Source organism: Vibrio sp. B1-2, from assembly GCF_963888445.1.
Lineage (GTDB): Bacteria > Pseudomonadota > Gammaproteobacteria > Enterobacterales > Vibrionaceae > Vibrio > Vibrio anguillarum.
Window position 1 is genome coordinate 1 of sequence record NZ_CAWPJH010000001.1, and the last position, 57,671, is coordinate 57,671.

Annotated in this window: 48 protein-coding genes (1 of these 48 running past the window's edge); 26 read left to right on the forward strand and 22 right to left on the reverse strand. The window is 45.9% G+C overall.

Annotation, left to right across the window (positions count from 1 at the left end):
- Positions 1 to 152: 152 nt before the first annotated feature.
- The 16 genes from AACQ75_RS00005 to AACQ75_RS00080 form a co-directional block, all read right to left on the reverse strand.
- A complete protein-coding gene (locus AACQ75_RS00005) occupies positions 153 to 1,448 on the reverse strand; it encodes a type VI secretion system ImpA family N-terminal domain-containing protein (protein ID WP_170889182.1) in 1,296 nt (431 codons plus the stop codon).
- 57 nt (positions 1,449 to 1,505) lie between these two features.
- The gene (gene tssM / locus AACQ75_RS00010; RefSeq protein ID WP_013868305.1) at positions 1,506 to 5,051 is read right to left on the reverse strand and encodes a type VI secretion system membrane subunit TssM; all 3,546 of its coding nucleotides are present in this window, start codon (positions 5,049 to 5,051) and stop codon (positions 1,506 to 1,508) included.
- A 17-nt stretch (positions 5,052 to 5,068) separates the two neighbouring features.
- A complete protein-coding gene (tssA, locus tag AACQ75_RS00015) occupies positions 5,069 to 6,466 on the reverse strand; it encodes a type VI secretion system protein TssA (protein WP_170889183.1) in 1,398 nt (465 codons plus the stop codon).
- Between the two features lie 9 nt (positions 6,467 to 6,475).
- On the reverse strand, positions 6,476 to 7,135 hold the full coding sequence (vasI, locus tag AACQ75_RS00020; protein WP_094132563.1) for a type VI secretion system-associated protein VasI: 660 nt from the start codon (positions 7,133 to 7,135) through the stop codon (positions 6,476 to 6,478).
- Positions 7,132 to 8,694 carry a sigma-54 interaction domain-containing protein gene (locus tag AACQ75_RS00025; protein WP_064626981.1) on the reverse strand — a complete coding sequence of 521 codons (1,563 nt, stop codon included), beginning with the start codon at positions 8,692 to 8,694 and terminating at the stop codon, positions 7,132 to 7,134. Before AACQ75_RS00025 ends, vasI begins: the two co-directional genes overlap by 4 nt.
- A gap of 2 nt (positions 8,695 to 8,696) precedes the next feature.
- Entirely contained in the window at positions 8,697 to 11,315 is a 2,619-nt protein-coding gene (tssH, locus tag AACQ75_RS00030) for a type VI secretion system ATPase TssH (protein WP_170889184.1), read from the reverse strand.
- 23 nt (positions 11,316 to 11,338) lie between these two features.
- A complete protein-coding gene (gene icmH / locus AACQ75_RS00035; RefSeq protein WP_026028435.1) occupies positions 11,339 to 12,112 on the reverse strand; it encodes a type IVB secretion system protein IcmH/DotU in 774 nt (257 codons plus the stop codon).
- 2 nt (positions 12,113 to 12,114) lie between these two features.
- On the reverse strand, positions 12,115 to 13,449 hold the full coding sequence (tssK, locus tag AACQ75_RS00040; RefSeq protein ID WP_017044997.1) for a type VI secretion system baseplate subunit TssK: 1,335 nt from the start codon (positions 13,447 to 13,449) through the stop codon (positions 12,115 to 12,117).
- A gap of 4 nt (positions 13,450 to 13,453) precedes the next feature.
- Positions 13,454 to 13,933 (reverse strand): type VI secretion system lipoprotein TssJ, encoded by a 480-nt coding sequence (gene tssJ, locus AACQ75_RS00045; protein ID WP_013868298.1) that lies wholly within the window; start codon positions 13,931 to 13,933, stop codon positions 13,454 to 13,456.
- A gap of 2 nt (positions 13,934 to 13,935) precedes the next feature.
- Complete coding sequence (gene tagH, locus AACQ75_RS00050; RefSeq protein ID WP_013868297.1) at positions 13,936 to 15,408, reverse strand: type VI secretion system-associated FHA domain protein TagH; 1,473 nt, start codon at positions 15,406 to 15,408, stop codon at positions 13,936 to 13,938.
- Between the two features lie 4 nt (positions 15,409 to 15,412).
- Positions 15,413 to 16,435, reverse strand: a complete 1,023-nt coding sequence (gene tssG, locus AACQ75_RS00055) for a type VI secretion system baseplate subunit TssG (protein ID WP_026028436.1) — start codon at positions 16,433 to 16,435, stop codon at positions 15,413 to 15,415.
- Positions 16,399 to 18,168 (reverse strand): type VI secretion system baseplate subunit TssF, encoded by a 1,770-nt coding sequence (gene tssF, locus AACQ75_RS00060; RefSeq protein WP_013868296.1) that lies wholly within the window; start codon positions 18,166 to 18,168, stop codon positions 16,399 to 16,401. The genes tssG and tssF overlap by 37 nt, the downstream gene beginning before the upstream one ends.
- A 6-nt stretch (positions 18,169 to 18,174) precedes the next feature.
- Positions 18,175 to 18,612, reverse strand: coding sequence for a type VI secretion system baseplate subunit TssE (gene tssE, locus AACQ75_RS00065; protein WP_013868295.1), 438 nt, complete (start codon positions 18,610 to 18,612; stop codon positions 18,175 to 18,177).
- 2 nt (positions 18,613 to 18,614) lie between these two features.
- Entirely contained in the window at positions 18,615 to 20,090 is a 1,476-nt protein-coding gene (gene tssC / locus AACQ75_RS00070; RefSeq protein WP_026027753.1) for a type VI secretion system contractile sheath large subunit, read from the reverse strand.
- Between the two features lie 49 nt (positions 20,091 to 20,139).
- Entirely contained in the window at positions 20,140 to 20,649 is a 510-nt protein-coding gene (tssB, locus tag AACQ75_RS00075; RefSeq protein WP_017043584.1) for a type VI secretion system contractile sheath small subunit, read from the reverse strand.
- Positions 20,650 to 21,036: 387 nt separating this feature from the next.
- The gene (locus AACQ75_RS00080) at positions 21,037 to 22,125 is read right to left on the reverse strand and encodes a sel1 repeat family protein (RefSeq protein ID WP_170889185.1); all 1,089 of its coding nucleotides are present in this window, start codon (positions 22,123 to 22,125) and stop codon (positions 21,037 to 21,039) included.
- A gap of 574 nt (positions 22,126 to 22,699) precedes the next feature.
- Here AACQ75_RS00080 and AACQ75_RS00085 point away from each other — a divergent pair.
- The 10 genes from AACQ75_RS00085 to AACQ75_RS00130 all read left to right on the forward strand — a co-directional run bounded on the left by AACQ75_RS00085 (position 22,700) and on the right by AACQ75_RS00130 (position 34,872).
- On the forward strand, positions 22,700 to 24,397 hold the full coding sequence (locus AACQ75_RS00085) for an RluA family pseudouridine synthase (protein ID WP_170889186.1): 1,698 nt from the start codon (positions 22,700 to 22,702) through the stop codon (positions 24,395 to 24,397).
- A gap of 93 nt (positions 24,398 to 24,490) precedes the next feature.
- Complete coding sequence (locus AACQ75_RS00090; protein WP_170889187.1) at positions 24,491 to 25,936, forward strand: ATP-binding protein; 1,446 nt, start codon at positions 24,491 to 24,493, stop codon at positions 25,934 to 25,936.
- The gene (locus AACQ75_RS00095; protein ID WP_013868288.1) at positions 25,933 to 26,586 is read left to right on the forward strand and encodes a response regulator transcription factor; all 654 of its coding nucleotides are present in this window, start codon (positions 25,933 to 25,935) and stop codon (positions 26,584 to 26,586) included. Before AACQ75_RS00090 ends, AACQ75_RS00095 begins: the two co-directional genes overlap by 4 nt.
- Entirely contained in the window at positions 26,579 to 27,406 is an 828-nt protein-coding gene (locus AACQ75_RS00100) for a DUF2861 family protein (protein WP_170889188.1), read from the forward strand. Before AACQ75_RS00095 ends, AACQ75_RS00100 begins: the two co-directional genes overlap by 8 nt.
- 75 nt (positions 27,407 to 27,481) lie before the next feature.
- Positions 27,482 to 29,779, forward strand: coding sequence for a glycoside hydrolase (locus AACQ75_RS00105; protein ID WP_170889189.1), 2,298 nt, complete (start codon positions 27,482 to 27,484; stop codon positions 29,777 to 29,779).
- A gap of 173 nt (positions 29,780 to 29,952) precedes the next feature.
- The gene (locus tag AACQ75_RS00110; RefSeq protein WP_170889190.1) at positions 29,953 to 30,549 is read left to right on the forward strand and encodes a TetR/AcrR family transcriptional regulator; all 597 of its coding nucleotides are present in this window, start codon (positions 29,953 to 29,955) and stop codon (positions 30,547 to 30,549) included.
- Positions 30,550 to 30,633: 84 nt separating this feature from the next.
- Complete coding sequence (locus AACQ75_RS00115; RefSeq protein ID WP_170889191.1) at positions 30,634 to 31,659, forward strand: NADP-dependent oxidoreductase; 1,026 nt, start codon at positions 30,634 to 30,636, stop codon at positions 31,657 to 31,659.
- A gap of 13 nt (positions 31,660 to 31,672) precedes the next feature.
- Positions 31,673 to 32,287, forward strand: a complete 615-nt coding sequence (locus AACQ75_RS00120; RefSeq protein WP_017043593.1) for a glutathione S-transferase family protein — start codon at positions 31,673 to 31,675, stop codon at positions 32,285 to 32,287.
- Between the two features lie 145 nt (positions 32,288 to 32,432).
- Positions 32,433 to 33,986: a YjjI family glycine radical enzyme gene (locus AACQ75_RS00125; protein ID WP_170889192.1), complete on the forward strand. Its 1,554-nt coding sequence runs from the start codon at positions 32,433 to 32,435 to the stop codon at positions 33,984 to 33,986.
- Between the two features lie 4 nt (positions 33,987 to 33,990).
- Positions 33,991 to 34,872 (forward strand): YjjW family glycine radical enzyme activase, encoded by an 882-nt coding sequence (locus AACQ75_RS00130; RefSeq protein WP_094128665.1) that lies wholly within the window; start codon positions 33,991 to 33,993, stop codon positions 34,870 to 34,872.
- Positions 34,873 to 35,125: 253 nt separating this feature from the next.
- On the opposite strand, the gene AACQ75_RS00135 is transcribed toward AACQ75_RS00130, so the two are convergent.
- Positions 35,126 to 36,862, reverse strand: a complete 1,737-nt coding sequence (locus tag AACQ75_RS00135) for a SulP family inorganic anion transporter (protein ID WP_050934249.1) — start codon at positions 36,860 to 36,862, stop codon at positions 35,126 to 35,128.
- 216 nt (positions 36,863 to 37,078) lie between these two features.
- On the opposite strand from AACQ75_RS00135, the gene AACQ75_RS00140 reads away from it, so the two are divergent.
- Complete coding sequence (locus AACQ75_RS00140; protein ID WP_170889193.1) at positions 37,079 to 37,735, forward strand: HAD family hydrolase; 657 nt, start codon at positions 37,079 to 37,081, stop codon at positions 37,733 to 37,735.
- Between the two features lie 139 nt (positions 37,736 to 37,874).
- Here AACQ75_RS00140 and AACQ75_RS00145 read toward each other — a convergent pair whose 3' ends face one another.
- The 3 genes from AACQ75_RS00145 to AACQ75_RS00155 form a co-directional block, all read right to left on the reverse strand.
- Positions 37,875 to 39,110 (reverse strand): RidA family protein, encoded by a 1,236-nt coding sequence (locus tag AACQ75_RS00145; RefSeq protein WP_170889194.1) that lies wholly within the window; start codon positions 39,108 to 39,110, stop codon positions 37,875 to 37,877.
- Positions 39,111 to 39,556: 446 nt separating this feature from the next.
- The gene (locus AACQ75_RS00150) at positions 39,557 to 40,783 is read right to left on the reverse strand and encodes a DEAD/DEAH box helicase (protein WP_170889195.1); all 1,227 of its coding nucleotides are present in this window, start codon (positions 40,781 to 40,783) and stop codon (positions 39,557 to 39,559) included.
- A gap of 45 nt (positions 40,784 to 40,828) precedes the next feature.
- Positions 40,829 to 41,581 (reverse strand): UTRA domain-containing protein, encoded by a 753-nt coding sequence (locus tag AACQ75_RS00155; protein WP_170889196.1) that lies wholly within the window; start codon positions 41,579 to 41,581, stop codon positions 40,829 to 40,831.
- A gap of 212 nt (positions 41,582 to 41,793) precedes the next feature.
- Here AACQ75_RS00155 and AACQ75_RS00160 point away from each other — a divergent pair, with 212 nt between their 5' ends.
- The 12 genes from AACQ75_RS00160 to AACQ75_RS00215 all read left to right on the forward strand — a co-directional run bounded on the left by AACQ75_RS00160 (position 41,794) and on the right by AACQ75_RS00215 (position 53,131).
- Entirely contained in the window at positions 41,794 to 42,855 is a 1,062-nt protein-coding gene (locus AACQ75_RS00160) for an ABC transporter substrate-binding protein (protein WP_170889197.1), read from the forward strand.
- Between the two features lie 9 nt (positions 42,856 to 42,864).
- Entirely contained in the window at positions 42,865 to 43,668 is an 804-nt protein-coding gene (locus AACQ75_RS00165; RefSeq protein WP_170889198.1) for an alkaline phosphatase family protein, read from the forward strand.
- Positions 43,668 to 44,567, forward strand: coding sequence for an ABC transporter permease subunit (locus AACQ75_RS00170; RefSeq protein WP_170889231.1), 900 nt, complete (start codon positions 43,668 to 43,670; stop codon positions 44,565 to 44,567). The genes AACQ75_RS00165 and AACQ75_RS00170 overlap by 1 nt, the downstream gene beginning before the upstream one ends.
- Positions 44,554 to 45,357, forward strand: a complete 804-nt coding sequence (locus tag AACQ75_RS00175; protein ID WP_170889199.1) for an ABC transporter permease — start codon at positions 44,554 to 44,556, stop codon at positions 45,355 to 45,357. The genes AACQ75_RS00170 and AACQ75_RS00175 overlap by 14 nt, the downstream gene beginning before the upstream one ends.
- Positions 45,354 to 46,403, forward strand: a complete 1,050-nt coding sequence (locus AACQ75_RS00180) for an ABC transporter ATP-binding protein (protein WP_094144626.1) — start codon at positions 45,354 to 45,356, stop codon at positions 46,401 to 46,403. Before AACQ75_RS00175 ends, AACQ75_RS00180 begins: the two co-directional genes overlap by 4 nt.
- A 4-nt stretch (positions 46,404 to 46,407) precedes the next feature.
- Positions 46,408 to 47,067, forward strand: coding sequence for an HAD family hydrolase (locus AACQ75_RS00185; RefSeq protein WP_170889200.1), 660 nt, complete (start codon positions 46,408 to 46,410; stop codon positions 47,065 to 47,067).
- A gap of 91 nt (positions 47,068 to 47,158) precedes the next feature.
- Positions 47,159 to 48,121 (forward strand): HlyD family secretion protein, encoded by a 963-nt coding sequence (locus AACQ75_RS00190; protein WP_105977404.1) that lies wholly within the window; start codon positions 47,159 to 47,161, stop codon positions 48,119 to 48,121.
- Positions 48,121 to 49,047 (forward strand): ATP-binding cassette domain-containing protein, encoded by a 927-nt coding sequence (locus tag AACQ75_RS00195; protein ID WP_170889201.1) that lies wholly within the window; start codon positions 48,121 to 48,123, stop codon positions 49,045 to 49,047. The genes AACQ75_RS00190 and AACQ75_RS00195 overlap by 1 nt, the downstream gene beginning before the upstream one ends.
- Positions 49,044 to 50,141, forward strand: a complete 1,098-nt coding sequence (locus AACQ75_RS00200; protein WP_094123901.1) for an ABC transporter permease — start codon at positions 49,044 to 49,046, stop codon at positions 50,139 to 50,141. Before AACQ75_RS00195 ends, AACQ75_RS00200 begins: the two co-directional genes overlap by 4 nt.
- A 50-nt stretch (positions 50,142 to 50,191) precedes the next feature.
- Positions 50,192 to 50,566, forward strand: a complete 375-nt coding sequence (locus AACQ75_RS00205; RefSeq protein ID WP_017049317.1) for a rhodanese-like domain-containing protein — start codon at positions 50,192 to 50,194, stop codon at positions 50,564 to 50,566.
- A 154-nt stretch (positions 50,567 to 50,720) separates the two neighbouring features.
- Positions 50,721 to 52,274 (forward strand): cryptochrome/photolyase family protein, encoded by a 1,554-nt coding sequence (locus AACQ75_RS00210; RefSeq protein ID WP_170889202.1) that lies wholly within the window; start codon positions 50,721 to 50,723, stop codon positions 52,272 to 52,274.
- Positions 52,275 to 52,372: 98 nt separating this feature from the next.
- Entirely contained in the window at positions 52,373 to 53,131 is a 759-nt protein-coding gene (locus AACQ75_RS00215) for an EAL domain-containing protein (protein WP_212755058.1), read from the forward strand.
- Positions 53,132 to 53,164: 33 nt separating this feature from the next.
- Here AACQ75_RS00215 and AACQ75_RS00220 read toward each other — a convergent pair whose 3' ends face one another.
- A complete protein-coding gene (locus AACQ75_RS00220; RefSeq protein WP_170889204.1) occupies positions 53,165 to 54,193 on the reverse strand; it encodes a DUF535 family protein in 1,029 nt (342 codons plus the stop codon).
- 113 nt (positions 54,194 to 54,306) lie between these two features.
- Between AACQ75_RS00220 and slyA the strand changes: the two genes are divergently transcribed.
- From slyA to AACQ75_RS00235, 3 genes are read left to right on the forward strand one after another with little or no spacing between them, the layout of a single operon-like run.
- A complete protein-coding gene (slyA, locus tag AACQ75_RS00225) occupies positions 54,307 to 54,789 on the forward strand; it encodes a transcriptional regulator SlyA (protein WP_019283056.1) in 483 nt (160 codons plus the stop codon).
- Between the two features lie 6 nt (positions 54,790 to 54,795).
- A complete protein-coding gene (locus AACQ75_RS00230; protein WP_094128587.1) occupies positions 54,796 to 55,851 on the forward strand; it encodes an HlyD family secretion protein in 1,056 nt (351 codons plus the stop codon).
- 12 nt (positions 55,852 to 55,863) lie between these two features.
- The gene (locus AACQ75_RS00235) at positions 55,864 to 56,898 is read left to right on the forward strand and encodes a DUF2955 domain-containing protein (RefSeq protein WP_094123897.1); all 1,035 of its coding nucleotides are present in this window, start codon (positions 55,864 to 55,866) and stop codon (positions 56,896 to 56,898) included.
- Between the two features lie 46 nt (positions 56,899 to 56,944).
- Here AACQ75_RS00235 and AACQ75_RS00240 read toward each other — a convergent pair whose 3' ends face one another.
- On the reverse strand, positions 56,945 to 57,671 hold the 3' portion of the coding sequence (locus tag AACQ75_RS00240) for a zinc-dependent metalloprotease family protein (RefSeq protein ID WP_170889205.1). 509 nt of this gene lie beyond the right edge of the window; only the last 727 of its 1,236 coding nucleotides appear in the window; its start codon lies off the right edge, out of view; it ends in the stop codon at positions 56,945 to 56,947.

The window sequence follows — 57,671 nt, forward strand, 5'->3', positions numbered from 1 at the left end:
TCTTTTATCGCAAAATGACACTAGTACAGCAAGTGCAGTGCCAGATATTTTTCTTTGATATTCATGAGCTTATAAACAGCTCGATTGACAAAGGCAACAAACTGCCTGATATGAGCAAAAAGTTGCCCTTCAATAACCAATTGTTGCTCAGCTTATTGAGTCTGAGCTTCCTGATTATGTGTCACAGTCAAATGCTCAAACTGCTTGTCGAGCTCGGCCATTTTCCAGCTCAAATTATTAAGCCGCTGCTTCAGAATCATAAACTCCTGTTCAGCCTGTACAACATCACCTTTTTTGAGCAACTCTTCGACATATGCAGCTCTCCCGTAAATAGGAGACAAACTAATAGCGAACTCCTCCAACGATTTGGTTTGTCTTTGCAGTTCGGTTAATTTTCCTTTTTGCGCGAGCAGCGCGATGTTAGCCATCTTGGTTCGCGTTTCACTAAAACGCTCCATAAAGCGCTCAGTTTGTTGCAGAGCTTCACGCTTAGCATCGGCAAACGCTCGATCAACCTCCAGCACCGATTCGGTTTGGGGATAAAGTTGCAATAACGCATCCAACACTTGCTGGGCTTCAACACGAGCCGATTCAAAAGAGCGCGCCATTTTTTGCTCAATCGCCTCTCGGTACAATGGCACAATCTCATTTGACAACTGTTCAAGCTTGGCTGGCGAGTTAGCCTGTTGAAACGCATTGACCTGCTCTGGCGTATGTAAAGCAGGTAACCTTAGGTTGGTTGCATAAGATATTGAGTTGAAAAACGGCAAATAAGTGACGGCCCCATACACCATCACAACACCAAGAACACCGGATATAAAAGCGGCCACATGCGTAACACGTGAGCGCTTTTGATTACGCACCTGCTCAACCTGTTCCGTTTGGGTATGGCGCTTTAGCAGCGAATGATATTGCGTTTCTAAACGATCAATATGTTCAAAAATAGCAAAACCTACTCCTTCGAAATCAACCAAATAGTCCGGCTGTTGCAGCTCTAAAATGGCATGCATACGCTCACAAAAGCGCTCACAACGGTATAAATCACGCAGTGCTTCATGATTCGGACGCAGATCTTTTAACTCCCGCACTACACGAGCATTAACCCAATCGAGCACTTCCTTGCGCATTTTCGCCGATTTTACGTCCGGTTTTGGCAAATTACTTAAGCAGCAGCACAGCAGTTCAACACCATTGGCGTATCCCGCTAAGCCCTGCATTTTTAAACAGGCTACGGTGTAATAACCGCACAGCAAAAGGTCAATCCCCGGGCCTTTTGCTAATGTTTCACAAGCAACTTTCACCACAGCCCAGTCTGGACCACCTGATAATGGGTTGTTACGACGATTGATCTCATCTCTCACCTTTTGGTAGGCATCAATGTGACGAACAGCGGCAGCATCATCTATCAAATGAAAACGAGCGTGGTCGATAAATACAATATTGGACATGACTACAGCGTCCTAAGTGAGTTGAGGAGCGATGACCAATCGCTCCTCACTATTATTTTAGTAAAGGGTTTTCGAGAGTTTGAATGACTTAAATAACCGCTCGGTGAATGGGTTAATATCTGCCTCTGAATTGAGTCGATAAATCATCTCACCACCGTCAACTGCAAACTTAAAGTCAACCGACGTGGAACTAGCACCCACCACATCACCTTGTTCAAGCAAGCGGAAAAATGCCCACGGACCTTGGATATTAATACTTCGTGGCGACATATTATTTTTAGTCGGCACTAACGTTACTTTAGAGATCGCAGAATCACGCAGCGTATTTGGCCAAATCAACTCGACACTGTCTCTTGGGCCGTGACTATAAGCGAGATATTGACCGTCAACATTCAGCACACTGCGGCGTTTGTTGTTGCTCAAGCGTAGCGGTTCAACCGAGAAACTAACGTCTAAGACCCCTTTGCGGTTAAAGAAAGCTTGCTGAATTTTCTTCGCCTGCTTGAGCTGTTCTAGAACGTCTTTGCGAATAATCGACTGCGCGTTATCGTCATCATTGACCGCAATATTTTCTTCCACAAACATTCTTAGCTGGTTGTTGTAGAAGTTGTCTAATGTGCCGTTGGGCGCAAAAAATGCTTCAAAATCAGAAAGAGAACTGTCTTTGTTGGAAGACTCATTAAATGGATAGCGCCCAGCCAATTTCTCTTCAAAGGTTTTGTAAACATCATCATGCCAACGAACTTCAAGGTGCTTAATCGCTTCTTGTTTGACAACATACCAACTCTCATCCGCCAGTTTAGACACCATTGTATCGAGCGGTTTAGGCAAACCTGATGCAATACGTTTCACCGTGTAAATTGGATCAGCGTTCACTAATTTTACGCGTGCTTTGGTGGCATCCAGCGCAGCCATACCAACATCTGGCGCTTCTTGAATAGATTTGAGGTAATTTTGTAACTCTTCCACCGCCACTAATACTTCATTGATGTACGCTGGCTTATCACCGACTGGCTTGAGCATAGCGTTTAGTTCAGCAAAGGGCGCATCAATCTGCGAAGCAACTTTGTATTTTGGATTTTTTAACAGCTCTTTTTGCGCGGCTTCATCTTTAGGCACACTGGCATACATTTGAGTATTGCTTTCTAAAGTGCGAAGCAAACGCTGCATCGGTTCAATGTTGCCAGTAAAGTTTTCTAATACTGACACCGCGTCATTGATGTCGCTAAAATACTTAACGCTGATTTCATTAAGAGCCGCACGCCAGGTATTGGTGTAGTCCGCCACATACAAGCTGCGGATTTTGTTACGAAGGTCATGCTTATCCGCTTCGCTAAATTGAGCCGATTTGGATTGCCCTAGTACCCAACTGTCGATCAAGGCCAGCTCAGAAACGGATTCTGATTGCGGCATGAAGTAATCTTCAAACCCTTTTTTGGTGAGCATTTGCGGAATATACAGCGAGCTGCTGTTGACCACTCGCTCTTCAAAAACCACATCAAAGACGGGGCCAATCAAGTTGCGTAAATTGATCGAGGGGCCAAGAACCGTTTGTGCATTCAACTTCAAATTACGGTAAACACGTTGATCGTTAGGCATAGAACCAAGATCAGACTGCACTTTCGCCACCACCTGATCATAAGGCTTCATCACCGACTCTGCATTGCGATCACCGCGAGCGCGATCACCCGCTAAATCCGTGTGTAACATGGCGTAGTCTAAATGCCCCAGTAGTTCTTCTTGGATCACGCGTTGCCCAGCGAACTCTTGCTGCCAGTATTTGGAGAAATAATCGAGTACATAATCCTTATAGCGGCCGCTTTTATCTACCATCATGCGATAAACACGCAGCACGGCCAGTTTCTCTTCATCTGTTTTGGCTTGGTTAAGCTGCACAACGACATCAGCCATTAGCAGAGGTAAAAAGCGGTTTTCCAATAGATTCAAATAGGTCGCTTCAACCATTGGACCAATCGTGTGGCCTTGGTACAAACCAAAATCGGAAATGTACTGTGGTTTATCACGGAAGAAGCCAAACTCCAATGTCGCCTCTCGAATTTTATTGAGCGGCACGAGAACATCTTGCTGAGAGGCTAAATAAAGATTAGAGGGGAACTCGTTTTTGTACTCGTTTACTTTCGCTAACACAGCATCAGAGTGCTTCACGTTACTAAGGTAATAACGATGCCAAGTGCCAACTAATAACACAGTTGCAATAGAGCCGGCCACTACTGACAAACCAATCAAGCGCCGTTTTTGCTTCGCAACACGAAAATTATCTGAGGCAAGCCCAGCTTCAGGATAGATGATGTTATTAAACAGTTTTTGTGTGAAATAAACCGTTGAGTTTTTGGCTTGCTGCGCTTTGTTGATGGCATGATCTAGCCCGTAACGACGTGAAGCGGCATCATCAAATGCGTTTGTGGGTACGCCCTGTTGATACACAGAAGTGAAATACGCACCACGCACCAAAGCCGACGTAGAGAACTGATCACTGGCCAATGCATCGTTGAAAAATTGTAATAAGATCTCTTTTAAACCAGAAATTTGACGCGTGAAGCTATAAATAGCATTGCGCTCTTCCAAATCCATCGGCACAGAAACGGCGTGCGGCAGTACATCATTAATGCGCTCAACAAACTGACTGTAGTCTTTTGAAAACTCGTTGAGCCAGTTATCCAAGTCATCAATAGAGTCGAGCGAAAAGGTAAAGCCCAGCACATCTTCACGCTGACTGCGCGAGTAATGTTTAAAGAAAGGTTCAAAACCGTGTAATAAATCCAATTTCGTCAATGCAATATAGACAGGTAGACGCGTGGATAACGTCTCCATCAGTTCACGTAAACGAGCACGTAATAAATTGGCGTAAGCTTTACGCTCGGTTGCAGTTGCGGTTGCTAAGTGAGAAACGTCTAACGCTAAAACAATACCGTTGAGTGGACGACGGCTACGTGTTCTCTCCAACCAATTAACAAAATGAAGCCACAAACGGCGCTCCATCGCACCATCGTTATCATTGCTATGGTTACCTTGTGTCAGTAGCTCTCCATCTGGATCAATCAATACCGATTCATCGCCAATCCACCAATCAAACGAATACGGGTTTTCACTTTTTTGACCCGAGGCTCGCATTACCGAAGAAAAAACAAAGTTTTGCCCAGAGCGGTTGATGAGGCTGGTTTTACCGGCATTTTCCAAACCGAGCACTAAATACCATGGCAACGCATAAAGATAATTACGTTTATTGAGGTTCTCTTTCATGCTGACCATCACTTGGTTCAGCTCAACCTCTTGGCGCTCTTCATAGGCTTTAATTGGATCTTGGCGAAGCTGATCTTCACGCTTTTGCTCGGCTTTAAAACCTTGCAATTTTCGCCACTGCCAAACACCCCAAACGGCCAATGCACCTAAAGTGAACAAGCTACTTGCCACTGCGCGAGCGGTTATCGATTCAAGTGGCTTATTACCCGCGATCTCTAGCCAAGGGCCTGCCCACCAAATCGCAACATTCAATAGAATGAATGTGCTAAATAGCAAAATAGGCATCGCCGCGGCAATGCCCGGTGTTAACTTTCTTGCGATCCCAACAATAAATTTCCACATGGGTTTGTGTCCTTCGTTTACTCTGACGTTGTGTATTGTTCTAATTGCTCAACTAATGAGGGTTCCCAATCGGTAACGCTCATGGTGCTAACCTGAGCATGTAACGTTTGGTACTGTTCTTTCGCCATCGCATCTAAATTATTGCTATTTAACAAATCAGCCGATAATAACCGCCAATAGAATTTATCCCTTGGCTCACTGGCGCTGACCAGACCATCGTTGAGCATAGAGAGCGCCACCGCAATGCCTCCCTCTTTCGCTAAGCTAAACGCCTCTTTGCGTTTGTCTTGCCAATCACCTGCTACTTGGCCTTGGGTGCTCCTTTGCTGCTGGCTGAGTAGCCACTCTTTTACGCTCGCATTGACAAAAGGCTCGCCTCCTTTGAATTTCAACTCGAGCAGCGCAGGTAGACGTGCCACAAACTGCTGGCTTTCACTCAAAATGGCTTCACTCCACGCCTTTTGGCCTAAGCTTTGCGCGATTTGATAGCTCATCATCTGCCCTTCAAACCAGTAAGGTGCCATGGTCAAACTCTGCTCTACCTTGCGCCATAAGGCTAAATCTGGGCTACGCATTTGGTCGTGATACTCTTTGATTCGTTCTTGCGCCATCGCCCGTAACAGTGTTTCACCGCTGACGTCGTGCTCAGGTAATGAGGTAATACTTGACCACACGGCAAAACGCCTGACTCGTATTGCCAAGGCAATGCCGAACTCTTGTTCAGACAAAAACTCAGCTACCTTTAGTAAGGTCTGCTTAGTAGCTTTGTCACTTGAACTGTCGACTGAGATGGCGCTCTGGGTGGTGGTTTTACGTTCAACCGCCGGAGTCTCTTGCACATGTTGAGTCGCTTGCTCACGTTCTGTTGCACGGCGCAGTTGGGCTTGAACTTTAGCCACTAGACTTTCAACGCTTTCAGACATCAGTCCGGCTTGAGTAGTCGCTTGCTGTAGCGCGTCGATCGCGGTGTTTAACTCATCACGATCTGGTCCATCAAATTGTGCGAAATCTAACTTGTCGATGACTAAGGCTAACCGCTGCACAATCTGGCTGAAGAATTTGCGACGTGGCAAACTGCCTCTTTTGCCTGGCGCAGGGAAGCAATCTTCCCAGTAAAGGGACATGAAATCGCTCAGCAGCTGCAGCGACGTGGTGAAACGTAGCGGTGTGACTTGGTTATGCAAACACTGCAACAAGTAGATCAATAATTTGAGATCTTTACTTTTTTCGCTGAGCAGTTTGAGCGTACTGTGTTCGACTTCATCCCATTGCACACTAGCGTGGGAGAGTGACCCCACTTTCATCATTTGATCTTCAACAAAATCAAACAGCGGATCATCAATCAGGCGCTCACCCACAGGGTTATCGGCTTGAATAGGCTGAGTAATACAGCGGCGATAATCGGTTAACTCCATTGGAACTCCTTACCAACCACAGCGTGTTTTTAGTGCCGTTAATGATTGCGAAAGCTCGCTCGCATCAAACTGCAATCCATCAACAAAAGGAGAGTTTGAACGCAGCACAAGGCGATTTTCTCGCGCCATCGCTTTCATCATCTCAATCGCTGGCATGCCTCTGCCTGAGGAAAAGAGCAAACCTAAATCGTCACTACGCCAAGATTGTGCCTGCATATTAGCAATCGACACTTGGATGCGAGGGTCATCAATCGCGCTAGGAAACGCCAATTCCACTCGACTCAAATTGTCGATACAGCTCATCAGCAGCACAGGTTTAGCGTTATCGTCAAACTTTGTATTTTGATTTAACGCAACCAAAGTAATCCACGCATTCCCTTTATCATCGTCGCCCTCAACGGTTAAGTGACTTGCTTCCCCGTCTTGATACTGGCTGATGCTATCAAAGGCGCGTTGCCAAGATAGCGGCGCATTGGGCGTTGCCGCTTGAGGCATCACCACGTCAGAAGGCGTTTTAAACAGGTGGTCAAAACAGCTCAATCGCTCTAACCGAGATGTGATCGTAGTGCATTGCTCTGCTTGTGCTACAGCATCATTTTCCGCATTTGCCATGGGAAAATACAGCGTCATAGAGAGGCAAACTGTGAGCCTAAACAACCGTTTATTCATGGTGTTTTAATCTCCAATTTTTGGCATTTATAGGCCAAGGTCCGCTTGGGAATACCGAGGCTTTGGGCCGCTTTGGCCCTGTCACCAGCAAAATATTGGAGGCGCTCACGGATAATACGAGACTCAAATTCATTCACCGCTTGTTTTAAATCATCCACCACTCGGCTGACACCTGACTCAGCTTTAGCGACCTTATGCCCATGTCGTTCAGTCTCTGGCTGCTGATCGGCTTTAGTGTATGCTAAACGTTGTGTAAAGCAGGACTCCTCCACCTGTGTGCCATCCAGTGTTTGCGCACAACCAAATTCAATAAGGTGCTTGAGTTCACGCACGTTACCGGGAAAGTCATAACGTTTTAGGCAATCGATCGCTTTATAGTGCACACCCCGAATGTTGGTTGCATGCTGCTGATTAAAGCTGCGCACAAAATGTTGGCTAAGCCGTTCAATGTCATCCATCCTTGCCGCAAGGCGTGGCAAAGTGATCGGGTACTGAAATAAGCGGTAATAAAGATCCTGACGAAACGATTTATTACGCACTTGTTCGAGGAGATTGACATGCGTTGCTGAAACCAAACGAAAATCAGAAGATTGTTCGTTTTTACCGCCAATCGGCCGAAAAGATCGAGATTCCAACACCCGTAGTAATTTGGCTTGCAGGCTCAAGGGCATATCACCGATTTCATCCAAAAACAGGGTTCCGCCATCGGCTTGCGCAATCAACCCTTGTTTATCGCTATCCGCGCCGGAAAACGCCCCTTTGCAGTAGCCGAACAGTTCACTTTCCAATAAGTTTTCAGGGATAGCCGCGCAGTTAATAGCAACAAATGGCGCTTGTTTACGGGGCGAGAGTTGGTGCACCGCTTGCGCGACCAACTCTTTACCTGTCCCTGTTTCACCTTGCACCATCACTGAAAGCTGTGATGGCGCGGCGTTGATGATCTGCTCTCTTAATTTTTTCATCGCCAAACTGTTACCGATTAAGGTTTCAGAGAGGCTCGCAATTAATGAACGACGAGCGTTGTCTCGCTGGACGTCAGACAAGGATTCCGATAAGTTTTGTCGATTTTGTTCTTCCCGTTGCATCTCATTAAGCAACGACCACTGATGGCAAAAAACATCCACATACTTGATAAAATCTGGCTGCTCAAATAGGCCTTCCAAGGTATGGGTTTCACCAATCAACAGCAAAATAGACTGAACTTGTGTATCCCCATTAGGTAACGGGTGTACAACCACGCTATCTAGCATGCCGACCCGGCTAGTGAGTTGACTAAACAGGCGATTAGATTGCCAAAAAACCAATTCATCAGCGGTTAAGTGCATCGATTTGGCCGATTGCAATACATGGGCAAACGGACAATCAAAATCGGTGACCGACCAGCTTAAATTCAGCGGGTTATCCTGTGGCACTAAGGTACGGCCGTCTGAACTGGGAACCAGTAACGAGCAAGTATCGAGCCTTAGCTCTCGGCGCAGCGTTTCTACAAACAATGCGGCCAATTGGCTAGGCTTTCTCGCGACAACAAGCTCGGTTGCGTAAGCTAACCAGTGACTCATGATCACTCAACCTCTCCAATAAACTCACCCTCTTCCGCCGCTAAATAGATGCGTTGTACTGGTTGTTTATCAGCCAATTTATTTAACAAAGCTAATGAAATCGGTGGTAGTAATTGACCTTCGATGATCGCTTCCAGCATACGAGCCCCATTTTCAGAGCGCGTTGCACGGCTTAAGATCTCTTCGATCAAGCTATCTTCAATCACCACGTCAGCGGCATAACGCTGTTTAAAGAGCTGCTCAAGGCGGGTTAACTTGCCACGTACAATCTGCTCTAGCACTTCTTTGCTGAGCGGTAGATACGGAATAATCTCCATACGAGCCAGTAAGGCGGGTTTGAAGAAAGCCGCAAGTTCTGGGTAAAGCTGCTCATCAAGCAACTGAGGCTGCTGCGCGTAATCGACTATGGTTTGGTAACCTAAATTCGAGGTGAGGAAGAAGACGATGTTTTGGCAGTCGATCACTCGACCTTCACCATCGGCCAGCTCACCTTTATCAAAGGCTTGGTAGAAAATATTGAGCACTTCTGGGTGCGCTTTTTCAACTTCATCTAACAGCACCACAGAGTACGGCATTTTACGAATCGCTTCGGTAAGAATGCCACCCTCACCATAACCAACATAACCCGGAGGCGAACCAATCAGGCGTGAAACAGTATGCTTTTCTTGATATTCCGACATGTTGATAGTGGTTAAAAATTGTTTACCACCATAAAGTTGTTGCGCCAGTTGGACTACCGTTTCGGTTTTACCAACGCCACTTGGACCCACGAGTAGGAAGGAACCTTTTGGACGCCCCGGACGGCGCAAATCCGCGCGCGCCGTTAATAAGTTACGGTGAACACGCTCAATCGCAGTATCTTGCCCTTTGATTGCCTCACCTAAAATAGCCGTTAGGTGGGTGATTTTATGCAGCTCATCGCTGTTCATTTGGTCAACGGGCACGCCCGTCCAGTCCGCAATCACTTCCGCTATTTGCTGAGCATCGACTTGTGGATGCATGAGACGATCATTATGAGGGATCTCTTCTAAAGCTCGATATTGCTCCTGCAATTGAACAAGTAACTCATCGCGCTCAACTTGGGTCTGCTCACCATGATCCTCAGCGTCATCTAAGAGCTGATCGCGTAGGGTAATAATGCGCTCAATGATCGCTTTTTGCTCTTGCCAGCTTTGAGTCAAGGTCGCTTTTTCAGCTTCATCGGCCACTTCTTGGCTACATAGCTCATCCAAGCGATGCGAATCAACCACTTGACCTAAATATTGAGCACGCTCAAGCATATCAATTTCAAGTTGACGTTGATGGCAAGCGGTCTCTAGTTGCGCTAAGCGCTTCGGCGGTGTGGTGATATTAATTGCAATACGCGCGCAAGCAGTATCCAACACATCAATCGCTTTATCCGGCAGTTGTCTACCTGAAATGTAACGCGCTGAAAGCTCGGCGGCGGCTTTCAATGCATCATCAGTAATCAATACGTTATGGGCTTTTTCGTAAACACGATTCAAGCCACGCAGAATATCTACTGCTTGGCTGATGCTCGGCTCTTCTAATTTCACTAACTGGAAACGACGAGTCAGCGCAGGATCTTTTTCAAAATACTTTTTGTACTCTTTCCATGTGGTGGCTGCGACAGTACTGAGCTCGCCTCGCGCAAGAGCCGGCTTGAGCAAGTTGGCCGCATCACTACCACCCTCTTGGTTGCCAGAACCAATTAAAGTGTGCGCTTCATCGATAAACAAAATGATCGGTTTAGGCGAGGTTTTGATCGCGTCAATCACGCCTTTAAGACGTTTTTCAAATTCACCTTTGACTGAAGCACCCGCTTGCAACAAGCCGAGATCGAGTGAGCACAACTCTACATTTTGCAACTGTGTCGGCACATTGCCCGCAACGACGCGCAATGCAAGCCCTTCAATCATGGCGCTTTTACCGACACCAGCGTCTCCCACAACGATGGGGTTGTTTTTACGACGACGACACAAGATGTCGATCATCAAATTGAGTTCGTTTTCACGACACAAGACTGGGTCCAGTTCGCCGTTACGCGCTTGCGCCGTGACATTGGTGCAGTATTTATGCAGTGGCGAAGATGACGCTGCATCCAGCGCGGCAGGAGCTTGAGAACCCGCTTTGCTTTTTTCAACCGCCGACTCGGAAGAGTCTTGCAACAGCGTATCAAACCCTTTGTTTAGGCTCTCTTTGTTGATGTGTTCAAAAAGACGGATTAGTTGAAGTGGTAGGTAACGATCAGCGCGCATCAACGCGGCTAAAAACACCACACCTGAACGAAGCTGATTCTGATTCAGCTCAGTGGTAGAAAGCAACCAAGCTTCCTGCAATAGCTCAACCAACAGTGGCGAGAATGCTGGATAGGTATCTAACACTTGTTCACGAGCGTAACTTGCACTGATGGCTTGTTTTACGGTTTCCACATCTAAGTTAGCGTGCTTAGCTATCACACGCACATCCGAAAGTGGGTTCTCTAGCAACACATGTAAGAAGTGCTCATAGGTCACTTCTGGGTGCTGACGTTCAATACATAATGAAGCGGCTTGCTCTAGGGCTAGCTTACTCTGTTCATTGAGTTTTGAAATTAATGTGGGTAATTCAATACGGATCACTACAATCACCTAGCCTTTTATAATTAGAGTATTTGGTTCAATTGGTTTAATACGTCTGCCGATTGGCTGTGCAGTAAATAGGAATAGCCTAAAAACACACCGACCCAAATAATGACAAAACCAAGCAGTACTGACCAAACCGGTAACTGCCTGCTTAACTTATATTTTGATTTCACCACATGGTCCGTGGCGGAGGTCAGTTCTTTCGGCTCGTTTTCATCCAACGAACTGACGGTGTCATGTAAACGACTGATCACCTTTTCACGCTCGTTGTGGCCGCTTTCCATCACACGGTATTTACCTTCAAAACCTAACACTAGGCATTGATAGATAAACTCTAGCAACGCGCGATAACGTTTAGGTTCACCTTCCAAGCGACTTAAGATGGTAAACACTTTTTCGCCGCCCCAAGTCTCACTGTGGAAACGAGACAGCATAGAATGTTCAGCCCACACACTAGATGCACCCCACTCGGTTCCCATGACGGCTTCATCCAAAAACGCGCACAGAATGTAGCGATAAGCCATCAAAATCGCATGCTCAAACCCTTGCTCGGCAAGCTCGATTTCAATCGCTTTAATCTCTTCCACCGTCTGTTTGTAGATCTGCTCAATGTTTTCGCACTCTGACAAGCTGCGTACCCGCAGCGACAAACCAAACAGAGGGGTAGCAGCATCAATCAAAACATTAGGGTTATCACCACGCAGTTGAAACCAGTAATCTTGGTCGTGGTTGATCTGCTCGACGCTGTCAAAAAGCAGACCGCTGTATTGGGTGTTTTTTTTATCAATGGCCATCATCAGCTCCTAATCGCCCAGAATTGCAGGTCAAGATCTTCAAACGCACCCGCGACATGGAAAGCAAAACCACTTGAGCGACCTAACATCGACCATGCTGAGCTGGTTTTATCCAATTGGTAATAGGTATAACCGGCGTGGTAAGGCAACTGCCTTGGTGCCACTGGTAACGGTGTAATTGGAATGCCCGGTAATTGCAGTGAAATGAGCTCGCGGATTTTCTCCACTGACGATACTTTGGTCTGCTGAGTAAAGAGACGACGCAGTTCATCTAATGGCATGCGTGCTTTCACCGCGATGATGAATTCTGCGCTTTCAACCAGTTGAGGGTCGTGGATTGGGGCAACCATCAGGCCGTACTTACGTTTATCCAACTGAATCGAGACCGCTCTAGGCTCAAGTACGATACTTAGGCTCTGTCTTAAGTTGCGGATCAGCGGCCCAAAAGAGTGGGTCGGCATTTCATGGTTGTAGCTCGGGATGCTCGGTGGTAAACGGCTTTCATCGGTAAATGTAGCCAATTCTCCACATACGCATGACAGGCACTCAAATAAACGTTCCGGGTGCAAACTGCGTAGCTCTGCCAAGTGTTGCATCTGGGGTTGTAGACGATTCAGGGCTTGCAACAACATAAAATCAGACACATCCGCGACCCCGCCTTGAGAGGGAGAACTGATACGCTGAGCAATGTTTTTGGCACGTTCGCGCATTAACCCAGAGATTTCGTTAATAAAACGGTGCAAAGCCGCATTGCTCGCAACATTAAGATGGCACGGAATAAAGTCCGGATCGAGCACGACACTGCCATCAGGACGTTTTTCTAAAATACGAGCGATCGCAATTGAGGCGTAAGAGCTTCTGTCTTCTTTTTCAAGCATCAACTGCACACGAACAGGTGAGACATCTAGCGTCGTGGTGTCACCGCGCACGGTATGCACATCACGCACTTCTAGACGATTGCTTAAATAACGCCCGGTTCCACGCTCTTCAGGCCAGTTAATCTCCATTAACGATTCACTGCGAAGTGGCACCGCTAAATAGACCAACTGGTTTGCAAGCGAAGCATCGGCAATCTCGAGCGCATCGGGCAACACATCTTCCTGAGGAATGCGGAAAACGGTTCCATCAGGCATAATGCCGACCGCACGTTCGATCGCGATACGACCAAAAGAGAGATATTCAGGGTTAAGTGATAACTCTGATACTCCGTAAAGGTAGCCACTGACTGATGAGATGCGTTCATCAATATGATATTCAAAATAGCGTTGCTGCTGCTGGAAATGCTGCGGTTTAATGAATAGACCTTCATTCCAAATGACACGATTACGCGCAAACATCTTGTTATTCCACCCTTTCCAGTTTTACATCGTAGTCTTTGAAATACATCAAAAGATGATATTCCCTACCTTTGTTAAGCACTTTGACGGCCTTTTTCCATTCACTCAGCTCAGGTTCAGCAAAATGCGCCATGACCCCAATGTAGTTCGTGCCTTCATCAATCTCGAACGCGTTCACAAACTTAAACTGGCCTGGTGTCATTACATAATCGTAATTGGCGATAAAATTGCTGCGTAACGCTTTTTTGTAGTCTGCTTTTACTTGGTCATAATCGGCAGACATAAACATCGAATCATCTTTGAGCTCAAACACTTGAACCTCTATCGGCGACGCTTCACCCCAAATATTAGGGTTAGTACCTTCATCACTAACGAGACTGAACGTTACCTTGGTCGGCTGTGTGGCTGGCTCATACTTTTCTGATGAGCTACAGGCGGTTAATACCGTCAGTAGCATCAGCAGGACAAAAGACCGCTTGTTCACCGTTATAGCTCCAGCTGTTTTTCACGAATTTTCTTGTCGTAAGACTGCTCGAAAATTTCCCAAAACAGTTTCTCAAATCCTTTTTGGCGATTAGAAGTGAGCTCTTGGTAGTAGTGGCAATACATCTCCCACGCCCAAGCATCTGAAGAGTTACTCTGTGCATCACTATTGCGCTTGTAGTGTTGGAAACGGCGCAGTAGCACTTGAGGAGAAAAGGCATTAAGAATCTGATTTAGGGCTTCGCTAGTGGCGTGCTGCATTGCTTCGTTATGGTCGCGCACATTTTTTAGGCTTTCGGCAATCGCCGCTGGGGCAGACAAGTGCACCACACTTTTATCAGCATCATACAGAGTACGAATGGTTTCTTCGTATGATAGCCCCAAGCGAAGTGGGTTATCTTCAATCGGTTGCAAGTTACGATTCATCATACCAAAACGCCCTTCACTCACTTGCTGGTGAAGCTCAAGCAAACCTTGCACACACGCTTGCAACGATTGCCCAAGCTCTTCTGAAAGCATGTGCATTTTCGCCATATCGTGGCTATTGCCAACGTCAACACCTAGCCCGGTGAGCATGGGGCCGGTCAATAAGTGTGATGCATTGTTTGACGAGCTGTTGTGTTGCTCGGAGTGAGGGTGGTAGCTTCTCGCCACTTCTTCCTCAAGTAGATCTAATACTTTATCGTCCATCGCTAAGCCCTCAGGTACGTTGTAAATGCTGTTATTAATGTTCAAATGAGTCGGTGGTTGCGCAGTCTCATGGTGCTCAACAGCCGGAATAGGTGGTAAATCGGTGGAGGTTTTGCCAAAACCGAGAATTTTCTTTAATCGAATCGATGACGTCATCTCATACTCGCTGTCAGCTTGAGGCGTAAACTGCAGTTGCGACTGCTGGCTATCGTATTCTGGCACTAATGAATGTTGTGCTTGTGCGAGTGGTTTTTCCGTCTCTTCAAGCAACGACTCTTCTTGTTTAATGCCTTGCAATAAATCATCTAAAGCGGCGATAGGGTCCATTGAACTCGGCTCTGGTTCATCCTCGTCGCGGCTGATATCATCCAATGGACCATCTTTGAGTAGATCGAGCCCCTCTTTAGCAAACAGCTGATCCAAAGAGCCATTAATCAGAGAATCATCTTCACCCACTTGACCAAAAATGACACGAATTTGGTAAGGTCCAATGGCCACCTCATCTTTATGCTCCAACTTAGCCGAAGCACCTTGCCCTAACGGCTTATGGGAACCATTAACATAGGTATTACCAACCAGATCTTGAATGCAAAACGCACCATCAATCACACGGATTGCACAGTGATGATTTTGAATTTTCCCTTTACCGTCACGAAGCTGCCAATGCGCATCACTTGCAGAGCCAATCACACCGCCTTGCACATTAAACATCGCTTGTGCGGATAATCCTGATTCCAGTAGTTGCACATTCGTCACTACCATTGAAAGCGTTTGCTTCTTCTGCATATCGCTATTGCCTTACTTGTATAAGCACGCTTTTGTCCGCCAAATCGCGCCCTAAAAATGATGACCAACCCAAAGCTACACCACTGTCATGGCATAAACTCATCACCGGAGCCTCGCTCTCGTGCATGGTCAGCTCAAGGTCGTAAGCCATCTGCTCTCGTAAAATAAACTCCACCAACTTACACAGCGGTTGATGTTCTTTGCCTGATGGCAAAAAATCGGCAAATCGTTCTCGAGTTAAGTTTTTGATACAGATAACAAACTTACCGTTACAGTCCATAACTGACTCACCCAACATGCTGTTGATCCCAAGCTCACCATTCTGCTTACCTAAGCAAAACTGCTGATAAGGCTCTATCCGGACTTTACGTCGAACCCACTGGCGAATACTGACTTCTTGTAGATCAAAGCAGTGCGCGATGATGCCAGACACCACTTGCGGTGAACGACTTCGGCCAGCCAAAGTGCCCGCATAAGCCAGCATCTTGCACCAATTTATCGGTGTTTCGCCGCGCAAGTCCGCATCACCCAAACCGACTAAAGCGAACAGCTGTGATGAAAATTGATCCTGCGCACCCGCTTGAAAACGGACGTAATAGCGATACTTTCGCCATACGCGATACACAAGGTTAATCAACCGGTTATTGAAAAAATCTAAAAAGGGCCGCTTGAAACCACCGGGATCTTCTTCGACCAATTGCTGCAAAATAAAACCAGGCAACGGTGACTGTGCCCCAGTTAATCCAAAAAAATTGGTTTGTAAGATCAGGCGCTCATCTGCGAACTCACGTAAATCCGTTACGTCTGCTGGTGCAAAGCCTAAACTGGGGTTGGCACTGAATACCAACTGGCATGTCCGCTCCCAATCTTCTGATTCAGGATTAAACGCATTAAGTTTTTGCAGCAGTTCCACCAACTGGTAGAAGTTGTACGTTCGTACATCGCTTGGTAAACCCAGTAGAGGCTCCGGCACAGCCGCCGCAGCCATCTCTAGATCAATGGCTGCATTCCTGTCTGTGTTCCCCATGTGTACTTCTCTTGATTGGACGCGTTAATAACGATCAGCTCATGAAACGAATTGATGCTGGCATATAGGGCAAAAAAGTGGCTAAGCACTGTGCCAAAGAGGTAAAGCTCCCCTTCTGAACCAAAACAGTTTTGATCAATATGAATCGTCGATTGCAGCCCTCGCACTGGCAAACCGCGCAATATTTTATCCACGGGTTGCGACTCAATTTTTTGGATCCCTTCAAGACGCAAACGCGCAACACGTTCCGCTTGGCGATCCACCAAGGCTCTGAAATCGTAAGCTCGCAACACACTGCTTAAGGCATCTTTGGACAGCAGCGATAAATAATTCAGCGATAAGTTAGAAATCAATACCCACAATAGACTGCCATCCAGTACTGGGCGCAGAGATTGTGAAGGCACGGTAATATTGCTGAAAGTGGCAAAGGGGGGCGAGCTGTCTGTCGGCTCACAAATGTCACCGACACCGAGTTCGAGCGGTAATAAGCGATTGGTGCAGGTGAGTTTGAGCGAGATGGCTTCATCGACATGCATGGATTGCGTTTCATCTCCGCGAATGAAAGAGATGAAATTATCAAATCCATCGCCACGGATACTGTCTCTCACTCGTGTGCGGTAGTAGAGCGCTTCACGATTTCGAACCCGCTCCACTTCATGCTGAAAACTTTCAAATGCTGAATAGACACGTTTTTCACCCCGAATTCGTTGGCTGGCTTGAGTTTTGTCTTGCCAACCGAACACGCCGTCAACGCTGAACACTTCATAGTGAGAAGGGTAACGACTAGAGGGAATAATGCGATACTCTGAACGCTTGCCCGTTAAATCGATAGGATCGGCATCATGTTCAAACAAATTAATGACAGGGGTGCAGTACAACTGGAAATTATCCTGACGCACTCGAACGTCCGCTGGCAGGGTTTTCGAAAAACTGATTTTCAGTTTGAACGCACCATGCACTGATTTCGGCACTACGCTAGCCAGACGGGTAATGTCAACAAAGTGAAATGCTTCAGGAAACGACAAGTATTCCTGCAAAACGCGATAACCTTCATACACATTGGAAGGATAGGGCAAAAGCGATTGCTCGCTATCAAATCCGACCGTTTGGAAGCTATTGCGCGGCAGCGTAAATTCTACCCCCGCGACTTCAACAGAAATCTTATCGAGGTAGTGGTTGAGCCATAAATAGAGCATTTGTGAGCTGTATTTATCACCACCTAAGTAAAAGCGCAGATCATCAAGATGCGCATCACCGACGCTTATCTCACCCAACATATTAAGCGACACTTCGATGATGGTCGCTTCTCTAGTATGTTGCGCAGTGACGTCAGTACATTTCAGTGGGTAAATCTGCACGTCACGACAGGTTCTAAAGTGGCATTTGGTGCCGAAAACAGGCTTGCTATCGAGCTGAGTGCCACGAGCGATTTGCTGCTTATCACTGACACTTTTATCCGGTGTGAACGAGACAATACTCATGCTTGGCACAGGACGTAAGTAGTTTGGCCATAGCATGTTGATGATGGAGTGCGTTAGCTCAGGAAATTCATCTTCAACTTTTTCGCGCAAGCGAGCGGTGAGAAAGGCGAATCCTTCCAATAAACGCTCGACATCAGGATCCGTCGTTTTACCGTGTAAAAAGCGAGAGAGTTGAGGATGAATTTCAGTGAAATGCTTTCCTTGTTCTTTAAGGAAAGCAAGCTCTTCTCTGAAGTACTTATCTTGAGCCATAATTTTCTAATACACTCGGTACTTTCGGTTTTGATCCAGTAGCAGGTTGAACTGCACTTTCTCATGTAACGCATCACTGTTTATTTCGGCCACAATATGGAAGCGCAGCATCAAAGGGCTAAACACGTCCGACTCGGATCGAATCACAATATTTCGTAAACGGGGCTCATACACATCTAAGCAGCTTTGTATCGCAAGCTTAATCCGCAGCGATAAGTCTAAGGTTTCTAACGTTGCATCGTTAAAATCCACTAAACCTAACGTTGGAGCACTTTGTGCCTCACCCATGCGAGTATTCAAAATATTGGAAACATTGCGTTTGATTGATTGGAGCACATCCCATGCATTTGGCCCTTGGGTCAAAGACATAGGCTTGGTGCCAGCTTCTAAACGTTCAAAGAAGCCGACACCAAATGCACTCTCTTCAGGTGCAATATAAGTCATGGTTATGCTTGATCTAATCGACCAACCAATGACAATTCAAAGTTCGCGCCCATGTACTTAAAGTGAGGACGAACAGAGAGAGAGACCTGATACCAACCTGGTTCACCTTCAACATCCATGACTTCGATTTTTGCAGCACGAAGAGGACGACGGCTACGTACGTCTGCTGGTGGATTTTCTTGGTCAGCCACGTACTGTTTGATCCAACCATTAAGCTCGCGTTCAAGATCTTGACGCTCTTTCCAAGCACCAATTTGCTCACGCTGTAGCACTTTGACGTAGTGTGCAAGGCGATTGATGATCATCATATATGGCAGTTGCGTACCCAACTTGTAGTTGGTTTCTGCTTCTTTGCCTTCTTTGGTATTCGGGAATATTTTTGGCTTTTGGATCGAGTTTGCAGAGAAGAATGCGGCGTTATCACTGCCTTTACGCATGGTTAAAGCAATGAAACCTTCTTCTGCTAATTCAAACTCTTTACGGTCAGTCACCAACACTTCAGTTGGGATCTTACTTTGCAGTGCACCCATCGATTCAAACACGTGTACTGGCAGATCTTCAACCGCACCGCCACTTTGTGGGCCAATGATGTTTGGACACCAACGGTACTTGGCAAAGCTATCGGTTAAACGAGTAGCGAAAGCAAACGCGGTGTTACCCCATAGATAGTGTTCGTGTGAAGCGCTGACACTTTCCACATAATTAAATGATTTAATTGGGTTTTCTGTTGGATCATAAGGTACGCGCAACAAGAAACGAGGCGCAGTCAAGCCAAGGTAACGCGCATCTTCTGATTCACGTAGAGAACGCCATTTAGTGTATTTAGGGCTTTCAAATGTTGACTTAAGATCCTTGATATTTGGTAGCTCTTCAAAAGAATCGATACCAAAAAACTCAGGGCCTACACTAGAAATGAATGGAGCATGAGCCATCGCACCAAGTGCACCCATGTATTGCAGTAGCTTCATGTCAGGGGTTGATGGCGTGAAAGCAAAGTTACCGATGATAGCGCCAGTCGGCTCACCACCAAATTGGCCATAACCAGAAGAATAAACGTGCTTATAAAGACCGGATTGCGTCGTTTCTGGTGCAAATTCAAAGTCTTCAAGCAACTCGCCTTTCGTTACATGCAACAAATCAACCTTGTTGTTTTCACGAAAATCGGTACGGTCAATAAACAGTTTCAAACCACGCCATGACGATTCCATCTGCTGGAAACGCTCTTCGTGCAAAATCTCATCCATTTGAGCACTGATTTTCTTATCAAGCTCAACCAGCATTTGATCAACGAGTGATTTGTTAACCGGCTCTTCCGTTTGATTCGAACCAATGAGATTCTCAATAAACGCAGCAACCCCTTTCTTCGCAACATCATACCCTTCTTCAGTCGGTGCAATGCGCGTTTGTGCCATGATTTCATCAAGTAAACTGCCTTGGGTGGCACTTTGTCTCTCTAAGACGGCTTCAGTAGTAGACATCAATTTCGTTCCTAAATTTGATTAAATAAAAAGTTGGGTTGATCAAGCCTTATGCTTGGGGCTCTTCTTCTTTGCCGCTCACTAGGCTTAGCTCAGATAGAAGTTTTTCACGCGATTCTTCCGAATTTAGTAGCTCTTGTAGACGCTCTCTAAACGCGGGAATATTGCCCAAAGGACCTTTTAAGGCCACAAGAGCTTGGCGTAGCTCAACCAATTTATTTAATTCTGGAACTTGTGCTGCCACTGAATCCGGTTCGAAGTCAGCAAGAGATTTGAAACTAAGCTCAACAGGAAGCTCAGCATTTTCATCGCCACTCAGTTTATTGCGCACTGTAGTGGTCAGTTTCAAATCGCTTTCACGCATAACCGCTTCAAAGTTGTTCTTGTCCACTGAAACGGTTTGTCTCTCTTCAAGTGGGGTCTCTTCGGTATGGCCTTTAAAATCACCCACCACCAGAGTTTTTAGCGGTAACTCAACTTCAGCCTGTGCATCTCCCGTTGCTGGAATATACTTAATATTAATCCGCTCTTTAGGAGCTACACTTCCTTCTTTAGACATATTACGTCTCCAATACCTATGCCAATCATTGTCAAAATTACGGACAAGAGCGTAGCTAAACTTAGTTACCACTTACTCAAGCCGAAGGTTACATAACGTTGTAAAAATTAAAGTTAAATCTATTGGACTTAAGTTCTAATAGAACTCAAGTCTCTTAATATTTATTATCTGGTAGATTTTAATGAGTATTTAAACAATAAAACCTATTAATTAGCATTAGCTATTAAATTCTTTCCTAAATTACCCCATTAGATTTATCGATATTTTCGTGGGGATTTAAAATTCTCGGCACATTCTATTCATATAGGAGCATTTTAAATATAAAAAATCACAAAAACATGATCTTCACCCAAAAAAATATGCCGTTTCTAATACTGTATAATTTATCTAATTAATATCCCAAAAGACATCATGATAATAAAAATTCAGATTATTCTTATAGTTAACAAATATGTCATTAGCTTGTACTTTTTCTTCCTCACTCATCTTACCAGCAAGGCTTTCTTCCTCTAATTCCAATATTGAGTAGAGCGACTGCATACGTTCAGTACCAGCAGCAGAGAGATATAAATCTAAATAGGCTTGCGCTTTGATCCTATCGGGAGTCACAAAATGATAGGATGCGCTATCGCCGAGCAGAATCTTAACTACCGTTGCCAAAGAGGTAATATCACCTTGCTCTAACGCCATCAGTCGCCATTGATAGGCATCTTCAAAACGGCCTTTGCTCTCTAAAATACCGATGTAGCGTCTCATCGCAGGGATATAGTTTGTCTTCGCAGCCGCGAGATAGAGCTCTCTCACCTTGGTCTCCCTTTCTCCAGGCATTAAAAACAGACCTCCACCCGCTTGAACTTGCTTTGCTTTATCCATCAATGCTCGTGGATGATTAAAACTGACCGCTTTATCGAGATAGTAGCTATACATCTCGTTATCCATACCTTTGTAAAACTGGGCAAGCTCGTAAGTGGCTTGTGCAGGATCATCTCGTCCTAAACGAATCAAACTATCGTAATACTGGCTTTTCCAATACTGCACATCGCGATCTCTTAACCACTTAGCATCAGTATAAAGATGTTTCATGGCGCGACGATTGCCTAATTTTGCGGCTTTAAGCAGATATTCACGCGCTTCAGGAGGCGTTCTAATGGTCGTTTTGTAGTTCGAAAGCTCCATCGCGTAGAGAAAGGCGGCATCCGAATTGTCGTTGTCTGCCGCGTACTGGAGGTATGGTCGCGATTCCATATTTTTGTATTGCGCTCGAAGCAGTCGTCCGGTAGCAAACGCTTTTTCTGGAGACATATTTCCTACTTCATACACTTCTGCTGCAGACGTTTCTTGCTCAGCATGTAACACCATCGAAGGAAATAAGGAGAGCGCTAAAATGGCATATGTTTTATTAATCCACATTGACGCAACTTCCAAACTTGACGCTTGCGGAACATACAATGATAGACGTTGGCAGAAATCCATCATGAACCGTTTCCATATTACCCACTACAATACTCTGACTCATTATATTTCCTTAACTGACTAACCATTTATCCATAAACACGTAAGCAAAAATCATTCCCTTCAATTACGCTTACTTAAGAATAAAGCCCCACAGCCCGAGCGGGCAAAAAATTGCCCAACCGAGCAATAAATTGCCCGAGCGGGCATAATGTTGCCTATATGATAATCAATACTCAGCCTTTACCCATCAAAATTAAAAACAATACACTCATTAAATTAAATAGAATCAGGAACCAATCACTACAAATAGAATTAATGACAAAAAACTAACATAAAGCTGACATTGTTTTGCATGGAAATAAAATGAATTAATCCTCCAATCATTCTATATGTTTTAAATAAACGCATAGCATCAGGTTAAATCGACACTGTTAACTTATTTCTTTGGGATTCACTAAGCTATATTAATGATATTAATAAGCTAGTTACATTAATTAATCGTATCATCATCGCCGTTCAACCAGAAACTGGCATTTCTAGGTCAAATCAGTACAATTCTGCGTTCTCCACCACCATCCACTGCGAGCCAGAGAAAATGCCAACACCAGCGCCCTGTTTTACTGCCTTTAAAAAACCTATTGAAGGCTACTCTCTGCCTGAGCGCTTTACTTTCCCATTTTGTTACGAGCCGCATCCGCTAAGCGAATTAGCGGCAAGCCAGCTGCAACAACACCTGCTGAACCAGCAGAATTGGCAACATAATTTTGGGCTCGATAATCACGGCGTGCTAAACCAGCATCCGGAAGCTATCGGGAAAATGTTTGGCGTTTTAGTGGTGCGTAAACAAAGTGGAGAGCTAGGGTACCTGTCTGCATTCTCGGGGAAGTTAGCTGAGCAAAACCTGCTGCCGCATTTTGTGCCGCCTATATTTGACATGCTCACTAACGATGGTTTTTTCTTGGAAGGCAGCGTGCCGATCAATCAAATTAATCAGCAAGTTGAACAATTGGAGTGCGATCCACAGCGTGCGCTACTTCAGCAGCAATGGACCACCGCCCATCAGCAGGCGCAAGATGAATTAGAAGCGCATCGCCAACTGATGATTCAAGGTCGTGAACAGCGTAAACAGCAACGCATCCTTGCCGAACAATCAAATGATGCCCAACAATTGCGTGAAACCTTAGATTGTCTCGCCAAACAAAGTGTGGCTGAAAAAACGTTCCTCAAGCAATTAAAACGAAAATGGGACGTCAACCTCAACGAACTACAAGCGCAAATAGACGCATTTCAAGAACAGATTGATGCATTAAAAGAGCAGCGTAAAAATCTCTCTAATGCGTTGCAGCAACGACTTTTTTCTCACTATCGATTTCTCAATCAATACGGCACTGAAAAATCTCTGGAGGAGATTTTCCGTCTTACGGCTAACCCTGTTCCACCAGCAGGATCTGGAGAATGCGCCGCACCAAAATTGCTGCACTACGCGTTTCAACATCAGATGACACCGATTTCACTTGCCGAATTCTGGTGGGGAGCGTCACCAAAATCTGAAATTCGTCAACACAAGAAATTCTATCCTGCTTGTCAAAACAAGTGCCAACCGATTTTGGCTCACATGCTTGATGGGCTGAAGCTCGATGATAACCCGCTATTGCATAACCCAGCGCAAGGCAAAGAGATCGACATCATCTATCAGGATGAAGCCATTATTGTCGTCAACAAACCTGCCGAGTTTCTATCCGTTCCCGGAGTCAACATTCAGGACTCGGTTTATACTCGTCTGCAACAAATGTTTAGCTCAGATGAAGGGCTTTTTGTGATCCACCGCCTCGATATGTCTACTTCAGGTTTATTGGTGTTTGCTCTCACCCGCCGAGCCAATAAAAGCCTGCAGAAGCAATTTATTACTCGCGGCGTTGAAAAACGCTATCTTGCCTTACTCGCTGGTGAATTACAGCAATCGCATGGTGACATTCGCTTACCGCTGCGGGGCGATTTAGATGACAGGCCGCGTCAATTGGTCTGTTTTGAACATGGCAAACCCGCTGACACTCACTGGCAATTAATTGAATGCCGGGATGGATTCAGTAAAGTCTACCTCTATCCCAAAACAGGACGAACCCACCAATTGCGCGTGCATTGCGCTCATGTGGAAGGACTCAACCTGCCCATCGTTGGCGACGATCTTTATGGCACGAAAGGAGCGCGTTTACATCTACATGCTGAGTCACTGAGCTTTGATCATCCTTATACCAAGCAAAGGATGACATTCACGGTGGATGCCGAGTTTTGATCGACATTCCGCTTTAGTGACATTGAGGTGACAAATCCTGACTTAGCACAGCTATAATTTCGCGAATGCGAACCTTTTTCTAAGTGCTTAACGTTGAGAACACGGCTGCTGTACCTTTTGATCACACTCACCGCAGTGCTAGGGCAATCAAACCTAGCACACGGGCAAGAGCAAACGCTGCAAGATCGTTGGCAGCATTTTCTACGCCAAGCCGAATCGCTATCGGCTGCGCGAGCCTTGCCATTGCAAAGCATTAACTCATACCCTATCGATCTTCTGCTCAGCGCCAGCGCCTATCCTGATTTTTCCCGTTATTCATGGCAAACCATAACTGAGCTCAAAGCGATAGCCTCACAGTGCGCACTGTCGCCCGGTTTATCAAAAACCTTGGCATCACGCCCTGAATTGCAAAAAGCAGCGTCGTTTGAACTCGCTTTATGCCAAGGCGATGAATTGCCCATCCGTTGGTTTAAGACTGCTCCGTTTCTGCATCCTGCAGGCGGGAGCTACGCAGAGCGATACTTAGCTTTTTCTACTCATAACATAACGGCCGAGCAAAGCGCCGAGCTACAGCCCTACACGACTCTCTCTGACCCTCATCATCCGCTGTACACCTTTTTTACCGATTTAGAAACGGCAGGGCGAGATGCCTTGGTCAGCGGTTATCGCGCTTATATTGACCGTCAACAACGGCTATGGATCAGTGGCGATTTCGGTATTCGCGTACTAAGCGCATTGCAATGGAAAAAAGTCGCGCTCGATCAGCAATTGGTATTGTCGGCCATCACAGCGGCTACTCAAAGTTGCCAATTACGCTACAGTAATCTGTGTGTCTCTAGCCAAGAAAAACCCAATATCTCACTGTGGTTATCGGTCATATTACTGCTGTTACTCGCAGCAACGCTGAGTAGGACGCTCTGGTTACGCCGCCAACAAGCCAAAGAAAAACGCTTTATTTTACAGTTGCTGACGCATGAACTACGCACCCCTATCACAAGTCTTGGCTTGACCGTTGAGCAGTTTCGCCAGCAATTTGATACTCTGCCAGAGCTGGCCCAAGATACATTCGGCCGCTTACTGGCCGATCACCAACGTTTAGCTCAGCTTGCTCAGACCAGTAAAGGATTTTTGAGTAGCGACCCAAATGAGCCGTTTCAATGTCAAACCGCTTATCTCTCAGATTGGTTAGATCATTGCGTAGCGAAACACGAACTCAGCTATGAACTGACACAAGATATCGAGCTCACACTGCCGTATTACTGGCTTGGGATCTGTTTGGATAACTTGATCCGTAATGCCAAGCAACATGGTCAAGGGACAATCTCAATAACGGCCAGCGTGACGGACACTCAACTGAGGCTTTGCGTTAGCGATGAAGGCGAGTTTCCCTCTCATCTAAAACGGCTATTTTCCCGTTCTCGCACGGCTTCCAATATGGGGATTGGGCTCCGTCTTGTGAGCCATTTGATGCTTAAAATGGGCGGCAAACTGACGTGTAAAGCCCACCCCACTCGCTGCCAATTGGAATTACCATTATGAACACACTGTTATTGGTCGAAGATGATCCCCTACTCGGGCAAGGTTTGCATGATTACTTGCTACAGCAAGGTTTTGATTGTTTGTGGGTACAGCAGCTCTCACAAGTCAAAAAAGCATGGTTTCGCGCCGATTTGGTGATTTTAGATAGGCAACTGGCTCAAGGAGACAGCTTGGATCATCTGCCTCAATGGCTAATGGCCAAAGCCGTGCCAGTGATCATCCTAACGGCCAAAATCGAGGTTGAGCAAAAAATAGCAGGTCTGATGGCGGGGGCGAAAGACTACGTCACCAAGCCATTTTCGCAACAAGAATTACTGGCGCGAATTCAAGCGCAACTGCGACCATTAGGAGAAAGCTTGCTTTCCTACGCTGACATTGCCATTGATCTCTCAAAGCGCAGCGTTACCTTAGGTGAGCAGTTGATGACGCTAAAACCGAAACAGTTTCAGCTATTACTGCTGCTGGTTCAAAACCAAGGACGTGTTTTTCACCGTGATGAACTACTCAATAAAGTGTGGGGCTACCAAGCCTTTCCCTCAACTCGAACCGTCGATAACCATGTTTTACAGCTAAGGCAGCAGTTACCCTCACTCAATATCGAAACCGTTCGTGGCGTTGGGTATCGTTTAGTCGAGGTGTCCAATGCGTAACCTTTGGCTGTTTGTACTGTTCGTCGTTAGTCCAAGCCACGCCGTGAGTGATGATTGGTTTATGGCCACACCACTGCAATCAACCTATCGCGCTTTAGTGAACCATCAGCCACAGCTTGCCTGGCAAGAGTTGATCCTCGCACTCAATAACCAAACCATTGCCACGCAACACTGGGCAAGCGTCAAGCATGCCATTATTGAACAAACCCAATGTGGCCAACAGCTCTTAAGCGATGTGGTACCAAATGCGGCGCTGATCAAAGTCTCGATACAAAAAAAAACCAACGTGATGCAGCAAGGTTACCAGTTCAAATTATCAATGGAAGGAGCAGAGCTGCCTAGTCAGGTTGAACTTCTTGGCCCTGACAATAGCTTGCTCATCTCACAGAGCCAAGTAACGTCATCAGCCCCTTATATAGAATTAGAAAGCCCAGAACTGCTCTTTGCTCCGCAAGATGGCGTTTATCGACTGACACTCGACAAACAGCACTATTGGTTAGTTCTTACCATACCTTTTGGCTCCACATGGTTGCAATCCGCCTCTCCCAACGGTGGCTACCCACTAACGCTTGAGTCCCCCACAGTATTGACAAACTGCCCCCCAACAAGCCTTGCTTGGCAATGGTTTGACGACCAATTTCAGTTAATCAAGCAGCAAGATATGGTAGCTATGAGTAATACTCAGCAATTATTGGACAAACCAAGCTCATCCCCCAGCTCGGCTAAATGGCTCAGTACTCTGATCAAAACTATCGAGTATCAAGGAGCAATCAAAGTGGAATATGTACAACGTTTGACTCTGCCAAATCAGGCTCAATGAAGACATCAGGGTGACAATTGATTTGTCGATTTCTTATGTAATCAACACACCGAGACACACTGGAAATGACAAACCATGTATAAACCACTTTGTTCTTTATTGATCACTTGTACGCCACTTTTGGCGTTGGCTAGCCAATCACAACCGGCGTCAATTACACTGCATAATCAAAACCAAACCGTGCAAATAGAGCCACAAAATTTTGCTATTGATTGGCAGCAAAATGCCCAGCTAACCATTAACCAAGGCCAGCTAACCGTTAACGGTCAGCCACAGCAAGTCAGCCAACTGCAACAAGATAATCAACATCACGCCTCTTGGCTGCTTGTCCCTAGCCAGTTAAAGGTAGAGGCTAATTTACAACAAACATTGAAGCTGTCGATTACCGCGAGCGCCGAGAGTAAGATCTCTCGTGCTAAACCGTTAACCGTGCAGTGGTTTGAACTGCCTGAGCAGCAAAGCAAAACGCTCATTCTTCCTTTTAGTGAAGGAATGCGGATTCCAACTGATAACCCACAGTGGGTGAACTACCTCATAGCGGAACGCTCTGCCAGCAATACCACCCAAGATCTCAAAATGCCATTTTGGAGTGTAGAAGCTGGCAATGAGCAGTATGTGAGCTACCAACTCAATACCGCCACCAACAACAAACTCAATTTTAGCGCCAAGCAAAACAAGCTGGACATGCAAGCCACGCACGCTTTCACTGTGCTCAATAAAGATGAGCCTTTTGAGGTGGAAATCTCCCTTGGCAACTCACCACTAGATGGTGCCAAACGCTACCGTCAGTGGCGAAAAGAGAATGGGTTATCACAAACGCTCGAACAAAAAGCGCAGCAAAACCCAGCCATAAAACAGCTTATCGGCGCAAGCCATGTCTATCTGTTTGGTAGAGACTTACTCTCTGAGCAAGATGTTAACGACTTCTGGGCATTGAGAGCTTGGTATTTTGAGCAGCCGCAGTGGACAGCATCAAACGAAGCACTCAAAGAACTCAAACCGCTCATCAAGGGCAAAGATTTCTTAAGCCGCTATCATAAACGTTTGCTGATTGAAGAGGTGAATAATGGGCTGAACTCTTGGATCAAAGAGTCGCCCTCAAATAACGAGGCTGGGATCGCCAGCCAGTATCAAGCCGCTCAGGCACGAAAAGCATGGCTCGCAGAGCAGAAACTACCGTTTCTACGTGATGCCAGCACTTGGGGACAGGGGCTATCGACATCCATGATTGACACACTCAGCTCAGCTGGTTTGCAGCACCTCTGGCTAGGTTTGGATAATTGGATGCCCGCTTTTTACCAGCCACAAGTGGTTGACCAAGCAAAACAAGCTGGCTACTTAGTTGGGGTGTACGACTCCTACAACACCGCCATTGCAAAAGGCATCAACGATGGTTGGCTTACCGCGCAGCTACCGGATTCGATGCGTGAGCAATGTGCGATAGAAAACGCCGACGGTAAGCAACAGAAAGGATTTCGTGGCAACGGCTTTTACCTTAACCCTGCCTGCCAATTAGGATTTGCGCAGCAACGCATTGAGGCGACTTTAAAATATGGCCGCTTTAACAGCCTGTTTCTTGATGTGGATGGGACCGGAATGGCCCGTGAAGATTACTCATACCAAGAGGGCCAAGGAATGAAAGAAAGCGCGATGCTGGAGGCATTTAATCAACGCATGCGCTGGATAGCCAATGAACAGAATGTGGTTCTCGGCTCTGAAGATGGTAACAGCCTGACGACACAAGGGCTCGCCTTTGCTCATGGTTTAGAAACGGTAGGATTTGGCTGGACAGATCCGGATATGAAAACTAACCGTCAATCACCTTATTTTCTTGGGGCATGGTTTCCAGACAATAAGCCCGATTTTTTCTTCAAACCCGCGCAAGTCAAAGAGCCGTACAAAACACTGTTATTTGCACCGCAATACCGTATTCCTCTCTATCAAACCGTGTTCCATGATGAGGTGATCAACAGTCACCACTGGCACAACGACAGCGTGAAGTTTTCCAACGTGCAAGCGGAGCGAGATTTAATCGCCATGCTGTATAACACCCCAGCGATGATTCACCTTAGCCGTGATGAAGCGACGCCTAACAGCGCACGAGTTAACGCATTACGCCGTTATCAGCAAGGGTTTGCACCAATCCATGAAGTCGTGTGGAACCAACCTTTAGTCGATTTTAAATGGCTTGATGAACAAGGGATGGTACAACAAACAACCTTTGGTGATGGCAGTAAAATTACCGCCAATTTCTCTACGCAACCATATAAAAAAGAGGATAAGGAAATAGTTCCAGCCTTGAGTATTCAAGCTGAGCTCAGCAATGGGCAAAACCTCATTTGGCCATCGGATACGCTAAAGACAGAAAAATAGTCTCATCTCTCACTCATTAAAAGATAAATAACTCATTAAAAGATAAATAATAGTGCGACACTTCAAGGAGGAAGTGTCCATTTCTATCATTCAGCAACCATAGCCAGTAGCACAAATACAATATGAACAAACAAAACTAGACGACTGGTCTAATTTGAATTATAGTGCCGTCCATGAATACAAAAACCCATGATACTCGCCAACACATCCTTGAGGTCGGTTACCAACTTGTCGTAACCAAAGGCTTCACCAATGTAGGCTTGTCTGAATTATTAAAAACCGCTGATGTGCCCAAAGGCTCTTTCTATCACTACTTTAAGTCAAAAGAGCAATTTGGCGAGGCACTGATTACGGACTATTTTCAGCACTATTTAGTACGGATTAATGCCCTTTTTAACCAAGAAGAAGGCAACGCCTATCAACACTTGATGCATTATTGGCAATGTTGGTATGAGCAGAGCAATGGCTTATGTAACGCACAGCGCTGCTTGGTGGTGAAATTAAGCGCTGAAGTTTCAGACTTGTCTGATGCGATGCGTATTGCTTTACTTAAAGGTGCAGATAGCATTATTGAGGCGGTCGGAAAATGTATCCAGCAAGGGATCGACGACGGCTCCATTCACGTACAACACAGCCAGCAAACCGCAGAATTGCTTTATAACCTTTGGCTCGGCGCAAGTTTGCTCAGTAAACTGCGTCAAGATAACCAAGGGCTTGCACAAGCGCTTACGAGCACCGAACACATTTTGCAAGGCCAGTGCCCTAGTTAAGATTTACCCCGCTATTTCGATAGCGGTTTTTTTGAAACTCAAACTAGACGACTGGTCTAATTTAAAATAATAAAGGACTCTCCAATGACTAAACAAACTAACCGCCGCATTGTACTCGCTTCACGCCCTGTCGGTGCACCAACGCCTGCTAACTTTCGCTTAGAACATGCGCCTAAACCAACACCTGCCGCTGGTGAAGTGCTGCTGCGTAGTGTTTATCTTTCACTTGACCCCTACATGCGCGGCCGCATGAGTGACGCTAAATCGTACGCCGATCCTGTCGCGATTGATGATGTCATGGTAGGCGGGACCGTGTGTCAAGTGGAAGTATCAAACCACCCAAAATTTGAGCAAGGTGAGTGGGTACTCGCTTATACCGGATGGCAGGATTACGCTATTTCTAACGGCGAAGGTTTACTTAAACTCGGTAAAAATCCAACCTCATACGCACTAGGCATCATGGGAATGCCCGGCTTTACCGCTTATATGGGTTTGCTAGACATTGGCCAGCCGAAGCAAGGTGAAACTGTGGTAGTCGCCGCAGCTACTGGCCCAGTAGGGGCAACGGTTGGTCAAATTGCTAAAATCAAAGGCTGCCAAGTGGTGGGCATTGCTGGCGGTGAGGAAAAATGTCGTTACGCTAAAGAAGTATTAGGTTTTGATGAATGTATTGATCACAAAGCTGACGATTTTGCAGAGCAATTGGCTAAAACATGTTCTCAAGGGATTGACGTTTACTACGAAAATGTCGGTGGCAAAGTATTTGATGCGGTTTTACCTCTGCTTAACACAGCAGCGCGAGTTCCGCTGTGTGGTTTGATTTCTCAATACAATGCAACGTCGCTGCCTGAAGGACCTGATCGCCTCTCTATGCTGATGGGCACCTTGCTTACCAAACGAATCCGCATGCAAGGTTTCATTATTTTTGATGACTACGGCCATCGCTATAACGAATTTGCTACTGATATGACTCAATGGCTAAGCGAAGGGAAAGTGAAATACCGCGAGCAACTGATTGACGGTTTAGAAAACGCACCACAAGCCTTTATTGGTCTATTGGAAGGCAAAAACTTTGGCAAACTGGTTATCCAAATCAACCAACCACTTTAATAAGGACCGCATAATGATCAAACTTCACCATCTAAATAAATCACGCTCTAAGCGCATTATCTGGTTACTTGAAGAGCTCGGGGTTGAGTATCAAGTGGTTCCATATCAACGTGATAGCGTGACCTTTCTGGCACCGCCGGAGCTAAAAAGCGTGCATCCGTTAGGTAAGTCACCTGTGATTGAAGACAATGGTTTGGTGATTACTGAATCTGGCGCCATTACCGATTACTTGATAGAAAAATACGGCCAACACTTTGCGCCTCAGCGTGGCAGCGTGGAATATGTGCAGTACCAGCAATGGCTCCACTTTGCGGAAAGCTCTGCCATATTGCCGCTGCTATTAAAAATGTTTGTTGCCAAAGATGGCTGCCAAACCAATTTCCTTGGTGGCTATGCAGAAAGCGAAACGGCCAAAGTGATGAGTTATTTTGACCAGTGTTTAGCGGGTAAACGCTACTTAGTGGCCGACCAACTCACTGGCGCTGATTTCATGATGTCATTCATTGCTGAAATATTGCTGACCAACGGAGCGATTACTCACTTCCCGAATATTGAACGTTACTTAGAGCAGCTCGCCACTCACCCTGCTTATCTAAAATCGAACCAAATCGAAGCGCAATACGCCTAACCTTAGGTTCCTGATGACGCCACTTCGACGATAACGAAGTGGCGTTTTTATTTCCATTATGGAAATGACTACTTGATGTATTATCAATAGTGAAAAGTAACCAAGCACATTAGGATTAAACCACAATAATATAAGGGTTTAATTCATGAGCCATTCACTCGATACACAGCAACGCTTCCAAGCCATCGTCACTGACGCACACCTCTCGCCCAAACAAAAGTCACACTTCCTTGCGCTAGAGGCCGAAGCAAGCTTGCCCTATCTGAAACTCTCTCCTGAGTTGGCTCGTGCAATGGAACAGGGCATTATCTGCGATATGTTTGAAGGCCATGCCCCTTTTAAACCACGTTACGTGTTGCCTGACTACGCAAAATTTTTAGCACAAGGCAGTGAGTATTTAGAGCTTTCGCCTGCCAGTAATTTTGATGAAGCACTCAATATGCTGACCATTTTGTACCATCACGTGCCTTCAGTGACCTCTATTCCTGTCTATTTGGGGCAATTGGATAGCGTGTTATTGCCCTATGTGGGCGAACTAAGCGAAGCGTCGATTTATCAAAAATTGAAGCTGTTTTGGATCATGCTTGATCGCACTCTTCCCGATGCTTTCATGCACGCCAACATCGGCCCGAGCGACAATATTATTTGTCGTACTATTTTACGTGTCGATGCTGAACTGAAACAGATCGCTCCCAACCTTACCTTCATGTATGACCCTTCTATCACTCCTGACGATTTACTGCGACAAGCGACCGATAATATCTGTCAATGCAGTAAACCGCACATCGCCAACTATCCGATTCATGCCACCGCCTATGGCGAGCAAGGTTTTGGTATCGTCAGTTGCTACAACTCACTTCCTTTAGCGGGAGGCTGCAATACTTTAGTCAGAATGAATTTAAAAGAGGCCGCGAAAAAAGCCAGTGACCGCCAAACATTTTTAGATCAGATTCTACCCACTTACAGCCAATATATGATTGAGCTGATGGATGTTCGAGCTGCTCATCTGCACCAACAATCTCATTTTTTTGAAGGTTTTCTGACTCAAGAAGGGTTGATTGAAGAATCTCGTTTCGCACCGATGTTTGGCATTTATGGCATGGCTGAAGCCGTTAATCTATTACTGGAAAAGGAGCAGAGTAACGCTCGTTATGGCCATGATGATATCGCCAACCAATTAGGCATCGCCATTTCAGCCAAGCTGGCCGACATTGTACAAAACTCACCAGTCAAATATGGCTTCAACGGCCGTGCTTTGCTGCACGCGCAAGGTGGTATTAGCCTTGATCTTGATGTCACTCCGGGCGTGCGCATCCCTTATGGTACCGAACCCAACCCGATTGAATATGTACAAGCAACGGCTGGACATCATCAATATTACACCTCTGGTATCAGCGATATTTTAACTCTGGATGAAACCATAAAGGCCAACCCAGAGGCGATGTTCAACCTATGTAAAGGAGCCTTCCACTCTGGCTATCGCGAATTTACGGCCAACGTGGCTTCGAACGATTTAGTTCGCATTACGGGTTACATGGTGAAATTGTCTGAAATAGCGCAATTTGAGCAGCGCGGATCACGCACCAACACCACATTTCTTGGGGCAGAAGCGGCCAAAAACACGGCCGTGCTCAAGCGAAAAGCACGCGTGGTTAGCCATGAAATGCAACCGGCTTATCAACCAAACTCTGTCAGCTAAACTAATGGTGAGTGGAAAACAGCCGCTCCGAGCAAAAGTCAGCCGAGTGCTGACTTTCTCCTGCGTTGATGGTCCGGGTAACCGACTGGTCATTTTTATGCAAGGTTGCAACTTCAATTGCTTGTCTTGCCATAACCCACATACGATTCGTCACTGTCACCATTGCGGTGATTGTGTGCCAACCTGCCCATCGCAAGCACTGCGCCTCAATGCTGACCAGCAAGTCGAATGGCTAGCAGATAAATGCACTCACTGCGATCGCTGCATTGAGCACTGCATACACCAATCAAACCCAAAAATTCATCACTACAGCGTTGAACAACTCGTGGAACTTATCCGCCGAAATCATTATTTCTTAGCCGGTATTACCATTTCAGGAGGGGAAGCAACCCTACAACTTCCGTTTATCATCGCTCTTTTCAAAGCCATCAAACGCGATGAAGAATTGAAACATCTCAGCTGTTTTATTGATAGTAATGGCTCACTATCAGAATCGGGATGGGACAAAATCTCGTCCTATTTGGATGGCGCAATGATCGATTTAAAAGCTTGGCAAGAGGAAACGCATCGGTGGCTAACCGGACGCAGTAACCATAGAGTGATACGCACTATTTTCCACCTCGCTACACTGAATAAACTGCACGAAGTGCGACTGCTGCATATACCGGACAAAAGTGATTTAGAGACTGAAATTACCGAAGTGGCGCATCTGATTAACCAGTTGCCTGCGAACGTCAACATTCGGCTCAACGCCTTCCAACATCACGGTGTGGTCGGCAAGGCCTTAACTTGGCAGCCATGCAGTGAAGGTGAAATGCTACAGTTTCATCGGAAACTAGCCGCTCAAGTACAGCGAACTGTTTACCTGCCGACACGCTACGCCTAGCGTCGAAAACCACCATATCCATAGGCTACCTATATTAGATTAATAACCCGTACCATTTTGCCTAATGCATAACGCTCACCTATGCTTATCCAAACAGGCACTAACCGTTTAGCAAAAGGCCGAGCACTCGCTCTCATCACATAAAAAGGAAAGCATCATGATTGAATGGGATTTCTTACATCTTTTCGATACTCAAGAGCTCTTTATATTTTATTAACGAGAACCAATATTATTAACGAGAGCCAACCTCATTTTAAATAGCAGCCGCAATTTCACCTTCAATATCCTTTTGCGGCTCTTTTTGTACTGGCGGAACTTGCCCTTCTTCTACAGCGTGTTGGTAACATCCACTTAGCTTAATGGCTAAATACATGTCCGCACGAATCACCACGCCGCCATCACCCGTTGAAATTCCAGCGATCTCACACCATTTTCTCAAACTGCGTTTACGCCCCGCTAGCACTAAACGAATGCCTCGCTTTTTCAGAATGCTTTGCACGTCCGACAACATCGCCATGACGCTTAAATCTAAATGGGTAAAACTCGACACCGCATCAATAATCACACACCCCACACTCATGCCCGCCGATTCAGTGTGAAATAAAATACGACGTTTAAAGTAAGGTGCATTGAAATAAGTCAGCGGAGAGTTGAAACGATAAATCACCAAACCCGGTATTGGTTTCGCCTTCGCTGACGTATCAATCGTGCGAATCGTGCCTTTATCATCCAAACCCAATGTTTGATCACTTGGCCGCATCACGGTGCGTAAGAACTGGAACAGACCCAGTAATACCGCAAGAGTGATGCCGGGGATAACGCCAATGACCAATACAGCGATGAAGGTTAAGCTTGCCAAATAGAAGGCGTCTTTATCACGCTTGTGTAAACTCCAAATCCCTTTCAGATCCAACAACGAGATAGACGCGATAATCAACACCACCCCCAATGCAGCAATCGGAATGTATTGTAGTGGCTGATACGCCACAATCGCGACAAATCCAATCACAATCGCTGCAATAATCGAAACTAATTGCGATTTCCCACCATTAGCGTCATTCACCGCCGTACGTGAATCCGCCCCACTGATGGCAAAACCTTGTGAAAATGCAGAAGCGATATTAGCTAAGCCAAGCGCGCGAAACTCTTTGTCGGCGTCAATATCGTAACCATTTTTTGCCGCAAAACTGCGCGCAGTGAGCATCATACTGACAAAGCTCACCATCGCTAAGTTCAAAGCGGGCATGACTAATTCACGGCTCACCCCTAGATCAAATAGAGGGGTTTGGAATATTGGTAACCCACCTTGGATTAAACCAACGACTTTAACGCCAAGATGCTCAGCGCCAAAAAACCACACCCAAAATGCAGCAGCGATGATAGCCAACATCGCTGCTGGCCAATTGGGCCTGACACGCTTACACAGAAAATAAACCACCACTGTCAGCGCACTTATCAATAAGGTTTGCCAATGCAAATCAATCAGCAAGGATGGCGCTTCCACGATACGCTCTAGTAGATATTGCTGCTCATATTTCAGCCCAAATACTTTAGCAAATTGACCCACGATAATGGTCAGAGCAACACCGTTTAACAACCCAAGTAGAATAGGGCGAGAGAGAAAATCGGCTAAAATACCGAGTTTGAAACGACTGGCCAGCAAACACCATACACCAGTCATTGCCGTCATTGTCATGACCAACTGCCAGTGTTTGAGAGGATCGCCCATCGCCAGCGGTGTCACTACCGCCGCAATCACTGCGCAAGTTGCCGCGTCTGGGCCTAAGATCAACTGCCTAGACGTGCCAAAAATCGCGTAAACCAACATCGGCAATACGCAGGAATATAAGCCGACAATCGCACTTACTCCAGTGAGCTGCGCGTACGCTATCGCGACAGGCAGTGCAACCGCAACCACAGAAAGCGCCGCACGTACGTCATCCATCAACCAGCGTGTTTCATAGTCTTTCAGTTGGTGTAAACCCGGCATCCACTGTTGTACAAATGCACTATTCAAATTGCTTCCCCCTCTTCTCGCAACAAGGTTTTCACATTAAGCATAACTCATTGCTAACAAACTAGCGCTTATAATTGGCTGATTTTATTGAAGTATGAGAAAAAGAAAAAGTGCAGGAAAAAGATCGCCTCCATAGGTCGACTTATGTGAAAATAGCCCACTCCATTTCACTCGCCTAAAGTTGTACTTATGAAATTTCAAGCTGCCATTTTTGATATGGATGGACTGTTACTCGACACGGAACGTGTCTGCCTTACAATATTCGAACAAGCTTGCCACGCAGTTGGCGTCCCATTTTTAAAAGAGGTTTATCTCTCGGCTATTGGTCGCAATGCAGCAGGTATTGAACAAGCACTGCGCGCAGGCTACGGGCCAGAATTGGACTATCCGGTATTACATACGGAGTGGCGTAAACGTTACGATGCCGTGGTGAAACACCAGGCGATCCCAGTGAAAGAAGGGGTTATCGAGTTATTACAATGGTTAAAAGTCAATCGTATTCCTACTGCCGTCGCAACATCAACCCAAAAAGACGTGGCACAAATTAAGCTGCGTCTTTCAGGCCTTGAGCAATACTTTGACTCCTTCACAACTGGTTGTGAAGTGACACATGGCAAACCCGATCCTGAGATTTATCTACTCGCTGCGCAACGTCTTGGCGCTGAACCGACCCAATGTTTAGCCTTTGAAGATTCTAATAACGGCGTGCGATCCGCCGTGAGTGCGAATATGATCACCTACCAAATTCCTGATCTCGTCAAACCCAGTGAAGAGGTTTTAGCGCTTGGACACCAAGTGGTCCCCTCACTACATCACGTTTTAACGGCCCTGAAAAACAGTAATTGATCGGTTTTTCATACGCCGCCTGTTTGATTTCGATTGCCATAACTAAACAGCGTGATATTGGTATTGCAATTACAGATAGCTAACAAGTAAGAAGGGGGTATCATTGATACCCCCTTCTTTAGTCAATAAGAAATATTCGTTAATGTTTAGGTGGTGTACCTTCACAATTAGAAACCACAGCGTCAATTTGTATTAACGCATCCATAGGCAGCTCTGAAACACCAATCACGGTTCTCGCAGGTAGCTTATGGTTAAAGAAGGTTGTGTAAACTTCATTGACAATATTAATGTCATCCATATTTTTTATTTGAATATTGACTTTAACAATATCATCCATAACATGCTCAACACTTTCTACAATATTCTTTATATTTTCTAAACACTGCTTAACTTGTTCTTTTATTCCACCAGCAACAACTTCATTATTTTTTGGAGATAAAGGTAACTGACCTGAAATATGATTATAATGAGAAAAAGCAACAGAGTGGGAATAGTCGACTTCAGGTGCATTCACGGTATTATTTGCTTCAATCACAAGTAAGCGAGTATCTTCAGGAAGCTGTGGCGGTGTACCATCACCATGTGACACAACAACATCAATTTGCACCAATGCATTCATAGGCAAGTCAGCAACACTAACTAGGCTTCGCGCAGGCACATAACTTGGGAAAAATTGTCCACAGACTTCATTGATGGCTTCTGCATCAGATATATTTTTAAGAAATATCGTTGTTTTAACGATATCAGCCATCGTATGACCAATACTTTCTAAGATAGCATTAATATTATTCAAACACTGTTGACTCTGTTCTTTAATACCACCTTGTACTATTTCTCCCGTTTTAGGTTCAATCGGCAATTGAGCCGAGAGGTTATTATAATGAGAGAAGGCCGCGGTTTGAGAGTATAGACCTTGAGGTGCATGCTCAGTATTCCTTGACACTTTGATGAGCTCACAAGGCGCTTGTGGAGCAGTGCCTTCACCGTTTGAAATAAGAGCATCAATTTGCACTAAAGCATCACTGACAGGTAAAGCCGCAACCGCCGCTATGGTCACTGTAGGAAGCGGCCCCTGAAAAAAAGTGGGGTATACTTTTTTGATGGCATCAATATCTGAAATATTCTTTACAAAAATATTCATTTTGACCACATCATCCATAACGTGACCAATACTTTCTACGATAGACTGTATATTATTCAGACATTGCTTTGTTTGGTCATTTATACAACCAATAACAATTTCACCTGTTTTAGGATCTATCGGTAGTTGTGCTGAAATATTATTATAATGAGAAAAAGCGACAGTTTGTGTAGAGACAGCACATATAGGTGCATTTTCTGTGTTTCTTGAAACCTTTACAATATCGGCAGCCATATCGAAATTTATCCTATTATTAGTAGAAATACGAATTTATATTTAATAAGTGTTTTTTGATAAAACAATCAAAGTGGCGAAATGGTAAGTTAAAAAATTTTCAGTAAATGTGACATACATTAAAATATTATTTGACTAGAAAGTCATCGCTTATATTGATAATGATTGATTAACGACTAATTATCCACAATCGTGTTAATAACGTGGATTAAAGAATATTTATCCTAGAAATGATTCTAAAATTGTGAATATAATCTCATGAAACTGAATACTGCATTTTCTTGATTTAGTCCAATAATGATAGGTTGTTCACAATAAGCTGCTGAAAATTTACACATAAACTCGATTAATGTGCCATTTCAATCGTAATAAATGCATAAATTTCCTGAGTCACTTAGTTTCCTTACTCCATCAAAACGCACAATAGCATGCGTATATTGAGCTACTTAATGGCTTGTTTTCTGCTGAAACTGCTTCACGCTGCGCTTTTGAGCACTGCGGCGGTTGGCTTGCTTATCACGCGGTTTGCGCTTCGGTTCACCGCTGGTCGGTTGGTCTGTCACTGGAAAATCGGTCAACGCCTGCAGCGGTAAAGCGCGCTGCGTTAAGCTACGGATTGCCTCCAGCGCTTGGCTTTCACCATGGCAGACCAGTGAAATTGCCACACCACCTTGACCAGCACGCGCTGTGCGGCCAACGCGGTGAATATAAACTGGCGCACTAGGCGGTAAATCAAAATTGATCACCACTGGCAGCGCGTCAATGTGAATACCACGCGCCAGTAAATCGGTGGCCACCAGTACATCCACTTGATTCGCTTTGAAATCAGCTAACGTTTTCTCGCGAATAACTTGATCTTTTTCACCATGCAAAGCCGCCGCACGAATACCCGCTTTGAGTAATTTTTTCGCGACCGCGTCAGCACTATCACGAGCGCTAATGAACACTAATACTTGCTGCCCAGCTCGCTGCTTAATCAGAGCAATTAATGCTTGTGCTTTACTGCCCTTATTCACAAGGTAGAGCTGCTCTTCAATTTCTTCCACCACTTGATTGGCTTGATTCGCCTCTATCTTTACCGGGTTATTTAACACGGCCAATGCCACCTGTTCGAGATCGGCGGCGAGTGTGGCGGAAAACAACAACGTTTGTTTGGTTTGGGGCATAAAACTGAGCAGGCGTTGTACATCCGGCCAAAACCCCATCTCTAACAGTCTGTCAGCTTCATCTAACACCACACTGTGCATCGACTCCAATGAGATCAGTTGCTGTGTAAGTAAATCAAGCAAGCGGCCCGGTGTCGCGACGATTAAATGCGGTAATTTGGCCAACTGCGCAAGCTGCTCTTCTTGGGCCACTCCCCCGCATAAAGTGCATAAGCTAATACCCATTTTGCTTGCCACGGTACTCAGCTCTTGGCTAACTTGTTGTGCTAATTCACGGGTAGGAACAATGACAACGGATTGAATTTCAAGAGTATTAACTTCAATCCGTTGCAGTAAAGGCAAACCATAAGCTAACGTTTTACCACTGCCCGTCTGCGCGAAGGCAAGCACATCTTGCCCAGAAAGTACGGCTGGAATAGCCAATTGTTGGATTTTGGTCGCCGTGTGTCGCGACGCAGGCAGCGCTGCCATCAAAGGGGCGCTAAAGTTAAGCTTAGAAAAATTCATAAACGACTAGCAGGGTGAAAAAGGTTGCGCCGAGTCTAAAGCTATTCACCCACCATCACAACTGTCGATGCTGATCAGCACAGAATCTGGCCGCCAGTACTCAAATTCGCAATCCATAATCTCGCCATCTTGTTTGTAATTGGCTCGACAAATTTTCAGCACGGATTGGCCTGCGGCTAAGTTAAGCGCTTTTGCCACATGAAGAGGTGCCGCCGTAGGGATCACTTCAAAACGAGAACGCGTGGTGATGTAACCGTATTTTTGCTGATAAAGATGGGTTAACGAAGCGGTTAAATTCTCTTCTAATATCTTGGGGAACCACTTCGCAATCAAGCAGTTTTCGACAAACAGTACTGCTCGCCCGTCAATCGAGCGCAACCGTTCAATAATATGAATGGGCGTAATTCGGTCAATATTCATCGCTCTTGCATACTCACGAGAAGCCATCACGCTGCGTACTGTAATCAGCTTAGTTTCTGCGATTCGGTGCTGCTCGCGGATCATCTGGTGGAAGTGGCAACGCGATAGCGGGTTATAATGTATTCGCGCCGGAGAGACAAACCAGCCACGCCGCTCTTCTCGGTAAATCAATCCTTCCGTTTCCAGTGAAACCAAAGCGTCTTTAATCGTAATGCGCGTTGTATTAAACAATTCACTCAATTCACGTTCAGATGGCAGTTTTTGTCTGTCGCTCAGCATCCCACTGCAAATTTGCTCACGAAGGGTGCCTTTAATGTTACCAAGTTGGGTCTTTTCTAAAGGAGCATTTGCCACTGGCAAAGGGCTGCGAAATCTCATGCGTGACCTAGTCCAATATTATACAGAGTGAATAAACGTCTTTTAGACTACTTAAGGCAGATAACAGATTTATGACAGGCTAATTGATTGAATTTGAAATAAAAGTGCAATAGAAAATCATCAAAAATGTCAAATAACTACACCGAAAACGTCACAGTTCTTCCCTAGGATAAAAATCGAACTTACTGACCTAGTCCAGAAGGATAGCGACAATGAAAACCTTATTTACCCGCGCAACGACTGCCACAGCACTTGCGCTGACTCTTTCGACTTCGGCCTTTGCTAAAGAGGCCGATTTACAATCTTTGATCAACGCAGCGAAACAAGAAGGCCAAGTGTACAGTGTTGGTATGCCCGGCAGTTGGGCTAACTGGCAAGACACGTGGAGCGATTTAGGTAAGATTTATGGCCTAAAACACCAAGATACGGATATGAGCTCAGCGCAAGAAATTGCCAAGTTTGAAGCCGAAAAGAAAAATGCGACCGCCGATATCGGTGATGTTGGCTTTGCATTTGCTCGCGTGGCGGTGAAAAAAGGCGTAACTCAAGCGTACAAACCGAGCACTTGGAATGACATCCCTGACTGGGCCAAAGATAAAGATGGCCACTGGGCTCTGGCTTATACGGGCACCATTTCCTTTATCTCGAACAATAATCTAGTCAAGAATGCGCCAAAAACGTGGAACGATTTGCTCAAAGGCGATTACAAAATCAGTATTGGCAATGTCGGTGTTGCCGCGCAAGCAAATAATGCCGTACTAGCCGCTGCTTTTGCTCATGGTGGCAGTGAAAAGAACCTCGATCCGGCAATCGAATTTTTTGCCAAACTCGCCAAGCAAGGGCGCTTATCATTTACAGACCCAAGTATCGCTAACCTCGAAAAAGGTGAAGTTGAAGTGGCCGTATTGTGGGATTTCAACGCTCTAAGTTACCGTGACCAAATTGACCGTAACCGCTTTACCGTTAACATTCCGCAAGATGGTTCTGTGATTTCCGGCTACACCACCATCATCAATAAATACGCCAAAAACCCAAATGCGGCCAAGCTAGCACGTGAATACATCTTTAGCGATCAAGGCCAAATCAACCTTGCACAAGGCTATGCTCGCCCGATCCGCAGCAACGTTGCACTGCCTGCTGCGGTACAAAGCAAATTGATTGCTAACGATCAATACCAGAACGTGAGCCCAATTAGCGACTTTAATGCTTGGGAAAAATCAGCTCGCCAATTGCCACGTCAATGGCAAGAAAATGTCATTATCCACCAGCAGTAAGAGGTAACCATGAACAATAAGGTGATCCTTGTTGTTCTTGATGGACTCAATTATTCCGTAGCCCGTGATTGCATGGGCTACTTAAACGGCTTAATTGAGCAGCAAAGAGCAACCTTATACTCCCTACAATGTGAATTGCCTTCGCTATCGCGTCCTTTGTATGAATGTCTACTCACTGGCGTAAAGCCTGTCGAAAGCGGCATTGTTCATAACCACATTGTGCGCCTTTCACATCATCAATCCATCTTCAGTTTGGCAAAAGAGCAAGGGCTGACAACAGCCGCAGCGGCGTATCATTGGGTCAGCGAGCTCTATAACCGCGCGCCTTTTGATGCAACGCGCGATCGTTTTACCTGTGATAAAACACTCAATATTCAGCATGGCTGTTTTTATCACTGGGATCACTATCCCGATGAAGCACTGTTTTTAGACGCCGAACACTTACGTCGTACTCATCAGCCTGATTTTTTACTGATCCATCCAATGAATATCGATGATGCTGGACATAAGTTTGGCCTTGATTCAGGACAGTATCGTAATAGTGCACGCATGGCCGATGCGCTGTTATCTCACTTTTTAGAAAGCTGGCTAAACGATGGCTACCAAGTGATGGTGACCAGCGATCACGGCATGAACAATGACAAGTCACACGGCGGAATATTAACCGAAGAGCGCAACGTCCCGCTGTTTGTATTGGGCGGTCAATTTTCGCACCAAGCTTGTGAGATCAAACAAACTGAGCTCTGCGGCCTATGCTGCCAACTGCTTAATCTTGATCACAATAAGCCCTTTTCTGCGGAGTGCTTAGCATGATCAGTAGCCAAGTTATTAGCAAGCCTAGCGCCGTGCTGAGCCAATTAACACACTGGGCACGCAAACTCAAACCTGCGTTATGGCTTACTCCTTTTGCGCTGTTTTTCTACTTATTTCAGCTCGCCCCCATGCTGTGGGTTTTGTTCAACAGCTTTATCTCTGACGATCAATGGTCACTAGACCATTATCGCGAAATCTTCAGCTCATCCTTTATTTTACAAGGGCTGGGCAACAGTTTGTGGCTCGCCATATGGTCCAGCGTCGCTGGCCTTGCGATTGCGGCAATGTTGGTCGCCTCCTTACGCCGAGTCGATGGCAAGCTGCGCGATGGTGTGATCGCCTTTACCAATATGAGCAGTAATTTTGCTGGCGTCCCTTTGGCATTCGCTTTCATTATTATTCTTGGGGTCAACGGCGCACTGACTTTGCTGCTAAAGCAATACGGTTTGATTGAAGAGTTCAACCTATATGGCAAATGGGGGCTGCTGGCGATGTATATCTACTTTCAGATCCCTCTTGGCGTGCTGCTGCTCTATCCTGCATTTGATGCGCTCAGTGATGACTGGCAAGCGGCGGCATCTACTCTGGGTGCCAACGGATGGCAATATTGGCAGAAAATCGCCTTGCCTGTGCTTTCACCAGCCCTACTCGGCACCTTGATTATCCTAATCGCCAATGCGATGGGCGCATATGCCAGCGTCTACGCACTCACATCCGGCAACTACAACGTCATTACGGTACGCATTGCCAGTTTAGTGGCGGGAGATCTGTTCTTAGAGCCCAATTTGGCCGCCGCCATTTCCGTAGTATTGATGCTAATTTTAGCCTTCATTACTGTGATCAATCAGTGGCTAATTGCGAAAAGCTATAGCGCAAGGAACACCCATGCAAAACGCTAATCCTACCCTTGATAAAATCACCTATCATAAAAGTGTGGTCTATTCCATCGTGGGAGTGATGTTGCTGCCCATTTTAGCCACCTTGGTTTATTCCTTTTCTTCACGCTGGGGCGCAACGATTTTACCCGATGGCTTCACCTTTGACTGGTATCTCAAACTGCTGATCGACCCTCGCTTTCTCGATGCATTTGGCCGCTCATTGCTGATTGGCATCGCTTCTCTGACACTCAGCGCGGTTTTGATTATTCCGGCGATCTTCGTGGTGTTTTACTATTTCCCTCGTCTCGATAAAGTAATGAACCTGCTGATTTTAATCCCTTTTGCGGTACCGCCTGTAGTCTCTTCAGTTGGATTACTGCAACTGTACGCCGATAGCCAATTTCCAATTGTGGGTACACCTTGGATTTTGATTGGCACTTATTTCACCATTGCGCTGCCGTTTATGTACCGTGCAATTGCCAACAGTTTTGAGGCGATCCATCTACACGATCTCATGGACGCCGCGCACCTGCTCGGCGCAAGCACCAGCCGTGCTTTTTTACTGATCGTACTGCCAAACATTAGAAAAGGGTTGATGGCTTCGCTGTTTCTATCCTTTTCTTTTCTACTTGGCGAGTTTGTATTTGCGAACATTCTGGTCGGCACGCGCTATGAAACCTTGCAGATTTATCTCTACAACATGCGTCAGACTAGTGGTCACTTCACCTCCGCGTTAGTGATGACTTACTTCCTATTTATCTTTTTACTGACTTGGCTCGCCAGTCGTTTTAGCCGAGGATCCACTCAATGAATTCCACGACCCACACAACCTCTCGCTCTGATTACGTCCACGTCGCCAACCTCACCAAACGTTTTGGCAACAATACCGTTTTTGAAGGGATTGAATTTTCCATTGAGCAAGGGGAATTTGTCACGCTACTTGGTCCGAGCGGCTGCGGGAAATCGACCTTATTGCGCAGTTTGGCTGGCTTAAATCCCGTCGATGACGGCGAAATCTGGGTCAACGGTGAAAACATCACTAACCAAACACCACAGCAACGCGGCATTGGCATGGTGTTTCAATCCTACGCTCTGTTTCCGAATATGACGGTGGCTGAAAACATCGCCTTTGGCCTCAAAATGCAAGGGCAAGACAGAGCTTACATCGCGCGCGAAGTACAAAAAGTGGTCGAACTGGTTTCGCTGATAGGGAAAGAAAAACACTATCCCAACCAGCTCTCGGGTGGGCAGCGCCAACGCGTCGCTTTAGCTCGCGCCTTAGTGGTCAAGCCGCGTATTTTGCTACTTGATGAACCCCTTTCAGCACTGGATGCCAAAATTCGCAAACACTTGCGCCAGCAGATCCGTGATATTCAAAAAGAGCTCAATCTCACCACCGTATTTGTAACCCATGATCAAGAAGAGGCGATGATTCTCTCTGATCGTATTTTTTTAATGCACCAAGGTGAAATCGTTCAGCAAGGCTCCCCAGAAAGCATTTATACTCAGCCAGCCAATGAGTTTGTGGCCGGTTTTATGGGCCATTACAATTTAGTAGAGGCGGCCACCGCCAAGCAGTTGTTTAACATAGACACGGCTTGGAAAGTGGCTATTCGCCCCGAATCCATCTACGTCAAGGAAGCTGGGCGGAGCTATGGTGCCCATGTTTCTGCGCCGCAACATGGCACCATCAAGCATCACCAATTACTGGGTAATGTCATTCGCTACCATGTGGATGTGGGAGGCTGCGAGCTCACGGTCGATTTACTCAATCGTTCGTCAGAGCGATTATTTGCCACTGGCAGTCAGCTAGAACTACTGTTTAACCTTAACGAAATACAACCTGTGAGAGCCTAAATAGATGCCGACACCTCTATACGTTTTTGATATGGACGACACATTGATTGACGGCGACTGCGCAATGATTTGGAGCGAATATTTGGCCGATAAGGGCATAGCGAGCGACCCTGATTTTGTCGCGCAGGATAGGTTGATCATGTCACGCTATGCCAGCGGTGAAATGGACATGGAAGATTACCTCGATTTTGCGATGCAACCTTTGCTCACCCTGCCCACAGAGCAAGTCCAGCGCTTGGCGGACGATTGTGTCGCTACACGCATCGTACCTAGGCTATTTCCTCAAGCCAAAGCACTCATTAAACAGTTAACGGACGAGCGTATTCAAATGCTCATTATTTCGGCGTCGGTCAGTTTTTTGGTTAAAGCTGTCGCCCGTAAAATAGGCGTTGCAGAGACGATGGGTATCGATATGGTCATAGAGAACAACCATTACACCACGCATATTTTGGGAACACCCACCTACCGAGACGGTAAAGTCACTCGCTTAAATGAATGGCTAGCTAAGCGCCCACAATACGTGGGTCAAGTGCATTTTTTCACTGACTCGATCAATGATTTACCTTTGTGTCTACACGCCGATTTCACCTATTTGGTCAACCCATGCACGCGCCTCATCCAATACGCTCAGCCCCAACGATGGCCGATATTAAAGTGGGGCTAATCACATCCTCTACTTTTGATGAACCATGTAGCTTGAGGCACTGGCGGTAAACTTCTAGTATGAAGACAATAAGTTAACCGAGCCTCTCGCCATGAGCATGAAACATCGCATTGCCTTTATCTCTCTTTTACTGTCAACTCTCAATGCTTGCTCGCCGGAAAATAGCGCGCAAGCATTGGGCACTTTAGAGCGAGACCGCATCACTTTTTCCGCCACCGCCAATGAGATCATTCGCGCGCTTCCTGTCGCGGAAGGCAGCGCAGTGCATGCTGGCGAAATATTGGTTCGACTGGATACCAGAAATCAGCAGGCGGTGCTGGCCCATGCACTCGCAGAGGCGGCCAAAGCGCAAGCGTATTTGCTCAAACTGAGTAATGGTGAACGCCAAGAAGACACGGCGGCCGCACAAGCCAAAGTCAATCGCGCACAAGCCAAACTGACAGAGGCGTTGCAAAACTTCAAACGTGTGGAAGAACTGGTCGGTAAAAAGCTCCTCAGCCAATCAGAAAAAGACAGCGCCACCGCCACGCGTGATGCCGCTCGCGCCGAACTCGATTCTGCAAAAGAAGAGTTTGCTAAGCTAACCGCTGGTACTCGCCCTGAAGATATCGAACAAGCCCAAGCGGCGCTGACCGCCGCCAAAGCCGACGTCTCACTGCAACAGCAAAAGCTCGACGAGTTAACCATTGTCGCCACCCGCGATGGAATTTTGGATAACCTCCCATACAACTTGGGTGAGCGCGTCCCAAACAACGGCATTGTCGCTATCATCCAAGCCAGCCGCATCCCTTATGCTCGCGTCTACGTTCCCGCACCACACCGTTTAGCTGTCGTGCCGGGCGCACAGTTTCCAGTGCATATCGACGGTATAAAAGAGCCGCTGCAAGGCACAGTGCGTTGGGTGGCAACGGAACCCTCTTTCACGCCTTACTACGCACTGACCGAAAATGAACGCGCCCGCTTAATGTATCTAGCCGAAGTGGATCTGCCCGAATCCGCGCAATCGCTCCCTTCTGGCATTCCGGCGCAAGTCGATTTAGCGAGGCAAAAATAGTGACTGAACTCGCCATTCACGCCCGTAATGTGGTCAAAAGATTTGGGGATTTCACTGCGATTGAAGGCATCAATCTGAGTGTCCCCAAAGGAACCATTTACGGTTTTCTCGGCCCAAATGGTTGTGGCAAATCGACCACAATTCGCGTGCTCACGGGTTTATTAAGCCCTACCTCCGGCAGTGTTGATGTGCTGGGGTTAGCGATCCCAAAACAATCCGAGCAATTGCGCCTAAAAATTGGTTATATGACGCAAAAATTTTCGTTATACGATGATTTAACCGTAGAGGAAAACCTACAATTTATTGGACAAATTTTTGGTATGCCGCGCAAAGCATTGGCACAACGGCTCAATGAACAGTTGTGCACTTATGGGCTTGATCAGCGCCGAAAACAACGCGTAAGTGGGATGAGTGGCGGCCAAAAGCAGCGCTTGTCACTAGCAGCCGCCACGATGCATAAACCTGAACTGCTGTTTTTGGATGAACCAACGTCAGCGGTCGATCCTGAAAATAGACGGGAATTTTGGGAACAATTGTTCGATCTTTCAGACCAAGGCACCACCATTTTGATCACCACTCACTACATGGATGAAGCGGAACGCTGCCACCGTTTAGCCATCATGGAATCGGGTTTAATCCGTGCAGATGGTGAGCCAGAAACCTTAATGAACACGATGGGCGTCAACATTGTCGAAGTCCGAGCCCATAATTTGCGGCAATTAAAAGAAAAAGTCATGGCTCAGGCGGAGGTTCGCTCTGCTGCGCAACTTGGCATCCGCTTGCGGATCCTTATTCATCAACAAGTCACACAACCTATCGCGTGGCTAAAAACAACCTTCCCTGAACTGGCTGAAGCTGAGATGAATCTAGCTCGCCCAAGTTTGGAAGATGTCTTTGTCACTGTGACTGGCAAGGGGCGTCAATGAAAGCACTGTTTCGAATGAAAGCGGTGATGGTGAAAGAGATACGCCAACTCTCGCGAGACAGAATTACGTTTGGCATGGTAGTGATGATCCCACTGATCCAGCTGTTGCTATTTGGCTTTGCCATCAATACTGACGTACGCAATATTCCGATCGCCATCGTTGATCAAAGTGAAAGTACCCTCGGACGGTTAATTGTAGAGTCAGTCAAAGCCACACAGGTTGTGAGCGTCAAACACACTTTTGCCACAGCAGAGCAAGCTGAACATGCGATTGAACAAGGTAACGTGAGAGCAGCGCTGATCCTGCCAAAAGATCTCACTCAGCGCGCGGTGCAAAACCGCGTGTTAGGCCAGTGGATTGTTGATGGCTCCGATACGATGATCAGTGCCTCCATTTTAGGTCTGCAATCCATGCCGCTGACCGATTTTGATTTTGACATTCGTCCAGCCACCGTCAAAACCTTTGAAGTCACGCTGTTTTATAACCCCACTCGCCGCTCTGCGGTTAATATCGTGCCCGGTTTACTGGGGGTCATTTTAACCATGACGATGATCCTCTTCACCAGTGCCGCGATTGTGCGAGAAAAAGAGCGCGGCAATTTAGAACTGCTGATCACAACGCCAATTCACTCTATTGAGCTTATGGTCGCCAAAATTGTGCCCTATATTTTTGTCGGATTAATTCAGGTCTTCATCATCTTGGGCTTAGGGCATTTTATTTTTGACGTGCCCATTAATGGTGCGATCAGCCAAATTCTCTTCGGTACACTGCTGTTTATCGCCGCCAGTTTGACCTTAGGTTTGGTGATTTCAACCATTGCTTCCACTCAACTGCAAGCCATGCAAATGACTGTTTTTATCTTACTGCCTTCAATTTTACTTTCTGGATTTATGTTTCCCTACGAAGGCATGCCAGTCGCAGCGCAGTGGATTTCTGAAGCGTTGCCTGCGACTCACTTTATGCGCATGATCCGCGGGATTGTGTTGCGCGGTGCTAACCTCATGGATCTATGGCGAGATGCATTATGGATGTTAAGCTTTACCGTCGGTGGGATTATCGTCGCGTCGTTGAGATTTAAGAAATCCCTTGATTAACGCCATTCACATTTGAAGGCTAATTTTTAAGCCAAAAGAAGGAAACTAACATGTTAAAGTCACTGATGACCAAAGCGTTATTGTGTGTAGGCCTGATCTCCAATACCTCAGATGCATTGGCATCAGAGCGATCAACGATAGCATGGCAATGGATTGAAAATGGCGCGCTTTTAGTCGATGTTCGAACCGCAGCAGAATTTGCAGCTGGCCATATTGAAGGTGCGCTAAACTACCCACTTGATACTGTTAGCAGTGCTTTTTCTCACATCGATAAACAACAACCGATTGTGGTTTACTGCCGCAGCGGCAATCGATCGGGCCAAGCCATGGCCTATTTACTCGAGCAAGGATTCACTCAAGTACATAACGGCGGCGGTTTAGAAGAAATGATCATTCATCCTTCGGCAATAAAGCCGCTCAATTGATGTTAGCCTACTCACATTCACGTTATCGCTCTGTTTGTTCTTAATTGGCTCTCAAAGCGCAACAGAAAGACAGCGCTTGTTATTCGGCAACAATGATCGATTTTTTGATTGGAACGTAGAAGATGTTCGATAACCAATCTCAACGGTATACAGCATGCGAACGTACAAAACCTTACGCTTGATCCTAGGCGATCAGCTCAACATCAAGCACTCTTGGTTTAACAAAACGGATGATTCCGTACTGTACGTGATAGCTGAACTTAAACAAGAAACAGGCTATGTAAAACATCACATTCAAAAAATCTGCGCCTTTTTTGCCGCGATGGAAGCTTTTGCCGAATTATTGCAAAGTGAGGGACACCAGGTTCTCTACTTGACCCTTGATGAAACTGCCGATTATTTGCAGCTACCACCATTGATTAGTGATCTGTGTCATCAGATCAACGCAGAATACTTTCACTATCAGCGACCTGATGAATACCGAGTTTGGCAACAGTTGCAGGAGCTAAACCTCTCTCATGCACAAGTGACTTGTTTTGATACTGAACACTTTTTATTGCCTTTTGACGAGATCACTCAGCATTTTAATACCAACAAAACCACTATTATGGAGCCGTTTTATCGCAAAATGCGTAAGCGATTCGGTATTCTTCTGCAAGATGATCATCAAATGCCTTTGGGTGGACGTTGGAATTTTGATCACCAAAATCGCAATAAGCTCAGCGTGCAAGACATAGAAAACCTACCCAAACCACTTAGCTTTCAAAACGATGTCAGTGCAATTTATAACCGTTTACAGCATCATAATATTCACGTTTTCGGCCTGTATACTCCTTCATTGTTATGGCCGATTAACCGCTCACAAGCGCTGTCATTATTGGCCCACTTTTGTCAGTACGGCTTGCCGCTGTTTGGTCGCTTTCAAGATGCAATGACGGCAAAGAGCCCACATCGTTGGAGCCTCTACCATAGCCGGCTCTCTTTTGCACTCAACTGCAAACTACTATCGCCTGCAGAAGTCATTCAAAGTGCACTCATGCGATTTGAGAATGACAATACGATGGATTTAGCACAAATCGAAGGATTCATTAGGCAAATTTTGGGCTGGCGTGAGTACATTCGAGGCATTTATTGGGCGAACATGCCCCAATACGCCAAGCACAACGCCCTTGACGCTCAACGACCTCTTCCTCACTACTATTGGACAGGGGATACTCGTATGCATTGTGTTAAACAAGCCGTAACTCAATCACTGGAGTTTTCCTACGCACATCATATCCAACGTTTGATGATCACGGGTAATTTTGCACTCCTATCAGGTTGCGAGCCGGATGAGGTGGATGACTGGTACTTAGGTATTTATATTGATGCATTGCAATGGGTAGAAATGCCCAATACCCGAGGTATGGCTCTGTTTGCTGATGGAGGAATTGTTGCCACCAAGCCTTATGCCGCAAGCGGCTCTTACATCAATAAAATGAGTGATTACTGCAAAGATTGTCACTACCAAGTAAAGAGCCGTAGTGGTCTAAATTCATGTCCATTCAATAGTTTATATTGGCAGTTCATGCTCACTCATCGTGAACGGTTAGCCAAAAATCCAAGGATAGGCATGATTTATAAAAATTGGGATAACACTGAAAACGCCACTCAACAAGCAATCTTAGATCAAGCTCAATACTATCTACACCATATTGAAGAGTTGTAGTTCGTCGGCTTACTGGTCACGTTTTGATTTATGCAATTTGGTGAGCACGCTGCAAGTAACTATAATCATGCTATTCGATTAAATATCAGTGAGTGATTATGCAACAACAGCAAGTCCATATGGACCAACGTATTTGCCAGCAATGCTCAGAAAAACAAAGCTTGCCTTTTGACTTCACCATGGCTTTCCAACCCATAGTTAACGTTGCAGATAACACCATCTTTGGCTACGAAGCACTCGTACGAGGTCTGAATAATGAATCGGCTTACTCCATCATTGAACAAGTCAGTGATGACAACCGATACCGCTTTGACCAACTTTGTCGAATCAAAGCGATTAAACTCGCGGCTAAACTAAAACTGTCAGGTATTTTGAGCATTAATTTTTTACCTAATGCCATTTACCAACCAGAACGTTGTATCCGCACCACATTAGAGGCAGCAAAGCAGTTCGGTTTCCCGACAGAACGGATCATGTTTGAATTTACTGAGGTGGAAAAAATCGTAGACACAGCGCACATAAAACGGATCGTCGCTTATTACTCCAACCTAGGATTTACTACCGCGATTGATGATTTCGGTGCAGGCTACGCCGGGCTTGGGCTATTGGTTAACTTCCAAACTAAAATAGTAAAATTAGATATGTCACTGCTGCGTAATATCGATCAAGACATCACGAAGCAAGCAATCGTCCGTCATACTGTCGCAATGCTCATTGAGCTAGGGATTTGTCCACTCGCTGAAGGTATTGAAACTCAACAAGAAATGTTATGGCTAAAACGACTCGGCATTGAACTCATGCAAGGCTACTATTTTGCGAAACCTGAGTTTGAAGCGTTGCCTACAGTGACGTTTTGAACCATAACATCAGCCTCTAATTTTGTGGATCCATCAAACCACGAAATGCTTGGGCATAAGTTTCAACTGTTCAATACGGCCCGACATGGCTGTTTCCACCTCGGCTAACCACTCATAACGTTTAGTATATAGACGGCGTTTATTGCGATTTAGCGTCTCAACACCTTTGCGGTTTGGCGTGGTTGGCAAACGGTACAAATATTTGCTCATTTTCTCTGCTTCGTACTCTGTCCACAGTTCATCGTAATCAAAGCTTACTGATTTGCGCTTTGAGCCAATATAACGCAACGCTTGATACATATGGCCGCGGTTAGAAATCGCATACAGGTTCTCAACCCCTAAAATACGCGCTAGCGTCATGATCATTTCAATCATCAGTGCTTTGGTTCTTAAACCGTGAGTCGTGCGCGTCAAATCTTTAATGATTTGATTACGATCGGTCACACCACTGCTTGGACCTTGTAGTGAACCAATGTAAATACTGCGCCCTTGATCAGAAATATTGAAACTGATCGAGTAAATTTTCTGCCCTTTTTCATCCGTCAGTTGCAGCCCCAACGAACCTTCTCTTATCTCTCCACTGCACAGGCTTAATGAATAACTCGCCCCATTTTTGTCGTAAAAATCAAAAATAGAGAAGCCTGATTCTGAGAAAAACTTCGCAGCATTAAAGCCAAACTGTTCAACTAAGTAGATAAAATGTTGATTAATGTGCCATGTACGCTCTTTGGCAGACCAATTGACGCAGAGATAAGGTTTTAATGGTTTTTCCAAAAACTGTGGACATTGCTTCAATACCTCCGCTAACTCGGAGCACGAAAACAGCCTCAGCATACTTTTTAGAGCATAGGCATTGGTCACGCCCCATAAACAAAAACGGATATTCTTCCTGATTTTAGACCAGCCTTTGGTATTGGGGTAAATCGTTTCGGAGAGTTCAGACAGGCTAAACAGGTAGTCGAGTTTATTTTCAATTATCATAGTATGGACCAGAATTTCAGCAGCTAGGACAGCCTCAAACATTGGGGAGTCGCTCATTGAAAATAATGTACAGTGTTTCATTGAGAGGTGCTGTCCTGAGTTTGTATGAAAATGTCAGCCTTCGTCATTAGCTATTTACTTAGCGCGCTAAGTAAATTATATTACTTAGCACGCTAAGTAATATGTGACTCGTTATGATTGAAAACACGCACACCCTGAAAGAATTATCACTCGCTGAGCAGTTTGCTCGTCTCTCACGCTTATGGAAAATGGTGGCGGACCGAGAACTCTCACCCTTGGGCCTTACCCATCCTCGTTGGACCGCATTGTGGAAATTACAGCGTCTCGGTGACAACGTCAGTCAAAAAACCTTAGCCGAAGCGTTAGAAATAGAACTGGCTTCTTTAATGCGAACTTTAAAGCAGCTCGAAGAACAATCGCTGATCGAACGTCACTGCTGTCACAACGATAAGCGCGCTCGAATCGTCAGTTTGACGAGTAACGGGCGTGCTCTTATCAAGCAGATGGAAACCCGTATTTTGCAAGTTCGCCAAAACTTACTGGGTAATATTGACGATCAACAATTGCACCAACTGACTCTTACGCTCGAACAAATCTCACACAACGCTCTAGATACGCTCAGCAAACCGATAGCAACACCTTCAAAGGAACAATAATTACTTATGACACCTGATCAAAAATTTGCACTTTGGATCAAATATTCCATCGTCGCTTTTGTGGCGCTCTTTGCCTATTTTTTGGTGGCCGATTTGGCTATGCCTTTAACACCGCAAGCCATGGCAACGCGGACTGTGACCAAAATATCTCCCCGAGTTAATGGTCAAATCAGTGATGTTTTTGTCACTAATAATCAAACCGTACACAAGGGTGAAGTACTTTTCACCATCGACCCACAACCCTATCAACTGGCGGTAGAGCAGGCCCAACTCAATTATGAACGTGCGGTACAAGGTAACGCTCAATTGGATGCATCGATTGCAGCCGCAGAAGCTAATGTCACGGCAAGCCGTATCGTTGCCGATCAAAAGTTGCGCGAAGCTAACCGATTAAACACTCTGTTTGCACGCAATGGGACTTCTCAGCAACTTAAAGACGATGCACAAAGTGGCGCTACCGCCGCGAAAGCCAATTTGGTTGCAGCGCAAGCTCACCTGCAAGAATTGCACGTCAGTCGAGGTAATAGTGACGAGAGTAATGTCAGCATTCGCGCCGCTTTGAACCAATTGGCGCAGGCCAAGCTAAACCTTGCCTACACACAAACGCTAGCAGAGCAAGATGGTGTCATTACCAACTTACAGCTTGAAACGGGCACCTACGCCGCAGCAGGTATGCCGTTAGTTGCGTTGGTAGCGACGGATGTAGACGTGATTGCTGATTTTAGAGAAAAAAGCTTACGCCATTTCCCAGACAATAGCCGCGCCCTAGTTGCTTTTGACAGCAAACCCGGCGAAGTCTTTACCGCGCGTATTCGTAGCCTGGATGCTGGGGTAAGCACTGGTCAGTTTGATGCGAATGGGCGTTTAGCCACTCCAACAGAATCTAATCGCTGGGTGCGTGATGCACAACGCATGCGTGTGCACCTTTCGCTCGATGAAACGATGTCAACATTGCCTTCCGGTGCTCGTGCGACGGTACAGTTGCTACCAGAAAGTGGCCCGTTTGCTTGGCTGGCAAAAATGCAAATTCAGTTTCTAAGCACTCTGCACTACATCTATTAAGCGGAGTAAAAAATGCGACTTTGGGATCATCCATTATCTGAAAATGATTTTCGCCAATGCGTCAGAATTGCAACAGGTGCGACGCTTGGTTTTACCTTTTGTAAACTACTGGGTTGGAACTACGGGGTATTTTTTACCGTAACACCGATGCTGTTACTGGGCATGGTACCCGTCATGAATGCGCACGCCGCAAAGCAACTGCTCGCTTCCGCCGTCGTTTGTGGCTTAGAAGTAGCCATTCTCGGGGGACTATTTGGAGGTCATCCAGCCTTGATGACAATGATCGCTTTTGTACTGTTTCTCTACAAATTTGCTTGTATGTCGAAAGGCAGCTTATTCTTGTTTGGAGCGAACAGCGTATTGAGCTTGAGCATCATGCTGCACTTTGCAAGCTACTCCACAACTGATCTTAACGATCTGATTACCAGCAACTTTATCGCGAATTTGCTTTCGGTAATGGTCGCTTATCTGGTTACATTCTGTATTCCCGACGCACAGAAAAGGCAACCTCCCGCTCATGCAAGCGTGGCCAAAGAGTCACATCGTATGCGTCATGAAGCGCTCATGGGCGCAACCATTGCCACACTCTCTTTCGTTGTGTTTCAAATATTCGATCTGCAAGATTCAATGTCCGCGCAAGCCACAACCTTGTTGCTACTTTTCCCGATGCATTGGAACGGAGCGCTAGGCTACGCACGCAAACGCGCGATGGGTACTCTGCTTGGTGTCACTTTCGGTATTGCGGTCCAACTGCTGCTCTACGATTGGTCAGGTCAGCTTTTATTTGTTATTCCGCTGCTGTGGATAGGTGCGATGCTCTTTAGCTACTGGCATGTAAAAGAATCCAGCGGTTCAGGGGTCGGCTTTGGCTCATTGACTACCTTAGGGATCTTGTTTGGTCAATATTTGACGCCGGGCAATGATTTAATTTTCAGTGCCCTGTACCGAGTCGGCAGTATTTTGTTTGCTATTGTCGCCACATTACTTACAACCTATGTGATCCATCGATTGCTGAATCAATTCAAAGCCACCCAATTTGGCCAGTAATTAAAAACCCTGCACATAGGTGCAGGGTCAACATCACAGCAAACCTTTATTCAAAGGATAAGCGTGCCGAATTTAATACACCCGTTAAACCTTGATAGTGATCCGCCACGACTAAACGCCACTGGCCTTGCACGTTCATTTGTTGCATTCCGCTGAGTGTAAAGCGAACACGATAAGCCGTGTTGCGATCATACTGGTTATACGATTTTAAGTTCCAATAGCCACCATCAGGTGCATACAACTTGACTGAAACATCACCCACAAATGGGTGTTCAATATCAAGTTGAATAGTGGCCGTTTCCGCATTTCCTTGATAAGTCACATTAATCGGAAGTGCTAACTCTCCTTGTGCATGATCGGGAATGGCAAAAGGCCCTTGTAAATCATAGATGGCTTGTTGGGGCGAAGTCGGTTCGCTGGGTGACGTTCCTCCATCATTACTCCCATCTGGACGTGCATAAATCGCCGCAATGTGTGGCGCGCTCAGGCCAATCGCTCGCACCGAGTTCGCGTAGTCAGTGACACCACATGCTTGACCTTTACACACTTTGCTTGGGTTAGAGAATGTGTAAGAACGGCTATGAATACCAAATAAGAAACCATAGGCCATGGTCGTCGCAAATTGGCCTTGAACCCCATAACCATACGCATCTTGCTCTGTACCATTTGAAAGATGGGGTTCGCCATTGTACTGTTCATGAGCATGGTTCAAGCCCAAATTGTGGCCTAATTCGTGAATAAACGTATCATCGCCACACTCATTCAAATAGCTA

Coding starts and splice junctions, on each gene's coding strand:
- tagH (WP_013868297.1), bottom strand. CDS start 15,408: ATGCAGAAGAAGCAAACGCTTTCAATGGTAGTGACGAATGTGCAACTA.
- tssK (WP_017044997.1), bottom strand. CDS start 13,449: ATGTTTGCGCGTAATCGTGTCATTTGGAATGAAGGTCTATTCATTAAA.
- AACQ75_RS00125 (WP_170889192.1), top strand. CDS start 32,433: ATGAGCCATTCACTCGATACACAGCAACGCTTCCAAGCCATCGTCACT.
- AACQ75_RS00085 (WP_170889186.1), top strand. CDS start 22,700: ATGCCAACACCAGCGCCCTGTTTTACTGCCTTTAAAAAACCTATTGAA.
- AACQ75_RS00155 (WP_170889196.1), bottom strand. CDS start 41,581: ATGAGATTTCGCAGCCCTTTGCCAGTGGCAAATGCTCCTTTAGAAAAG.
- AACQ75_RS00230 (WP_094128587.1), top strand. CDS start 54,796: ATGACACCTGATCAAAAATTTGCACTTTGGATCAAATATTCCATCGTC.
- AACQ75_RS00220 (WP_170889204.1), bottom strand. CDS start 54,193: ATGAAACACTGTACATTATTTTCAATGAGCGACTCCCCAATGTTTGAG.
- vasI (WP_094132563.1), bottom strand. CDS start 7,135: ATGAATAAACGGTTGTTTAGGCTCACAGTTTGCCTCTCTATGACGCTG.
- AACQ75_RS00105 (WP_170889189.1), top strand. CDS start 27,482: ATGTATAAACCACTTTGTTCTTTATTGATCACTTGTACGCCACTTTTG.
- tssM (WP_013868305.1), bottom strand. CDS start 5,051: ATGTGGAAATTTATTGTTGGGATCGCAAGAAAGTTAACACCGGGCATT.
- AACQ75_RS00215 (WP_212755058.1), top strand. CDS start 52,373: ATGCAACAACAGCAAGTCCATATGGACCAACGTATTTGCCAGCAATGC.
- tssC (WP_026027753.1), bottom strand. CDS start 20,090: ATGTCTACTACTGAAGCCGTCTTAGAGAGACAAAGTGCCACCCAAGGC.
- AACQ75_RS00160 (WP_170889197.1), top strand. CDS start 41,794: ATGAAAACCTTATTTACCCGCGCAACGACTGCCACAGCACTTGCGCTG.
- AACQ75_RS00165 (WP_170889198.1), top strand. CDS start 42,865: ATGAACAATAAGGTGATCCTTGTTGTTCTTGATGGACTCAATTATTCC.
- AACQ75_RS00180 (WP_094144626.1), top strand. CDS start 45,354: ATGAATTCCACGACCCACACAACCTCTCGCTCTGATTACGTCCACGTC.
- AACQ75_RS00095 (WP_013868288.1), top strand. CDS start 25,933: ATGAACACACTGTTATTGGTCGAAGATGATCCCCTACTCGGGCAAGGT.
- AACQ75_RS00150 (WP_170889195.1), bottom strand. CDS start 40,783: ATGAATTTTTCTAAGCTTAACTTTAGCGCCCCTTTGATGGCAGCGCTG.
- AACQ75_RS00110 (WP_170889190.1), top strand. CDS start 29,953: ATGAATACAAAAACCCATGATACTCGCCAACACATCCTTGAGGTCGGT.
- AACQ75_RS00185 (WP_170889200.1), top strand. CDS start 46,408: ATGCCGACACCTCTATACGTTTTTGATATGGACGACACATTGATTGAC.
- tssG (WP_026028436.1), bottom strand. CDS start 16,435: ATGGGGAACACAGACAGGAATGCAGCCATTGATCTAGAGATGGCTGCG.
- AACQ75_RS00130 (WP_094128665.1), top strand. CDS start 33,991: ATGGTGAGTGGAAAACAGCCGCTCCGAGCAAAAGTCAGCCGAGTGCTG.
- AACQ75_RS00100 (WP_170889188.1), top strand. CDS start 26,579: ATGCGTAACCTTTGGCTGTTTGTACTGTTCGTCGTTAGTCCAAGCCAC.
- AACQ75_RS00080 (WP_170889185.1), bottom strand. CDS start 22,125: ATGATGGATTTCTGCCAACGTCTATCATTGTATGTTCCGCAAGCGTCA.
- tssF (WP_013868296.1), bottom strand. CDS start 18,168: ATGGCTCAAGATAAGTACTTCAGAGAAGAGCTTGCTTTCCTTAAAGAA.
- AACQ75_RS00140 (WP_170889193.1), top strand. CDS start 37,079: ATGAAATTTCAAGCTGCCATTTTTGATATGGATGGACTGTTACTCGAC.
- AACQ75_RS00005 (WP_170889182.1), bottom strand. CDS start 1,448: ATGTCCAATATTGTATTTATCGACCACGCTCGTTTTCATTTGATAGAT.
- AACQ75_RS00200 (WP_094123901.1), top strand. CDS start 49,044: ATGAAAGCACTGTTTCGAATGAAAGCGGTGATGGTGAAAGAGATACGC.
- AACQ75_RS00115 (WP_170889191.1), top strand. CDS start 30,634: ATGACTAAACAAACTAACCGCCGCATTGTACTCGCTTCACGCCCTGTC.
- slyA (WP_019283056.1), top strand. CDS start 54,307: ATGATTGAAAACACGCACACCCTGAAAGAATTATCACTCGCTGAGCAG.
- AACQ75_RS00135 (WP_050934249.1), bottom strand. CDS start 36,862: ATGCCGGGTTTACACCAACTGAAAGACTATGAAACACGCTGGTTGATG.
- AACQ75_RS00190 (WP_105977404.1), top strand. CDS start 47,159: ATGAGCATGAAACATCGCATTGCCTTTATCTCTCTTTTACTGTCAACT.
- AACQ75_RS00120 (WP_017043593.1), top strand. CDS start 31,673: ATGATCAAACTTCACCATCTAAATAAATCACGCTCTAAGCGCATTATC.
- tssE (WP_013868295.1), bottom strand. CDS start 18,612: ATGACTTATATTGCACCTGAAGAGAGTGCATTTGGTGTCGGCTTCTTT.
- AACQ75_RS00205 (WP_017049317.1), top strand. CDS start 50,192: ATGTTAAAGTCACTGATGACCAAAGCGTTATTGTGTGTAGGCCTGATC.
- tssA (WP_170889183.1), bottom strand. CDS start 6,466: ATGGAGTTAACCGATTATCGCCGCTGTATTACTCAGCCTATTCAAGCC.
- AACQ75_RS00210 (WP_170889202.1), top strand. CDS start 50,721: ATGCGAACGTACAAAACCTTACGCTTGATCCTAGGCGATCAGCTCAAC.
- AACQ75_RS00145 (WP_170889194.1), bottom strand. CDS start 39,110: ATGGCTGCCGATATTGTAAAGGTTTCAAGAAACACAGAAAATGCACCT.
- AACQ75_RS00175 (WP_170889199.1), top strand. CDS start 44,554: ATGCAAAACGCTAATCCTACCCTTGATAAAATCACCTATCATAAAAGT.
- icmH (WP_026028435.1), bottom strand. CDS start 12,112: ATGGCCATTGATAAAAAAAACACCCAATACAGCGGTCTGCTTTTTGAC.
- AACQ75_RS00235 (WP_094123897.1), top strand. CDS start 55,864: ATGCGACTTTGGGATCATCCATTATCTGAAAATGATTTTCGCCAATGC.
- AACQ75_RS00025 (WP_064626981.1), bottom strand. CDS start 8,694: ATGAGTCACTGGTTAGCTTACGCAACCGAGCTTGTTGTCGCGAGAAAG.
- tssB (WP_017043584.1), bottom strand. CDS start 20,649: ATGTCTAAAGAAGGAAGTGTAGCTCCTAAAGAGCGGATTAATATTAAG.